General features: G+C 37.7%; 52 protein-coding genes. 1 reads left to right on the forward strand and 51 read right to left on the reverse strand.

The annotated features are described in order from the left end of the window. Window positions 1-10: 10 nt before the first annotated feature. The 18 genes from eno to nth form a co-directional block, all read right to left on the reverse strand. Window positions 11-1,303: a phosphopyruvate hydratase gene (gene eno, locus HMPREF1865_RS07505; protein WP_060919724.1), complete on the reverse strand. Its 1,293-nt coding sequence runs from the start codon at window positions 1,301-1,303 to the stop codon at window positions 11-13. 119 nt (window positions 1,304-1,422) lie between these two features. Beyond that, window positions 1,423-2,949: a 2,3-bisphosphoglycerate-independent phosphoglycerate mutase gene (gene gpmI, locus HMPREF1865_RS07510; RefSeq protein WP_060919725.1), complete on the reverse strand. Its 1,527-nt coding sequence runs from the start codon at window positions 2,947-2,949 to the stop codon at window positions 1,423-1,425. A gap of 13 nt (window positions 2,950-2,962) precedes the next feature. Then, complete coding sequence (gene tpiA, locus HMPREF1865_RS07515) at window positions 2,963-3,733, reverse strand: triose-phosphate isomerase (RefSeq protein ID WP_060919726.1); 771 nt, start codon at window positions 3,731-3,733, stop codon at window positions 2,963-2,965. Window position 3,734: 1 nt separating this feature from the next. Then, on the reverse strand, window positions 3,735-4,913 hold the full coding sequence (locus HMPREF1865_RS07520) for a phosphoglycerate kinase (RefSeq protein WP_038125415.1): 1,179 nt from the start codon (window positions 4,911-4,913) through the stop codon (window positions 3,735-3,737). A 13-nt stretch (window positions 4,914-4,926) separates the two neighbouring features. After that, complete coding sequence (gene gap, locus HMPREF1865_RS07525; RefSeq protein WP_004697289.1) at window positions 4,927-5,937, reverse strand: type I glyceraldehyde-3-phosphate dehydrogenase; 1,011 nt, start codon at window positions 5,935-5,937, stop codon at window positions 4,927-4,929. 67 nt (window positions 5,938-6,004) lie between these two features. Continuing rightward, window positions 6,005-7,030: a sugar-binding transcriptional regulator gene (locus HMPREF1865_RS07530; protein WP_008714121.1), complete on the reverse strand. Its 1,026-nt coding sequence runs from the start codon at window positions 7,028-7,030 to the stop codon at window positions 6,005-6,007. Window positions 7,031-7,269: 239 nt separating this feature from the next. Beyond that, window positions 7,270-7,896: a uracil phosphoribosyltransferase gene (gene upp, locus HMPREF1865_RS07535; RefSeq protein ID WP_008601199.1), complete on the reverse strand. Its 627-nt coding sequence runs from the start codon at window positions 7,894-7,896 to the stop codon at window positions 7,270-7,272. Between the two features lie 184 nt (window positions 7,897-8,080). After that, window positions 8,081-9,313, reverse strand: a complete 1,233-nt coding sequence (locus HMPREF1865_RS07540) for a serine hydroxymethyltransferase (protein WP_060919727.1) — start codon at window positions 9,311-9,313, stop codon at window positions 8,081-8,083. A gap of 46 nt (window positions 9,314-9,359) precedes the next feature. Beyond that, window positions 9,360-9,797: a ribose 5-phosphate isomerase B gene (rpiB, locus tag HMPREF1865_RS07545; protein WP_060919728.1), complete on the reverse strand. Its 438-nt coding sequence runs from the start codon at window positions 9,795-9,797 to the stop codon at window positions 9,360-9,362. An 11-nt stretch (window positions 9,798-9,808) separates the two neighbouring features. Continuing rightward, a complete protein-coding gene (locus HMPREF1865_RS07550; RefSeq protein ID WP_060919729.1) occupies window positions 9,809-10,255 on the reverse strand; it encodes a low molecular weight protein arginine phosphatase in 447 nt (148 codons plus the stop codon). Between the two features lie 112 nt (window positions 10,256-10,367). Next, complete coding sequence (locus HMPREF1865_RS07555) at window positions 10,368-11,399, reverse strand: L-threonylcarbamoyladenylate synthase (protein WP_060919730.1); 1,032 nt, start codon at window positions 11,397-11,399, stop codon at window positions 10,368-10,370. A gap of 1 nt (window position 11,400) precedes the next feature. Next, window positions 11,401-12,270: a peptide chain release factor N(5)-glutamine methyltransferase gene (prmC, locus tag HMPREF1865_RS07560; RefSeq protein ID WP_060919731.1), complete on the reverse strand. Its 870-nt coding sequence runs from the start codon at window positions 12,268-12,270 to the stop codon at window positions 11,401-11,403. After that, the gene (gene prfA, locus HMPREF1865_RS07565; protein WP_060919732.1) at window positions 12,263-13,345 is read right to left on the reverse strand and encodes a peptide chain release factor 1; all 1,083 of its coding nucleotides are present in this window, start codon (window positions 13,343-13,345) and stop codon (window positions 12,263-12,265) included. Before prfA ends, prmC begins: the two co-directional genes overlap by 8 nt. A 2-nt stretch (window positions 13,346-13,347) precedes the next feature. Continuing rightward, window positions 13,348-14,253: a DUF1385 domain-containing protein gene (locus HMPREF1865_RS07570; protein WP_060919733.1), complete on the reverse strand. Its 906-nt coding sequence runs from the start codon at window positions 14,251-14,253 to the stop codon at window positions 13,348-13,350. Window positions 14,254-14,314: 61 nt separating this feature from the next. Continuing rightward, window positions 14,315-14,512 (reverse strand): 50S ribosomal protein L31, encoded by a 198-nt coding sequence (rpmE, locus tag HMPREF1865_RS07575; protein ID WP_004696185.1) that lies wholly within the window; start codon window positions 14,510-14,512, stop codon window positions 14,315-14,317. Window positions 14,513-14,591: 79 nt separating this feature from the next. Next, complete coding sequence (locus HMPREF1865_RS07580; protein ID WP_004696187.1) at window positions 14,592-14,861, reverse strand: YdbC family protein; 270 nt, start codon at window positions 14,859-14,861, stop codon at window positions 14,592-14,594. Window positions 14,862-14,965: 104 nt separating this feature from the next. After that, on the reverse strand, window positions 14,966-16,411 hold the full coding sequence (locus tag HMPREF1865_RS07585) for a hypothetical protein (protein WP_060919734.1): 1,446 nt from the start codon (window positions 16,409-16,411) through the stop codon (window positions 14,966-14,968). Window position 16,412: 1 nt separating this feature from the next. After that, entirely contained in the window at window positions 16,413-17,048 is a 636-nt protein-coding gene (gene nth / locus HMPREF1865_RS07590; RefSeq protein WP_060919735.1) for an endonuclease III, read from the reverse strand. A gap of 123 nt (window positions 17,049-17,171) precedes the next feature. On the opposite strand from nth, the gene HMPREF1865_RS07595 reads away from it, so the two are divergent. Continuing rightward, entirely contained in the window at window positions 17,172-17,441 is a 270-nt protein-coding gene (locus HMPREF1865_RS07595; protein ID WP_060919736.1) for a DUF896 domain-containing protein, read from the forward strand. A 116-nt stretch (window positions 17,442-17,557) separates the two neighbouring features. Here HMPREF1865_RS07595 and HMPREF1865_RS07600 read toward each other — a convergent pair whose 3' ends face one another. The 33 genes from HMPREF1865_RS07600 to HMPREF1865_RS07765 all read right to left on the reverse strand — a co-directional run bounded on the left by HMPREF1865_RS07600 (window position 17,558) and on the right by HMPREF1865_RS07765 (window position 55,163). Beyond that, entirely contained in the window at window positions 17,558-18,610 is a 1,053-nt protein-coding gene (locus HMPREF1865_RS07600; RefSeq protein WP_060919737.1) for an ABC transporter substrate-binding protein, read from the reverse strand. Window positions 18,611-18,612: 2 nt separating this feature from the next. After that, a complete protein-coding gene (locus HMPREF1865_RS07605) occupies window positions 18,613-19,413 on the reverse strand; it encodes an ABC transporter ATP-binding protein (protein ID WP_060919738.1) in 801 nt (266 codons plus the stop codon). Then, the gene (locus HMPREF1865_RS07610; RefSeq protein ID WP_060919739.1) at window positions 19,413-20,417 is read right to left on the reverse strand and encodes a FecCD family ABC transporter permease; all 1,005 of its coding nucleotides are present in this window, start codon (window positions 20,415-20,417) and stop codon (window positions 19,413-19,415) included. The genes HMPREF1865_RS07605 and HMPREF1865_RS07610 overlap by 1 nt, the downstream gene beginning before the upstream one ends. Before the next feature lie 153 nt (window positions 20,418-20,570). Continuing rightward, window positions 20,571-21,818, reverse strand: a complete 1,248-nt coding sequence (locus HMPREF1865_RS07615; RefSeq protein WP_060919740.1) for an aminotransferase class I/II-fold pyridoxal phosphate-dependent enzyme — start codon at window positions 21,816-21,818, stop codon at window positions 20,571-20,573. A 248-nt stretch (window positions 21,819-22,066) separates the two neighbouring features. Then, window positions 22,067-22,636, reverse strand: coding sequence for an outer membrane beta-barrel protein (locus HMPREF1865_RS07620; protein ID WP_004696198.1), 570 nt, complete (start codon window positions 22,634-22,636; stop codon window positions 22,067-22,069). A gap of 80 nt (window positions 22,637-22,716) precedes the next feature. Next, window positions 22,717-23,757, reverse strand: coding sequence for a cell division protein FtsZ (gene ftsZ / locus HMPREF1865_RS07625; protein WP_004697140.1), 1,041 nt, complete (start codon window positions 23,755-23,757; stop codon window positions 22,717-22,719). Between the two features lie 138 nt (window positions 23,758-23,895). Beyond that, the gene (locus HMPREF1865_RS07630; RefSeq protein ID WP_004696202.1) at window positions 23,896-24,240 is read right to left on the reverse strand and encodes a small basic family protein; all 345 of its coding nucleotides are present in this window, start codon (window positions 24,238-24,240) and stop codon (window positions 23,896-23,898) included. Further along, the gene (locus HMPREF1865_RS07635; RefSeq protein ID WP_060919741.1) at window positions 24,237-24,932 is read right to left on the reverse strand and encodes a DUF881 domain-containing protein; all 696 of its coding nucleotides are present in this window, start codon (window positions 24,930-24,932) and stop codon (window positions 24,237-24,239) included. The genes HMPREF1865_RS07630 and HMPREF1865_RS07635 overlap by 4 nt, the downstream gene beginning before the upstream one ends. Next, complete coding sequence (locus tag HMPREF1865_RS07640) at window positions 24,933-25,814, reverse strand: cell division protein FtsQ/DivIB (protein WP_060919742.1); 882 nt, start codon at window positions 25,812-25,814, stop codon at window positions 24,933-24,935. It lies immediately after the preceding gene. Between the two features lie 28 nt (window positions 25,815-25,842). Then, window positions 25,843-26,775, reverse strand: a complete 933-nt coding sequence (locus HMPREF1865_RS07645; RefSeq protein WP_004696208.1) for a D-alanine--D-alanine ligase family protein — start codon at window positions 26,773-26,775, stop codon at window positions 25,843-25,845. Further along, window positions 26,772-28,154, reverse strand: a complete 1,383-nt coding sequence (murC, locus tag HMPREF1865_RS07650) for a UDP-N-acetylmuramate--L-alanine ligase (RefSeq protein ID WP_004696210.1) — start codon at window positions 28,152-28,154, stop codon at window positions 26,772-26,774. The genes HMPREF1865_RS07645 and murC overlap by 4 nt, the downstream gene beginning before the upstream one ends. Window positions 28,155-28,168: 14 nt before the next feature. Beyond that, window positions 28,169-29,278 carry an undecaprenyldiphospho-muramoylpentapeptide beta-N-acetylglucosaminyltransferase gene (murG, locus tag HMPREF1865_RS07655; RefSeq protein WP_060919743.1) on the reverse strand — a complete coding sequence of 370 codons (1,110 nt, stop codon included), beginning with the start codon at window positions 29,276-29,278 and terminating at the stop codon, window positions 28,169-28,171. Next, window positions 29,278-30,648 carry a UDP-N-acetylmuramoyl-L-alanine--D-glutamate ligase gene (murD, locus tag HMPREF1865_RS07660; protein WP_060919744.1) on the reverse strand — a complete coding sequence of 457 codons (1,371 nt, stop codon included), beginning with the start codon at window positions 30,646-30,648 and terminating at the stop codon, window positions 29,278-29,280. The genes murG and murD overlap by 1 nt, the downstream gene beginning before the upstream one ends. An 83-nt stretch (window positions 30,649-30,731) precedes the next feature. After that, window positions 30,732-31,718, reverse strand: coding sequence for a phospho-N-acetylmuramoyl-pentapeptide-transferase (gene mraY / locus HMPREF1865_RS07665; RefSeq protein ID WP_004696217.1), 987 nt, complete (start codon window positions 31,716-31,718; stop codon window positions 30,732-30,734). A gap of 56 nt (window positions 31,719-31,774) precedes the next feature. After that, window positions 31,775-33,133: a UDP-N-acetylmuramoyl-tripeptide--D-alanyl-D-alanine ligase gene (locus HMPREF1865_RS07670; RefSeq protein WP_060919745.1), complete on the reverse strand. Its 1,359-nt coding sequence runs from the start codon at window positions 33,131-33,133 to the stop codon at window positions 31,775-31,777. Window position 33,134: 1 nt separating this feature from the next. Then, window positions 33,135-34,619, reverse strand: a complete 1,485-nt coding sequence (locus HMPREF1865_RS07675) for a UDP-N-acetylmuramoyl-L-alanyl-D-glutamate--2,6-diaminopimelate ligase (protein WP_060919746.1) — start codon at window positions 34,617-34,619, stop codon at window positions 33,135-33,137. 55 nt (window positions 34,620-34,674) lie between these two features. Further along, window positions 34,675-35,079: a cell division protein FtsL gene (gene ftsL / locus HMPREF1865_RS07680; protein ID WP_004697156.1), complete on the reverse strand. Its 405-nt coding sequence runs from the start codon at window positions 35,077-35,079 to the stop codon at window positions 34,675-34,677. A gap of 21 nt (window positions 35,080-35,100) precedes the next feature. Then, the gene (rsmH, locus tag HMPREF1865_RS07685; RefSeq protein ID WP_004697184.1) at window positions 35,101-36,033 is read right to left on the reverse strand and encodes a 16S rRNA (cytosine(1402)-N(4))-methyltransferase RsmH; all 933 of its coding nucleotides are present in this window, start codon (window positions 36,031-36,033) and stop codon (window positions 35,101-35,103) included. 9 nt (window positions 36,034-36,042) lie between these two features. Further along, window positions 36,043-36,474 carry a division/cell wall cluster transcriptional repressor MraZ gene (gene mraZ / locus HMPREF1865_RS07690; RefSeq protein WP_004696227.1) on the reverse strand — a complete coding sequence of 144 codons (432 nt, stop codon included), beginning with the start codon at window positions 36,472-36,474 and terminating at the stop codon, window positions 36,043-36,045. 406 nt (window positions 36,475-36,880) lie between these two features. Beyond that, window positions 36,881-37,201, reverse strand: coding sequence for a thioredoxin (gene trxA / locus HMPREF1865_RS07695; RefSeq protein ID WP_004696229.1), 321 nt, complete (start codon window positions 37,199-37,201; stop codon window positions 36,881-36,883). A gap of 9 nt (window positions 37,202-37,210) precedes the next feature. After that, on the reverse strand, window positions 37,211-37,585 hold the full coding sequence (locus tag HMPREF1865_RS07700) for a CoA-binding protein (protein WP_004697233.1): 375 nt from the start codon (window positions 37,583-37,585) through the stop codon (window positions 37,211-37,213). 132 nt (window positions 37,586-37,717) lie between these two features. Then, a complete protein-coding gene (gene gluQRS, locus HMPREF1865_RS07705; RefSeq protein WP_060919747.1) occupies window positions 37,718-38,692 on the reverse strand; it encodes a tRNA glutamyl-Q(34) synthetase GluQRS in 975 nt (324 codons plus the stop codon). 80 nt (window positions 38,693-38,772) lie between these two features. Continuing rightward, window positions 38,773-41,682, reverse strand: a complete 2,910-nt coding sequence (locus HMPREF1865_RS07710) for an insulinase family protein (RefSeq protein ID WP_060919748.1) — start codon at window positions 41,680-41,682, stop codon at window positions 38,773-38,775. A gap of 140 nt (window positions 41,683-41,822) precedes the next feature. After that, window positions 41,823-42,140: a hypothetical protein gene (locus tag HMPREF1865_RS07715; RefSeq protein ID WP_004696238.1), complete on the reverse strand. Its 318-nt coding sequence runs from the start codon at window positions 42,138-42,140 to the stop codon at window positions 41,823-41,825. A 7-nt stretch (window positions 42,141-42,147) separates the two neighbouring features. Continuing rightward, window positions 42,148-43,377 carry an aspartate kinase gene (locus tag HMPREF1865_RS07720; RefSeq protein ID WP_060919749.1) on the reverse strand — a complete coding sequence of 410 codons (1,230 nt, stop codon included), beginning with the start codon at window positions 43,375-43,377 and terminating at the stop codon, window positions 42,148-42,150. 319 nt (window positions 43,378-43,696) lie between these two features. Then, the gene (locus HMPREF1865_RS07725) at window positions 43,697-44,086 is read right to left on the reverse strand and encodes a class II SORL domain-containing protein (protein ID WP_004697147.1); all 390 of its coding nucleotides are present in this window, start codon (window positions 44,084-44,086) and stop codon (window positions 43,697-43,699) included. Between the two features lie 139 nt (window positions 44,087-44,225). Next, a complete protein-coding gene (gene cobO / locus HMPREF1865_RS07730) occupies window positions 44,226-44,768 on the reverse strand; it encodes a cob(I)yrinic acid a,c-diamide adenosyltransferase (RefSeq protein ID WP_060919750.1) in 543 nt (180 codons plus the stop codon). Between the two features lie 37 nt (window positions 44,769-44,805). Next, window positions 44,806-46,185 carry a cobyrinic acid a,c-diamide synthase CobB gene (locus HMPREF1865_RS07735; RefSeq protein WP_060919751.1) on the reverse strand — a complete coding sequence of 460 codons (1,380 nt, stop codon included), beginning with the start codon at window positions 46,183-46,185 and terminating at the stop codon, window positions 44,806-44,808. 29 nt (window positions 46,186-46,214) lie between these two features. Further along, window positions 46,215-46,922 carry a precorrin-2 C(20)-methyltransferase gene (gene cobI / locus HMPREF1865_RS07740; protein ID WP_060919752.1) on the reverse strand — a complete coding sequence of 236 codons (708 nt, stop codon included), beginning with the start codon at window positions 46,920-46,922 and terminating at the stop codon, window positions 46,215-46,217. Between the two features lie 86 nt (window positions 46,923-47,008). Further along, window positions 47,009-47,863, reverse strand: a complete 855-nt coding sequence (locus tag HMPREF1865_RS07745; RefSeq protein ID WP_060919753.1) for a sirohydrochlorin cobaltochelatase — start codon at window positions 47,861-47,863, stop codon at window positions 47,009-47,011. A 206-nt stretch (window positions 47,864-48,069) separates the two neighbouring features. Then, the gene (locus tag HMPREF1865_RS07750) at window positions 48,070-48,951 is read right to left on the reverse strand and encodes a sirohydrochlorin cobaltochelatase (RefSeq protein ID WP_008714159.1); all 882 of its coding nucleotides are present in this window, start codon (window positions 48,949-48,951) and stop codon (window positions 48,070-48,072) included. Window positions 48,952-49,854: 903 nt separating this feature from the next. Beyond that, window positions 49,855-50,775 carry a DUF805 domain-containing protein gene (locus HMPREF1865_RS07760; protein WP_060919755.1) on the reverse strand — a complete coding sequence of 307 codons (921 nt, stop codon included), beginning with the start codon at window positions 50,773-50,775 and terminating at the stop codon, window positions 49,855-49,857. After that, window positions 50,775-55,163, reverse strand: coding sequence for a hemagglutinin repeat-containing protein (locus HMPREF1865_RS07765; RefSeq protein WP_230949619.1), 4,389 nt, complete (start codon window positions 55,161-55,163; stop codon window positions 50,775-50,777). The genes HMPREF1865_RS07760 and HMPREF1865_RS07765 overlap by 1 nt, the downstream gene beginning before the upstream one ends. Between the last annotated feature and the right edge of the window lie 46 nt (window positions 55,164-55,209).

Genomic DNA, 55,209 nt, shown 5'->3' on the forward strand with positions numbered 1-55,209 from the left:
TTTTGTCGCATTACTTATTGCAATTCAAGTTATAAAAAACGTCATTACCTTTATATTGAGCTGTTTCGTATAACATTTCTTCAATGCGAAGTAATTGATTATATTTCGCTACACGTTCAGAACGAGCCGGTGCGCCAGTCTTGATTTGACCAGCATTTACAGCTACAGCGATATCAGCAATGAATGTATCTTCAGTTTCACCAGAGCGGTGAGATACTACGCAAGTGTAACCAGCACGTTTAGCAAGTTCCATAGCATCGAAAGCTTCAGTGAGAGTACCGATTTGGTTAACTTTTACAAGAATGGAATTACCTACACCAAGCTCAATACCACGAGCCAAACGTTTTGTGTTAGTTACAAATAAATCATCACCAACAAGTTGTACGCGATCACCAAGGCGGTCTGTCAACAATTTCCAGCCTTCCCAATCTTCTTCAGCAAGACCATCTTCGATGGATACAATTGGGTATTTACCTACTAGGTATTCGTAAAAGTCTACCATTTCAGTTGCTGTTTTAACTTTTCCTTCTCCAGCAAGATTATATTTACCATCTTCAAAGAATTCAGATGATGCCGAATCAAGTGCCAATTTAAAATCTTTTCCTGGTTCATAACCAGCAGCTTTAATAGCTTCACAGATTACTTCTAATGCTTCTTCATTAGATGACAAGTTAGGTGCGAAACCACCTTCATCACCTACTGCAGTACTGAGACCTTTATTGTGAAGTACGGATTTCAAAGTATGGTATACTTCTGCACAGCTACGAAGAGCTTCTGCAAAAGATTTTGCGCCTACAGGCATGATCATGAATTCTTGAATATCTACGTTGTTATCTGCATGTGCGCCACCATTCAAGATATTCATCATAGGAACTGGCAACTCTTTAGCATTGAAGCCACCAAGATATACAAATAATGGCAAGTCCAAAGATTCAGCCGCCGCACGAGCTACTGCCATGGATACGCCAAGAATTGCATTTGCACCAAGGTTAGATTTATTGTCTATACCGTCAAGTTGCAACATCAAGTTATCGATTGCCACTTGTTCTGTAGCGTCATAACCGATAAGTGCAGGACCAATTTTAGCATTTACATTATCGATAGCTTTTAAAACACCTTTACCGGAGTAACGGGATTTATCTCCATCCCGTAATTCTACGGCTTCAAACATACCTGTGGAAGCACCAGATGGAACTGCTGCTGTTGCAATAGTACCATCTTCTAAACATACTTCAACTTCAACTGTTGGATTACCGCGGGAATCTAAAATCTCTCTTGCAATGACTTGTTCAATTACTGCCATTTCTTCACCTCATAAAATCTAATGGAATAACTGCCATCTGACAGCCATTATATATATATTAAGCTTAACCTTATAGGCTTATAACTCTAATTAACTACTAATATAGTGAAAGCTCCATATTATGCTTTATGTACCAAGCTGTGACCTGTCATAGCTTTTGGTTGTTGTATCCCAGCTAAATCTAATAATGTAGGAGCAATGTCACATAATTTACCAGCTTCTAATGTAGCTGTTTTTAAACTGTCGCTCATTAAAATTAAAGGAACCAAGTTCGTTGTATGTGCCGTATGTACCTTACCTGTTTCATGATTAACCATAAGCTCTGCATTACCATGATCTGCTGTAACTAACAGATGACCTTTCTTGCTACGAATAGCCTCCACGATACGACCTAAACAAGTATCTACTGCTTGAACCGCTTTAACGGCAGCTTCAAAGCTACCAGTATGACCAACCATATCTGGATTTGCAAAATTCAAAATAATCATGTCATATGTTTCATCTTGTATCGCTTGTACAACCTTATCGGTCACTTCATAAGCACTCATTTCTGGTTGTAAATCATAGGTGGCCACTTGAGGGGATTTTACAAGAATGCGATCCTCTCCTTCAAAGGGTTCCTCTTCACCGCCATTAAAGAAATATGTAACATGAGCATACTTTTCTGTTTCCGCAATACGCAATTGGCGATAACCACCTGCACTTAGAACTTCACCTAATGTTTCAGATAATGTATCCTTTTCATACACAATATGTACGGGCAAACCATCCTCGTATTTTGTCATAGTTGCCATATATATAGATAGTGGCTCTCGTTTAAAGCCATCAAAATCAGGTAACACTAGTGCCTTTGTAAGTTCACGACCACGGTCTGGGCGGAAATTACAGAATATAACCGCATCTCCATCTTTGATAGTCCCTGCAGCATCAATCACCGTAGGAAGTACAAACTCGTCTGTCGCATCTCTATCATAGGACTGTTGCACCGCTTCACATGCAGATGTAGCTATTTCACCTTGACCATGCACAATGGCATTATATGCCAATTCAACGCGGTCCCAACGATTATCGCGGTCCATTGCATAATAGCGACCACTAACTGTAGCAATTTTGCCACAATTTAGATTAGCCATATACGTTTCTAAATCCTTTAAATAGCCTTGTGCACATTGTGGAGCTACATCACGACCATCGAGCAAAGCATGGACATACACATGCTCGATTCCATTATCATGAGCCCCCTTGATGACTGCCTTAATATGGTCTAAGGAGCAATGCACATTGCCATCTGAAACTAGACCTATAAGATGTAAGCTTTGCTTCTTAGCTACTTCGTATAGTTCCTTCATAACAGGGCGATTATAAAACTCACCAGACTCGACATCTTTAGTAATACGAGTCAAATCTTGATACACTATGCGACCAGAGCCAAGATTTAAATGGCCAACTTCAGAATTTCCCATTTGACCTTCTGGAAGACCTACCGCAAGCCCTGATGCTTCTAATGTTGTATGTGGATACATATCCCATAATCGATTAAAACAGAGCGGCTTCGCCTGTACTACAGCATTGGTTGTGTCTGATTTATCCCCCAAGCCAAAGCCATCTAGGATGACTAGCATTACGGGAGCCTCTAATTTAGCCATTTGTAACCTCATATTAAGCGCTTACTTGGTTTGCAGCTTTAATTATATCAATAAATTCATCGACCACAAGTGATGCACCACCTACGAGAGCACCGTCAATATTAGGCTCTCCAAGGATTTCTAGTGCATTTTCTGATTTAACGCTACCACCATACTGGATGCGTACTGCATCGGCAGTTTCATTATCATATAAAGATTGAATGTAATTGCGGATTTCTTTGCATACCTCTTCAGCTTGATCCGCCGTTGCTGTCTTGCCCGTACCAATAGCCCAAATTGGTTCGTACGCAATGATTAATTGACTGACTTGTTCTTTCGGAATATCAGCCAAAGCCCCTTTTAGTTGAGACGTAATCCAGTCAAGTGTATGACCCGTTTCACGATGTTCTAAACTTTCACCAACACAGACAATAGGATTCAAATTATGATGAAATGCACTTTTAATTTTTGCATTAACGGTCTCATCTGTTTCGCCATAATATTCACGGCGCTCAGAGTGACCGATGATTACATAATTAACGCCTACTTCTGTAAGCATAAGTGGTGAAATCTCACCAGTAAACGCACCAGCATCATGATAATCCATAGTTTGTGCACCTACTTCAATAGCTGTATTTTTCGTCAATACTACAGCACGTTCAATAGCTGTAAAAGGCGGACATACAACTACATCACAGGACAATTCCATATCTTGTAACACGCTGTTAAACGCTTCGATCAGAATTGATCCAGATGCAATGGTGCCATTCATTTTCCAATTCCCTGCAATAATGGGTTTTCTCATATTATGCCTCGGACAATGCAGCAATACCCGGTAGGATTTTGCCTTCTAAGAATTCTAAAGATGCACCGCCACCTGTGGAGATGTGGCTAATTTTATCTGCTAAACCACTTTTTTCAATGGCTGCTACAGAGTCGCCACCACCAACGATAGTCATCGCATCAGATTCAGCTACAGCTTTCGCTACTGCATTTGTACCAGCTGCAAAGTTTTCCATTTCAAATACGCCCATAGGACCATTCCAAATAATAGTCTTCATTGGCGCCAATGCTTCTACATAAAGTTCGCGGGTTTTAGGCCCAATATCTAATATCATCCAGCCATCTTCGATTTGATCAACATCAACGATTTTAGTATTAGCATCGTTGCTGAAAGCATCTGCTACTACAGCATCAATAGGTGTTAGTAATTTAGCACCTGCTACACGAGCTTCCATAACAAGGTCTGTAGCGATAACTTCTTGACCTTCTTCAAATAAGGAGCTACCAATATTGCAACCTTGCGCTTTAATGAACGCATTAGCCATACCACCGCCGATGATCATTACATCAACTTTAGGCAATAAGTTAGAAATAACGGAGATTTTATCTGTAACTTTCGCGCCACCAATAATAGCTGCCATAGGTGTTTTGGGATGTACTATAGCTGCACTTAATGCGTCAATTTCTTTTTTGAGCAAGAAACCTGCTGCCATAGGGATATAATCAGCAATACCGACTACAGATGCCGCATTACGGTGAGATACACCAAACGCATCATTGATAGCAACATCTGCAAGAGATGCCAATTGCTTAGCAAACTCAGGGTCATTTTTAGTTTCTTCATTGTGGTAACGCAAATTTTCAAGCATCAATACATCACCAGATTGTAATGCTTTTACAGCTTCTTCAACTTTAGGACCAATACAGTCATCTACGAATGCTACAGGCTTGTTGATAAGGTCAGATAAATGCTTAGCACATGGTGCCAAAGACATTTCTGGTTTGCGTTCTCCCTTAGGACGACCAAAGTGAGAAGCAAGGATAACCTTTGCCCCTTTTTCGATTAAGTAATTGATAGTAGGTAATGCACTACGAATACGAGTGTCATCAGTGATGACACCGTCTTTCATAGGAACATTAAAATCAACACGAACAAATACTGTTTTATTAGCTACTTGTAAACCTTCAATTGTTTGTTTCATCAAAGCCTCCTGATTATAAGCCTTTGCTTGCTACAAATGCGGCCATGTCGATAAGACGTTCGGAGTAACCCCATTCGTTGTCATACCAAGAAACAACTTTTACCATGTTGCCATCCATAACCATTGTCAAATCAGCATCAACAATGGAGCTACGAGGATCAGAGCTGAAATCACAGGATACCAATGGTACATCAGATACACCAAGAATACCTTTTAATTCACCGGCTGCTGCTTTGCGAAATGCTTCGTTGATTTCTTCTTTAGTAGCCGGTTTTTCAAGTTCGCAAACAAGATCTGTAGCAGATACGTCTGGAGTAGGAACGCGCAATGCAAAACCATCTAATTTACCTTTTAATTGAGGCAATACTTTAGCAACAGCTTTCGCTGCACCAGTTGTTGTAGGAATGATGGACATTGCTGCAGCACGAGCACGGCGAGGGTCTTTATGACGTGCATCAAGAATTTTTTGGTCATTAGTGTAGGAATGAATTGTAGTCATCATACCGCGTTTGATACCGAATTCATCACATAATACTTTAGCAAATGGAGCCAAGCAATTTGTTGTACAAGATGCATTAGAGATAATGTGATGTTTTGCAGGATCATACATATCTTGGTTAACACCCATAACCATAGTTAAGTCTTCGTTTTTACCAGGTGCAGAGATTAATACTTTTTTTACAGTAGGTTGATTCAAATGAACCTTTGCTTCCTCTGCATCACGGTATTTACCAGTACATTCCATAACAATTTCTACGCCTTCTTCAGACCATGGTAATTTAGAAGCGTCGCGGTCATGGAATACACGGATTTTTTTACCATCAACGTAGATATTTTCTTCATCAAATGTTACTTCATTAGGAATTGTACCGTGTACGGAATCGTATTTTAACAATAATGCAGTACCTTCATTATCACCAGTTGCATTAATTGCCACTACATCCACATCAGGATTATTAATCGCTGCGCGAACTACACATTTACCAATACGACCAAATCCGTTAATACCAACTTTTACTGCCATTGTTAGATCCTCCTAATAACAAAAATTCTAACCAAATTCAAACTAAAATTTATAACTACTAATTCGCCTATAAGGCAGAAATTTGTAACAATTGACGCATACCTTCGGCTGCTTGCTCATCAATGATAAGTATCCCTTTCTGGCAAGCTCGCATCACACCTATAATAGCGCTCGCTTTTTCTTGTCCGCCAGCTACAGCAATAACATTGGGAACCTTTACTACATCGGGAAGTGATAAACCAATATTATTAGTAGAATAAATTAACTTACCCTCAATGTCACAATATTGGCCAAGTGCTTCACCTACCGCATGATTATCTACCAACTGCTTACGCACATCATCGGCAATATGGCGCTGATCCGCCATGCGCATTGCAGTACCAATACCAAATAATAGTACGTCAGTCCTACTAATGAGGTCTCCAATTTCTTTAATTTGTGGTTCACAAGTCATGAGCATATGTAATGAGTCTTGTGAAAGTCCATCAGGTAAATGGAGCATCTTATAGGAACCACTTAGTCGTTCAGCAAGCACCGAAGCAATTACATTAGCTTGGTATTCCACTACTTCACCAACGCCACCACGGGCTGGTACCACAGTAGGATTGAAAGGTAAGATAGGCATTTCTTCAGCTATTGCTGCCATGGTGCTACCGCCACTGATGGCTACTACTGCATTAGGTTTCAATAGGTCTTGCAATAACTTTGCCGCTGTAAAGCCTAACTTTTTAACCATCAAGGTTCCTTCTGTAGGTGTAATAACAACTCTATCGATATGAAGTGCTTCAGTCAATCGATGTTCTAGCTCGTTAATACGATCTAGCTCATTTAAAAAATTTCGTAACTTTGGAACAATTGCATGTCCCTCATCAGTGAGAAAAATCCCTGGTTTATAAATGTCTACAAGACCATTAGCACGCATTAACTCAATATGACTTCTTACGGTTCGCTCTGGAAGATCCGTTGCGGTAGCTAATGTTCTACGGCCTATAGGCTCTTCATAAACAAGGTGGTTTAGTATTTTGTATCGCTCCTTCAATACGCTAACAATTTCAGGAACAATACGTTCACATATCATTAGAAATTCGTTCATCGGGTCCCTCCTTTACCCGTTGGGATTACATGAATCGTTTTTCGTCCCATGTGAACAAAATCCGTCCCACCTAAAATAAAAAAATACTTTTACACTTGTATTGTATACCTTATGTAATTTTTATTCAACCCTAAATAAGAGAAAACGACATACGCCTTAGATAATTTGTTATTATTTCAAATCTAATAATATGTCGTCATGTCCCCTTATTATATTCTAATATGTCGTTTTATTGTATTTTATTTTGTACCGAAGATACGGTCACCTGCATCCCCTAAGCCAGGCAAGATGTAACCATGATCATTAAGCTTTTCATCAAGTGCTGCTACATAAATAGGAACATCTGGATGTTCTTTATTTACTGCTTCTACCCCTTCAGGAGCAGCTACTAAGCACATTAATTTAATATGTTTAGCACCTTTTTCTTTTAGCAATGTAATCGCTGCAGCTGCACTACCACCAGTAGCAAGCATTGGATCAGTTACGATGAAGTCGCGTTCTCCTACGTCAGATGGTAGTTTACAGTAGTATTCTACTGGTTTCAAAGTTTCAGGATCACGGTACAAACCAATATGACCAACTTTTGCAGTTGGAATTAAACTAAGCATACCATTTACCATACCTAGACCAGCGCGAAGAATTGGAATAATACCCAGTTTTTTACCTGCAATTCGTTTGCCAGTCATTTTAGTTAGTGGTGTTTCTACCTCCACATCCTCAAGTGGTAAGTTGCGTGTAATTTCATACCCCATCAACATAGTAATTTCATCAAGTAGTTCTCTGAAATCTTTAGAGCCTGTTTGTACGTCACGCATCAATGTAACTTTGTGTTGAATCAATGGATGTGTCATAACATTAACTTTCATGACTGTCCTCCTATAAAACAATATACATATCCCATTCTAGCGATTAACTATCATATTTACTCTATCACAGATTAGAAAATCATGCCATAAAAATATTGAAAGGGATGTGCCGATGGCACACCCCTTTTACACTACCTATAAACTTATAGGACTATAAATATATATTTAATATTAATACAATCGATTAGTACAATGGATACGCTTCACAAAGTGCAGCAACACGTTTACTAGCTTCTTCATGGAGCGATTTATCCTCAGGATTTTTAAGAACCACTGCAATAATATCGGCAATTTCTTCCATATCTTTCACTTGCAAACCACGTGTTGTAAGAGCTGGCGTACCAAGGCGAATACCACTTGTTACAAATGGGCTAGCTGGATCAAATGGAATTGTATTTTTATTACATGTAATACCTACTTCATCGAGTAAGTGTTCAGCTTCTTTACCAGTTAAACCAGTATTACGAACATCTACAAGCATAACATGAGTATCTGTACCGCCAGAAACAATTGTTAAGCCCTTTTCTTGTAATGCTGCAGCCAGCGCTTTTGCATTGTCGATGACTTGTTGTGCATATACTTTGAACTCAGGTTGTAAAGCTTCACCAAATGCTACAGCTTTAGCAGCGATAACATGCATCAAAGGACCACCTTGGATGCCAGGGAAGATAGCTTTATCGATTGCTTTAGCATACTTTTCTTTGCAAAGAATCATACCACCACGAGGGCCACGCAATGTTTTATGAGTTGTTGTAGTAACGATATCTGCATATTCCACAGGGTTTGGATGTAAACCAGCTGCTACAAGTCCAGCAAAGTGAGCCATATCTACCATGAAAATACCATCTACTTCGTGTGCCACTTCAGCCATTTTCTTAAAGTCGATTTGACGGCTATAAGCACTACCACCAGCGATAATCAACTTAGGTTTTGCTTCTAATACAATTTTACGGAACTCATCGTAGTCGATTTGTTGTGTTTCAGCATCTACACCATAAGGTACTACATTGAAATATGTACCAGATACGTTAACTGGAGAACCATGAGTCAAATGACCGCCGTGGGACAAGTTCATACCCACAATAGTATCACCTGGTTGTAATAATGCGAAATACACGCCAAAGTTTGCTTGAGAACCAGAGTGAGGTTGTACATTAGCATGTTCTGCACCGAACAGGCGTTTTGCACGTTCGATAGCCAATGTTTCAATAACATCAACATTTTCACAACCGCCATAATAGCGTTTGCCAGGATACCCTTCTGCATATTTGTTAGTCAATACGCTACCTTGAGCTTCCATTACAGCTTGAGAAACAAAATTTTCAGAAGCAATCATTTCTAATTTATCGCGTTGGCGTGCTAACTCTTGGTTGATAACAGCTTGAATATTAGGGTCTTGTTTTTCTAAGAAACTCATGAGTATCCTCCTCATATAGAACAACTATCTATAAAGTAATGATGTATTATTTCTCTAATGCTTTTATTTTCTCTACACGACGTGCATGACGTCCATCTTCAAACTCAGTTTCCATAAAAATGGTTACAATATCGTTAGCAAGGCCTGGTCCAATAACGCGTTCACCCATAGTAAGGATGTTCGCATCATTATGTTCACGACATGCGTGAGCAGAAAATGTATCATGACAAAGAGCAGCGCGAATGCCCGCTATCTTATTTGCTGCAATACCGATACCGATACCCGTACCACAAATCAAAATACCGCGATCTGCTTGACCAGATACAACTGCATTTGCTACAGGTACTGCAATATCAGGATAGTCGCAAGACTCAGCTGTATGACAGCCAAAATCCTCTACTTCATGTCCCAACGCATTTAATAATTCCTTAACGGATGCTTTTAAATGTAATCCGCCATGATCACAACCGATTGCAACTTTCATAATTTCATCTCCTATGCTTTCTCAGGCGCTGATTTAAGGCCTTCCACTATTAAGTGATAAATCTGTTCCGCACATTCGTTATATACAGTTTGATCAGATCCATATGGGTCCGTAACATCACCATCTTGACCACCCCACTCGGAAATCGTTTTAATTTTACCTTCCTCAAAGGGGAATTGGCGAAGTAGTACAGATTTGTGATCTTTCGTCATACCAAGAATAAGATCTGCTGCATTTACGAGTTCCATCGTTAAGGGTCTCGATTCATGGTTGGAAATATCTGTAATGGAACGGACAGCTACTACGGCTTGTTCAGTTGGTTTTGCTCCATAAGCGGCAAATAAACCAGCCGATACAGTTGTAACATCCTTATGTTTCTCCGCTGCAAGGGCCCGTGTAATACCTTCAGCCATAGGGCTGCGGCAAGTGTTACCGGTACATACAAATAAAATATTCATAATAACATCCTTACTCAATCACATTTTGTGATTACTTTATACATTATAGCAAATCTATCCAATATGTAAAGACATTTTTCTATTATCAGTGGACATCTTTATGCTATTAAATTTACTTATAAATGATATGATGACTCGATGCTTTTTCCATTCGATTCATAATGGCAACACCGAAACCATCATCATCAACACCTTCTGCTAGGATTAGCGTAACATGATTTTCATTAAAATGTAATAGACTTTTATAAAAGTCGTGCCCCAATGCTAACGCATCTCCATGATGGCCAAAACAATGGCACATAAATCGTCCATCCTCTTTAATTAAGTTATACGTTTCTTGACTTACCAAACACCCTATGGGACCTTCTATGCCTTCTGAAAGCTCTTTGAAAGTGTGTGCTACACCTTCTGGACTACCTACAACAACCGTCATAGGTGCATCAGGCGCATAATGCGTATACTTCATGCCAGGAGCCTTTGGTATAGTGGTTGCATTAACTAACGCAGTATCATACTCAACAGTAGACACCACACGTTCAAGCTGTGCTTTTGTAATTCCACCAGGTCTTAATATAATGACCTTATCATCATGGACTTCTACAACAGTAGACTCTACACCAATCGTACATGGACCAGCATCTAAGATATAGGAAATGCGACCATTCATATCATTATATACATCTTCTGCAGTAGTTGGACTTGGGCGCCCTGAAATATTGGCACTAGGTGCCGCTATAGGTATGCCTGCACGCTCTAATAATACTCGACATGCCTCATGATCAGGACACCGAAGCGCCACACGAGATAAACCACCTGTTGCACGATCTGGCACTAAATCAGATTTAGGCAATGTAATCGTTAATGGCCCTGGCCAGAATGTATCCATTAAGGCTTGCGCCGTAGCAGAAATTTCTGTTACCAAAGGTTTTATGCTTTCACTATTAGGAACATGCAAAATAAGTGGATTATCAGAAGGCCGTCCTTTGGCAGCATAGATTTTATCCATCGCCTCTGGATCTAGACCATTTGCACCTAATCCATATACAGTTTCTGTAGGAATAGACACCAATTCACCATTGCGCAAAGCACGGGCTAACGTATCTATATCTTGTTCTGATGGATTTGTAATGATTTTAGTATCCATATTAGCCCTCATATACAGCTGTCACTACCCGGTTATGACCACCGAGGTCAGCTATAAATTGAATATTCGAATATTGACCTGTTTCTTGCAATAAAGCACCTACCTCTTTTGCTTGGTCAAAGCCTACTTCAAACGCCACACGGCCATTAGCGTTTAAATAATTTCTACATTCTTTAGCTAAAATACGATAGAATTCTAAACCATCTTCACCACCAAACAAGGCAATATGCGGCTCATTTAACACGTCTTGAGACAATAATTTAGCATCTCCCGTACGAATATATGGTGGATTTGATACGATGAGGTCAAACTTTTCAGCGTTACCAGCCAAGGCAGAAAACATATCGGACTCTAAAAATTGAACACGATCATTTAAGTTGAATCTTTCACCGTTCTCCTCAGCCACTAACAAAGCATCGGTAGATATTTCAAGACCTACACCACACGCATTCGGCAAATAGTGTAGTAAACTTAACAATATCGTACCAGGGCCTGTGCATACATCAAGAATACGCACATTACTATCTTTTGGAGAAGTACCTAGTACATGCTCAATCAAGGTTTCCGTATCAGGTCGTGGAATCAATACCTTATCATTCACCTTAAAGGTCAACCCCATAAAGTCCTTTTCCCCAATGATAGCCGCTACACAATGCCCCTTAGCCCGTCGTTGAACGAGAGGCCTAAAGGCATCGAGCTCGTCTTGAATAAGCGGTTGGTCATAATGGGTATATAGATAAATCCGATCTTTACCTAAAACGTGAGAAAGCAGTACTTCCCCATCAAGTCGAGGTGTATCCATCTCCTTGCTTTGAAAGTACTGCTCTGTCCACTGGAGAATACGACCGATTGTCCAAATCTCCTTATGCATTTGTATTAGCCTCCTGCATTTTTGCCGCTTGGTCTGCAGCATTTAAGGCTTGAATAATTTCATCAAGATCGCCATTTAAAATAGCATCTAATTTATATAATGTTAAATTAATACGATGATCTGTGACGCGTCCTTGTGGGTAGTTATAAGTGCGAATACGTTCACTACGATCACCTGTGCCAACTTGACTCTTACGGTCTGCAGCCATGCTAGAAATGGCCTCTTGTTCAGCTTGGTCTTGCAATTTAGCGCGTAATACACGCATAGCTTTTTCACGATTTTGTAACTGAGATCGTTGATCTTGACACGCTACAACGATACCAGATGGTAAGTGTGTAATACGAACAGCAGACTCAGTTTTATTGATATGCTGACCACCGGCACCACTCGCACGATAGGTGTCGATTTTCAAATCTTTTTCATTAACTTCAATATCAACATCTTCCATCTCTGGCAATACGGCTACTGTAACTGTAGATGTATGTACACGGCCTTGTGTTTCTGTAGCCGGTACACGTTGTACACGATGTACACCAGATTCAAATTTCATCTTAGAGTATACATTTTCACCATCCACAGAGAAAATAACCTCTTTAAAGCCACCAAGCTCTGGTTCATTAGCATCGATAATCTCACAACGCCAGCCTTGGCTTTCCGCATATTTTGTGTACATTCGGAACAAGTCGCCTGCAAATAATGCAGCTTCATCACCGCCAGCGCCCCCGCGAATTTCGATGATAATATTTTTATCATCATTAGGACCCTTAGGCAATAATAGAACTTGCAACTTTTCTTCCAATTCCTCTTTTTGAGGTTTTAACTCTTTCAATTCCTCTTGTGCCATTTCTCGGAATTCTTCGTCCATGGATTTATCTTCAATAACTTCCATAGCTTCATCAATACCAGATAAAACTTTTTTGTAAGTACGGAACGTTTCAACGGTTTCAGATAATTGAGCATGTTGACGGGTCAATTTACGCCATTCATCTTGGCGAGCAATGACCTCTGGGTCACTAATGCGCTGCTCAAGATCCATAAATTTATCTTCAATAACTTGTAATTTATCAACTAACATGTTTATTCCTCTTCATATGCGTCACTCTCAGGCGGACGGACCTCTTCTAAAGCTCGTATAGCAACTTCAATTTGATCATCCTCTGGTTCACGCGTTGTCATATATTGTAACGCAAGACCTGGTTTAATAAGAGCTTTTACAAAAGAATGATCGCTACGTCCAGCAAGACGAATTACCTCGTACGCAATACCAGCTACTACAGGCATAAGGAGTACGCGGCTCACGATACGTTCCAACAAATTGGGCCAACCCAAGAAAGCAAATACAAAGATACTAACTACCATAACAATAAGTAAGAAATTTGTACCACATCGCGCATGCAAACGACTTTGTTGGCGAACGTTTTCTACAGTTAAAGGCAAATCTAATTCATAAGTATGAATCGTTTTATGCTCTGCCCCATGATATTGGAAAACTCGTTGAATATCCTTCGTAAGACCAATCCCCCAAATATAAAGTAAGAAAAGTACTAAACGAATGATACCTTCAATGAGATTTAATACTATATGATTATCCTGTACACCAGGAATGAACTTTACGATAAATGTAGGCAATGCCAAAAATACTGCTATCGCAAATAGTGTAGAAATAACCATGGTAATGGCAATTTCACTATTAGACATTTCTTCCTCTTCATCACCAGCGGCCTTAGCTGAGAAGGATAAAGCCTTCATGCCTATCACTAGAGATTCATAGAGAGCTACACAGCCACGAAGAAATGGTTTTTTCAAGATTGGATATGTGTCAGCAATGGACTTTGTAGCCTCTTTTTGAACTACAATAGTTCCTGCAGGCTCACGTACGGCAGTTGCCGTATAGCCAGGTCCTCTCATCATGACACCTTCGATCACAGCCTGTCCTCCGACAAACTTTTTTATACGTTCTCTGTTCACAAGATCTCCTCTCATAAACAAATATAGGCAGAGCCAACAGCCCTGCCAATACATGTTACATTACAAAACAAATTATTTATTTGCCGTAACGTTTGTTAAATTGTTCAATACGACCACGAGCTTGAGCCGCACGTTGTTGACCAGTGAAGAACGGATGGCATTTGGAGCAAACGTCTACACGAAGGTCTTCTTTTACAGAGCCAGTTTTGAATGTGTTGCCACAACCGCAAGTTACTGTAGCTTCTTTATAGTCTGGATGAATACCTTGTTTCATTCTATACACCTCTTTCCAGCAATCAATATTATTCTTATAGATTATAGCATGACACCTGCACAAATGCAAGTAACCAATACTATTCCTTGGACGCTTGCTTTTCTTCAATAGCCTCAGCTAAAATAGCTTCCAAGTCACTTTCGTTGAGGATGTCACGCAATGCAATAAGCTCCTCTAAAGAAAGGGTAATACCTTTTTTCATGCTTGTATATTCACTATCCCAAGCACGAAGATCAAACTTAGGATTGTATTTTCCCCAACTAGTACATGTTAATTGTTTTTTCCAACCATCTTTATCTTCAGATAAAGTACCAATAACCTTGAAGATTTCAAAATTAATAACTGCCATAGATCCTCCTTTCTTACATATTCATATGCTATGTTTCGTATCTACTATATTTAGTAGTTTATATTTTTTAGGATACGATATATTTTAAACCAAAATTATATGATTTACAATTCTTTTTTATAGTCACTATAATCTTCAATATCAATAGAAGCTGTAGGTGGCATAACTTGTGCACCTAATGAATCTACGGTCTCTTTCCAACTCCTTGTAGCCTCCGTAACAGCCTTGATATACGCCTCGTCAGCAGCCTGTACAGATTCAATTAGCTGGGCTTCATCCTTTACATCTAATACGCGACGACGTACGCTACTAAGCATATAGCCAAAGGATTCATCTGTTTGAACGAGCATAGAGATTTCTTGAATCAATGTTTGACCCGTAGTGCTGCAGAAATAGGCATACCACATATATGCTAATTCAGCATCTGGGAACATCCAGTACATATCATCTACAGGCGCTTTTGTCGTAATCTCTACATCAATATGATCAGTATGACGTTTAAAAGTAAGAAAATAAGCTCCACTTTCAATAAGAGCAGTGCGACCTAATTCAGATACACGGCTATCAATGCAATAAATACCATCTTGACCTAAGGCTACGTCCGTTTGACCGCCGGGCAACAAAATAGAGCGCAAGGACAAGCCATAATTTAATACCGTAAATACTGGCAATTGCGCAAATACGCCATGAGGTAATGAAATATAATTAATTGTTTTCCACTCATCCCCTACACGTTCACGAAGACCAACACGCATTTTTTTTACATCGTATTTACCATATACGATTTCATAAGCCCCTAATGGAGTCCATTCTCGTATAGCTTCTACTCGTTTTTGGTTCAAGAAAAATTGCAACGCCATATTATTTAAGCCCAATTGATTTTGTGCCATTGTAGCAGGTAAGAATAATTGAGCAGTCCCTTCTGGAACTAAGTTATGTAATCCGTTAGCGACCTCTTCTACAATATCTTCAGAGGATTGGAACATACTAACTGTGCCTGTAAAGATATGGTCAAAATAGCTACGATGAGGCCATTGATTAATGATTTGAGCCATCGGATATAAACGTGTCAAAATGCTATAACACACGGGAGATGCCGTATACAGAACGACTTTTTTATCTTCATAAGATTGAAGAATCTCTTCAACCATGCCTGCATATTCTTCTACATAAGCATACAGAACCAATTCTCCCGTTTTACTATGAGCTTCGATACTTTCACGAACAGGAGTTTCCCAAATAGTGCCTACATCTAGACCTTCTAAAATGCCTGTGTCACTAATAAAATCAAACAATTCCACTCTAAAGGATGGTCCATAAAGAGCTTGGAATGTATTCAAATCATATGGTACAGGACCAAAGGATTCTACTGTGGATTTTTCTGCTAACGCATATAAATCATCTGCCGTTACCCCCCACTCACGGGAGCTAGCATTACTAGAAATCAATTGATCTAGCACTTTAAAACGCATTAACTCATTTACAATATCAATTCCCTCAATACCATGATTAGCACAAAGGGCAATAAATTCTTCGTTATTTACTTTCATATTAAACCTTTCCGGCTGAAGGACATAGATGATTTAAAAAACATTCATTACACAAAGGCTTACGAGCCTTACACACTCTACGGCCATGATAGATTAACCAGTGGTGTGCAGCAGCCCAGTCCTTTTTTGGAATTGCCTTTTGTAACTTTTGTTCCATCTCTTCCGGCGTCTTAGCAATACCTAATTTTAATCGGTTAGACACGCGAAATACATGTGTATCTACCGCAATGGCTGGTGTACCAAATAAAACGGATACCACAACATTTGCTGTTTTACGCCCCACACCAGGCAATTCAACGAGTTGATCAAACTCACGAGGCACCTCTCCATGATATTGTTCAACTAAAATTTGACAAGTAGCAATTAAGTTTTTTGCCTTGGACTTATAAAGGCCGCAATCTTTAATGAGAGTCTCTAACTTAGCAACTCCGATTGCAAGCATCTTTGCAGGATGATTAAGTTCTGGGAACAATCGTTTAGTAACAATATTAACTCGTTCATCCGTACATTGTGCAGACAAAACTACAGCAACTAATAATTCAAATTCATTTGTATACTCAAGGGCAGGTTTTGCATCAAAATAATGCTCTTGTAACAGTTTCAACTGCTCTGCCTTTATCGCTTTTGTTACACGCATACAGTTCTCCTTTCTCACCTGTGAAAGTACAGACGCGTACAACTTATATCTTACCATACGTATTCATTAAGTTCTATGTTATAATAAAACATGCTATTCTAATATAGAATACAGGAGGCGCATATGAGTCATATTAACGATACATTAAAACGAATAAATGAACTAGCTGCAAAGAAAAAATCTGGGCAAGAATTAACACCAGAGGAATTAGCAGAAAAAAAAGAATTATACGAAATCTACTTAAGCTTCATTCGTGGTCAAATTACAAGCACCTTGGATCGCGTTGAATTTGTAGACCCAGAAACAGGTGAAAGGACCGCTCCTAAACGAGCTCTAGAAGATTTAGCTAAAGAAGCTGACCAAGATATTAAAGAACATAAAGATATTCACTAAGACTACAAAAGCGTACGCATGAAGGATATTTCCTAATGCGTACGCTTTTGATTTTTATTTTTACTATTTTCGCTTCTAAATAAATAAAATATATTACTAGACTAGTATCAATATTTCTATTGAGGTCCTTCTCCAGCAATAATACGTTGTGCCTCAGCATCAGATAAATCATAGTGTAAGAAAGTCTTATAGAATAATTTTGTTTCTTTCACTAAATCAATATCATTAAATAATTGAGGTTGTATGATTTGACCTGCCCATAAGATTTGTAATGCAGACTCAGCACTGTAACGATCCCAGTTGAAAGTACCTACAGGATTGCTATAAATACGACCGTTTTGTACTGCTTTAAGGCTTGCCCATTGTGGATCATTCTTAATCGCTTCAATACCTTTGCGTGATTGTGTACCACCAATAATGATAATATCAGGGTTAGCTTTAACGATTTCTTCCATTGTTACAGTAATTTGAGAACCTTTAGTAGTGATGGCATTTTTACCACCAGCGTAACGAATCCATTCATTGATAATTGTTTTGTCGCCATCAACCTTTAATAAGTTGTCTCCACCTACAATATGTAATACAGATGGACGGTTAGCATCATCAATACTTTTTGTTCTATCTTCAGCAAATTTAATTTTACCATCTAAGTAAGCTAGGTATTGTTTTGCCATTTCAGGGGCTTTATCACCTAATACTTCAGCTGTAATATTAATAACTTTACGTAATCCATCATAGTCTTGGAAGTTTACACGAACTGCTGGAATCCCTGCATTACGCGCCATTTCAATTTGATTCTTATTACTTGCTAATACAACTTGAGGTTTTAATTTTTGGATTTCTTCCATTTGTACATCAGTACCTTTTACAGGTGCTGGAATTTCTTTAATGCGTGGGTACACTTTAGCGAACCAAGGCAAGCCTTGAACAGAAGTTGTGGTAGACACTAATTTATCCGCACCACCAAGCATCAATACAACTTGATTATTGGCATGCCATAAATCGGCAACCTTTGTTATATCTTTAGGAATTGTTACATCTGTTCCATCGATATCCTTTACTACACGCGTAGCAGATTGATTACCTTGTGATGCATTCTCTGTGCCACATCCAGCTAACATGAATAGAGCCGTCATAAGGGCTAATAAAAATACAATAATACGCTTCATACTTACATTCCTTTCTGACCTAATTGAGGGATAACACATACAGTACGATTAACTGTATCGCTATAGAATAAGCTTAGCTTAGTCTTATAAATCTCCTCGAGCGCTTCTAAGGTCACATCACTAACAGAATTATAAAAATCTATAGTTCCACCACGACATAAACCAACACGGCTATTTAACAACAACGCCTGTTCCGGTAAATGTGTAGTGAAAATAATAGCATATCCTTGGGCGCGTAATTGATCAATTGTTTCTAAAACAATAACCTGATTACGTATATCTAAAGCAGATGTAGGCTCATCCATAAGTAATAAGCGTGTATCTTGTAACAAGGCACGACCTATAGCAACTAATTGCCGTTGACCACCACTTAAATCACGGCATGGTTTGTCCTTTAACGCCGTAATACCAAGCATGTCCATAATAGAATCTGTTTTTTCAAATTCCTCTTTACCTGGAGATGAGAACATGCCCGTTCGCAAGGTAGCACCAAAGGAGATATAATCTCGTACCGTATAAGCTATATCAGCCCCAATAATCTGTGGTACAAAAGCAATTAGCTTGGCCCGTTCCTTGATTGATGCAGTCATTAAGTCTACACCACTACAATAAATATGTCCTTGTTGAACATGATTAAAGCACATTAAACAGCTTAATAAGGTAGATTTGCCTACCCCATTCCTACCTAGTAACGCCAATGCATCACCAGCTTTTACAGAGAAGGATAAATCACTAAAAATATTAGGTTGGTTCTTATCATAGGCAAATGATATAGAATCAACGACGAGTTCAAATGAATCCATTAGAAGTACCTCCGTTGTTTATATAATACCCATGCAAAGAACGGTGTTCCAATAAAACCACATAAAATCCCAAGTGGAATCTCTGCAGTTGTTAAGGAACGAGCAAATAAATCAGCAATCATCAAAAAAGAAGCACTCACTAAAATCGTAGCAGGAATTAATTTTTTATGATCATTACCTACTAACATTCTAGATAAATGTGGTATAACAAGACCAACCCAGCCAATAGTGCCGCTAAGACATACAGCAGCAGCTGTAAGTAATGTAGAGATTCCAATAATAACTAGTCGCTCTCGATTGACATTAACGCCCAAACTTTGAGCCTCTTGATCAGAAAGAGACAAAATATTAAGTCTCCATCTTAAAGCTAATACTGCGATTGTGCCTATGATAATAATAGGCAATACATAAAGTAAATTATCCCACGTAACCTTTGCTAGGCTTCCCAACTGCCAATAAACAATATCTTGTAACTCTGTATCAGGATCTGCAATATATTTAAGCAAACCAATTATAGCAGCCATAAATCCAGAAACGATAATACCACATAATACTAGAACGATACGCGATTGATTCTGAATCAATTTAGGCAATAACAAGGTTAAACAAACCGCCAAAATACCACCCATAAAGGCTAGTATGGCAACGCCATATAACGAAAAGTGTAATAGTATGCCTATACATGCACCTACACTAGCGCCATGTGATACACCTAATAAATCTGGAGATACTAAATCGTTACGGAATACCCCTTGGTAGGCGGCACCAGAAACGGCTAATGCAATACCTACAGCAATAGCCCCTAATACACGGGGCAATCGTATCTCCATAACCACATTGTACATAGATGCATCCCAAGTGATGGGTAATACTAAAAATTTAGATAATAAAATATTAGTTACCTGATCTATAGGAATGAAAAAACGACCTATAACGAGAGAGGCCAGAAAAATACCAATACATATAACTAATGTTATACCCATTGTCCGTATATAATGTTGCATAAAATACCTCAACAAACAAAAACTTCATATATGCTACCTTTAACTATACAAGATTTTATATATTAAGAATAATTAGTTTTAATGATATATGTATAGAAAAAAGCCACTTGATATATGGATCAAGCAGCTTTTAGTATAAGTTTTACTTATCGATTATAATTTACCAAGACGTTTCATAGCAGTATAAATTTTTCCTGCGAGTCCTGTCATTTGCTTTTTAGGAATACCACAGGCAGCTATACGAATACCATTTGCTAATGCAATTACATAGATATGCTCTTTCTTCAACTCTTCACAGATAGCATTTGCAGAGTCTGTAGGGATTGTAATAAAGAACCCACCACGGTAAGGTAACATGGGAAGACCCACTTGTGCTGCTTCTTGTTTAAAGATATCAGCACGATTGCGAATTAATTGATAATAGCAATTGCGTTCAGCTTCATATTCCTTAAACTTAGCTGAATCAGCCACAATATTAGCCATTGCACGCATTGCAGGACGACAAATATTGGACCATGTGGCACGACTTGTAGATTTGTTAACTTCGAAAAACTCATCAGCTATTTCTTCATCGTCAGAAATCCCAATCATCGCACCAACACGCTGACCATACATAGTAAATCCTTTAGATAAGCTATAACACACACAGGTGAGAATTTCTTTTGGTAAATGACTAAATTTATTGAAGAACGCACGTACCTCATCTTTTTCACCAGAGTAATCAAGATATGCTACATCAATACCAATAATCACATTATTTCGACCAATAGCAACTAAATCCTTCAGGAAATTAAGGATAGAATCCCAATCTTTATCCTCAATAGAGTAGCCGGTTGGGTTATTACCAGGTGTATTAAAGATAACAACCACATTTGTTTGTTTAGCCGCCAATTCGTTTACACGATTTTGGAATGCTTCATGATTAAAGTTATTATGTTCATCAAATAAGGAATACGTAACTAGTGTACGTCCAGTATCACTACAAATAACACGGTATGCACCCCAGTACCAATCCGCTGTTAATACTTCATCACCAGGCTCTGTATAGTTATGAATCAAATGATGAATGCCACCAGTGCCACCTGCGGTAGCAATGCTACGAATATGTCCTTCTGGGCGGAAATTACCAAAACATTCTTTTTCAGCAGCACACAAAAAATCTGGAATGCCCGCAATTGGTGCATAACCAACATGTTCAGAATCCGAAAGACTCAAATATTCTTCTTTAACGGTCTTAAGAAAAACTAAGTTTCCCTCTTCATCATGAATAGCACCCAAAGTACCATTTACAACATTCTCACGGCCATTTTCTTTAGCATCGGCTTGAGCTTGGCCAGCAGTTACGAAGATTACGTCTTTTAATTTTTTTCCTTTTGCATGCTTTGCAGCAACACTTGTCATAACTAGCACCATCCTATCTGAAATGAATATTACATATTTATCATACCTAAACTAATTTAAATATACAACGTATATTCAGTAAATATATTGTATACATAGAAGATTTAACTAACTATTAGTAACTCACCACTTATTAAATATATATAGAATATATTAAGTACCTTATTTAGGAAAAATAATTAACAAATATACAATAAAACAGTAAATATATAAAAAAAGACCACTCAAAAGAGTGGTCATCATCATCCTTAGAAGGAATAGCCTACACCAGCGTGTAAACCTTTTGCAGTTTTATCATTGCTATCTACACTATATTTATCATAGCCATAGTATACATTCAAATCTACATCAGGGCGTACTTCATATTGAGCACCTACTTGATAAGTTTGCTTAATATCATTACCCCAACCAGCCTTAGCAAAGCCGTTTACTTTATTAGTCAAAGGTACATGACCGATAACACCAGCTTGGAAACCAAGTTCAGTATCATTTGTACGAATCGCAGTACCTGCACCATATAAATTTACATTTGGATGTACTTTATAAACCAATGCTAATTGATGATCTTTAATATCACCATTTTTTGCATTTAATTTATCGTAAGAGTATTGTAATGCGGCTTTATTGGAAAGGTCGTGTTGTAAAGAAACACCGAAACCATCATTACTATTGCCACCACCATTAGATACGTGTTGTTTAAAAGCATAATCAGCTTGTACCTTAGTGGATCCATCACTAATTTTCGTTACAGGAGCTGCAGCAAATGCACTACCGGCTACAACTGTAGCTGCTAAAGTTAATAATACTAATTTCTTCATTTTTACCTCCTATACACATACCAACGGTATGTCTTAATAAGTTACTAATCGATAGGTATAGTAATTATACAATCTATAAATTAGCGTTTCATGAATACAGGGATATCAGGGATACCACTGTTAGTATTTGTAGTGGATGCCGGACGGGATGTAGTTGTTGTTTTACCGAATTCAGGTACATTCTTAGTATTTGAATTAAAACCAGTTGCCACAACAGTAATTTGAACTGTATCGCCTAAGCTTTCATCGATAACGGAACCGAAGATAATATTTGCATCAGGATCCGCCGCTTCAGAAATAATTTCGGCAGCTTCATTAATTTCAAACAAGCTTAAGTTAGCACTACCGGAAATATTGAGTAAGATGCCTTTTGCACCATCGATAGATGTTTCCAACAATGGGCTATTAATAGCCATTTTAGCTGCGTCAGCAGCGCGGTTTTCACCTTCGCCAACGCCAATCCCCATCAATGCTTCGCCTTGTTCAGTCATGATAGTTTTAACATCTGCAAAGTCAAGATTGATCAAGCCAGGAACTTGAATCAAGTCTGAAATGCCCTTGATACCTTGGCGAAGTACATCATCAGCTGTACGGAATGCATCGCTTAAGGAACATTTTTTATCTACAACTTGCAACAATTTATCATTAGGAATAACGATAATAGTATCTACTTTTTGAGTCAAGAATTCAATGCCTTTTTCCGCTTGTGCACGACGGCGTTTACCTTCAAATGCGAACGGTTTAGTAACGACGCCGACTGTCAATGCACCGATTTCTTTAGCACATTCTGCAACGATAGGAGCAGCACCTGTACCAGTACCACCACCCATACCAGCAGTTACGAATACCATATCAGCACCTTCAAGAGCTTTTATAATTTCTTCGCGGCTTTCTTGAGCAGCCTCTTCACCGATTTGTGGATTTGCGCCTGCACCAAGACCTTTTGTAACCTTCTCGCCAATTTGAATCGTTACATCCGCTTTAGATAATTCAAGCACTTGGCTTTCAGTATTAGCGGATAAAAATTGAACACCTTTAAGATCGCTATCTACCATGCGATTAACAGCGTTATTACCGCCGCCACCAACACCGATAACTTTAATATTTGCAAAATCAGACATTGAACTTCCTCCTCTTATCGTTATCTATCGTATCAATATACGTCCCAATGTATCGATTTATATACTGACAATCTTATAACAATTACATTTATTTTACACTAAAATTTAAAAACTTTCCACTATATAGAATGTGATTTATTAGAATCGCTTAGTCATAATAATCTTTCGTATAGCGCCTACATTAATAAATACATGCAATCCAAAGCCAATAAGAGCTACGTAATATAGGTTAATTCCTATGAGGTCACCTACATATACAAGAATAACAGCTAACACAACATTTGAAAAGAACCCAAGCACAAAATTACTAAGATCAAAGGTTCGTTCCAATGCAGCACGGCTACCACCAAATACAGCATCTAGTGCAGCCAGAACAGCAACTGATGTGTAGTTCGCATAACTTATAGGTATATGAAATGGTGAAAGCCACCCTAATGTAGTACCTACAATTAAACCAACAATGGCAAAGATATAAATATTCATTCTTTACCTCCTGTTTCATTAGGCTTTATATGCTCTTCTCTAAAGGTTCCTGTAAAAGCTGGAATAGCTATTTCATTTTCTTCCTTTATGGTTACCTTTATGCCCCAGTGTTTCAAGGAATCCACCACACCGCCTCGCATAGTGAGCGCAGAATTTAATGTTTTTGGATCACCAATCGCTTTAACTGTAAAAGGAGCCCCAAAAACCTTACCATTCACAGTAATAGTCGGACCAGAGCATCGTATTTCAGAAGTCCCTATGAGACGTTGGTCATTGATAGCTATCGCCTCAGCCCCACCAGCTCGCAATTCATTAACAATACGTAAAATATCCTCATCATGAATTACATATAAATTAGGATTTTCACCACTTTGAATTGGCTTTAAGCTATCCTCAATTAATACACTAACACCCGTACCTTTAACATTAGTTAAAGCTGCTTTCATCATCAACTGTTCATCTGCTTTAACATTGCCAGTAGCACCAGACTGTTTAAGTTCTTCTATTTGTTTTAACAATGCATCACGTTCACTTTGAGCCTCTCGCAATTGTACGGCTAAATCACCAGCCCGTTGTAAACGGATATTTTCTTCTATATTATCTTGAGTCATCTTATATTGAGTAACAACCATGAAGCCCAATATACAGCTGACTAAGGCTATTGCCCACCGTTCGTGTCTCACGACAATCATCTACCTTTTATCTTCAACATGACCTTGTTTATCTTGTTTTGTATCATCCTTCTTAGTAGATGAATCTTCTGTATTCTTTGTTCCAGACTGATGCTTTTTAACTTCCGGTATTACATCAGTTTTTATATATGGCGATGAAACATTAACATCTATATATTGTACATTGCTATGTGTTGTCTTAATATCTTGTAACATAGACTGAGTTAACTCGGCTTTTTTAGGTAAGTCTTTACTATCTCCTAATCGAATTTGTACCCCCGATACGGTATACGCCATTATTGCATCAGGGTCTCCTATATTGACTTCTGCAATATTCTTGAAGGTGCTTTCATCAAGAGAGTTCAAGTATTCAAGAGCCGCTAAAATAGGTTTATCCACAACGGTATCACCTAATAAAATATTTCCCGCCTTAACTCCTGATATCATTGGTACCGACGTATCTTGTATAGCAGGCTCTGATGCAATCACTTGACCTTTACTATCAAGTGTTAGATAGCCAAACTGAGCTGGTACAACTGCAACAGCTTTGCGTTCTATGACACGTACGACCATTGTAAATGGCAATTGATAACTAATTTGAGCCTCTTCAACCCGTAAGTCTTTCGCCAATCTAGTTTTTAATTTCTCTGTACTAATTTGCAATATATTTACAGGTTCATGAATATCCCCTGCTACCATTACATCTTGTACAGTTACCTTATCCGATCCTACAATTTTTAAGGATCCAAAAGGAATAGGTAGTGTAAACAATCCCACCAACACGAGAGTAACTGCACCACCGATTTTTAACACTCGTTTTCTAAATACAGCCCGTTCATCTTGAACAGGTGTAGAAGACTGCATCTCCCCAGAGTTGGATGGATGGTATTGCTTATCATCCATAGATAACTCCTTATATTCTATTCAGCCCTTAAAATTTCCCTATACTAGCTGTTAATAAAATCTTTTCACATAATGTTGGGAAGTCAATACCCATTTCTTTAGCTGCCTTTGGTACTAAAGACGTTGCCGTCATACCTGGCACAGTATTGTATTCTAGAACATACATATTATCTGCATGATCTGTCATAATATCAACACGAATAACCCCACTGCCTTGTACTTCGCGATACACAAGTTCCCCTATGCGTTGCATCTCAGCAGTCATTTCTTCACTAATAGGCGCAGGTACTAAATATTCTGTAGCACCTACAGTATATTTACTGGTATAGTCATACTCCCCAGAATGTGGACGGATTTCAATTACTGACAATGCCTTTCCGTCAAGAACGGATACTGTAAATTCGCGACCATCAAGAAATTGCTCTACTACAAGAATCGGATCATATTTTAGCGCTTCTGTAACAGCAGCCTCCAATTGTGCCTCATCACGAACGATGGTAACGCCAATACTAGAGCCTTGAGTAGCAGATTTCACCACTACAGGAATCGTAAACTGTTTACGAATATGTCCTATAATAGCTTCTGCAGATTCTAAATTACCATTAAAGGATTCAGAAGTAGCTGTTGGAATATTAGCCCCTTTGAAAACATCTTTGCTTACTTTTTTATTCATTCCTACCGCATGAGCCATGATGCCCGATCCAGTATATGGAATTTCAGCCATTTCAAGTAAGCCTTGTAATGCACCATCTTCACCATAACGACCGTGAATTGCATTAAATACAATCTCTCCACCTAAGGATTCAATGTCTTTTAAAACCGTACGAGGATTAAGTTCTAATGTTTGGGCATTATACCCTTTACTTTCGAGTGCTTCCGCAATAGCAGCGCCAGTACGGCGAGATACTTCAGCCTCTTTGGAAGGGCCACCCATCAATACAATTATTTTTCTATCTTTCATTGTAAGCCTTCCTCCAATATAGCTAATAATTTTGGTCCATATTGATTAATAGAACCAGCCCCCATTGTGATAACCAGATCGTTAGGTCGCACAATTTTTGCCAATACAGCCGGTATATCATCAACAGATGGTACATAATGTACAACCTTATGTGTAGCAGCTTCAACAGCGTCAGGAATAGTACGTCCATCGATACCTGCAATCGGATCTTCACCAGAACTGTAAATATCTGTCATATATATTTCATCAGCACTTGTAAAAGCAGTGGCAAATTCATCTTTCAACAAGCTTGTACGTGTATACCGATGCGGTTGAAACACACAAATAACGCGATGTTTTTCAAGTTCTTTTGCTGCTCTTAAGGTCGCTTTAATTTCTGTTGGATGATGTGCATAATCATCGACAACCCAGACGCCAGCAACATGACCTTTTGTTTCAAAACGTCGTTTTGCACCGATAAATTTACCTAACGCTTTTGTAATAAAGCGATTTTCTACACCGCAACATTCATGAGCCACAATAAAGGCTGCCAATGAGTTTAATACATTATGTTCTCCAGGCACGCGCAAGCTGATACGGCTTATATTAATACCTTTATGATATACATCATATACCAAGGAAGAGTCCACATAATGAATATTTTTTGCTACATAATCATTATTATCCTCTAAGCCATATGTAATAAAAGTACGTTTTACGCGGCTCATAACATAACGAATATTTTCATTATCACCACATACGATAGCCTTGCCTGCTTCTGGTAACGTTTCGACGAACTCACAGAAAGCGTTTAACAAGTTATCCATAGTCTTATAATGATCCATATGATCATCTTCAATATTAGTTATAACGATAGTATGTGGATGCAATTTTAAAAATGAACCATCGCTCTCATCCGCTTCCACAACTGAAAAATGGCCTTTCCCAAGGCAACTGCTACCTTTGAGATAATCTACTTCGCCACCGATAATTACCGTAGGGTCCGCATTAGCCTCCACTAAAATTTGTCCAATCATTGAAGTTGTAGATGTTTTACCATGCGCACCAGCTACTGCGATACCATCTGTTACATCTAATACAGCCTTTACAATATCAGAACGATGTAAAATGGTAATCCCTTGCTCTTTAGCGGCAACAATTTCAGGATTGTCTTCACGAATCGCTGTAGAACGAACTATGGCATCAACACCATTTACATATTCTTTATTATGACCGATATGCACCGTGGCACCCATATCTCTAAACTTAGAAATCACTGCAGATTCAGCAATATCTGAACCAGATACATCATAACCTTTTTGAATCAAAATATTCGCTATCGCACGCATACCAGATCCACCAATACCGATAAGGTGAATTTTGTGAATACCGTCTAACATAAAACCTCTCCTTGTTACTTTGCAATAGATAAAGCTAATTTTGCAATATCGTGAGCCGCATTCGGTTTTCCCAATTGCAATGCTCGGTCTCCCATTTGTGCCAACAAATCACGGTTGGCCATAAACATCTCGATTTCCCCTATTAAATCGTGAGCACTCAACATTTTATCTACAATCATATGCGCCGCCCCTTCTTGTACAAAGATACGTGCATTATAGGTTTGATGATCTTCCGCTGCGTATGGATACGGTATCAATACGGATGGAATACCGCGAACTGCTAATTCTGCAAGACCTATAGCACCAGATCTAAATACTGCTAAATCGGCTGCTGCTAGTGCTTTTGGCATATCATGTAAATACGGCAAAATCAAAGATGAACTACCTAAACCATCCCCATCGGTAATGCCCAATTGGGATAAAACAGATTCATATTCTCCGTTTCCCGTAATATGGATTAATTTAATACCTTTCACACCTTGGAAGTGTTTATGTACATCTATCATAGCATTGTTAATAGTTCTCGCCCCTCGAGAACCTCCAGCTATGAGTACTGTAAAGGTATCATCACTTAAGTTGAAATAGTTACGTCCCACTGTTCTCGAATCAACTAGCACATCTGGACGAACAGGATTCCCTGTATAGACTACGCGCTTTGCTTTAGAAAACGATGTTTCTGCATCCTTATAGCCTAAGGCTACCACATCAACAAAACGGCTCAGAATTTTATTAGTAATACCTGCTATGACATTCTGTTCTTGAATTATAGTAGGAATATTATGTAATGCTGCAGCCAAGAGAACAGGCCCACATACATAACCACCAGTACCAATAACCACATCAGGTTTAAACTTACAAACTATAGCATTAGCTTTTACAATGCCTAAAGCAGTTTTACCTAATGTGACTAATGTACCTAACGATAATTGACGCTGCAAGCCTTGCACAGAAATCGTAGTAAACTCTATCCCCTCTTTAGGAACTAATGTAGCCTCGAGACCTTGCTTGGTACCAACATATAACACCTTTGCATCAGGATTTTGTTTCATAATTTCCTTATATATAGTTATTGCTGGATATATATGTCCACCAGTGCCACCACCTGAAATAATAACACGTTTCATTAATGGTGTCCTCCCTCTTGCAACATATGAACACAACGTTTAAAGTCATCTCCACGCTCTTCAAAACAGCTGTACCAATCAAAGCTTGAGCAAGCCGGAGATAATAGCACAATATCGCCAGTCTCTGCCAATTTATAGCCTTGTTCTACGGCTTCTTTCATGGATAAAGCACGATAAATCGGCTTCACACCAGCCTCTTTTGCAGCCGTCTCAAAACGATCTGCTGCTTCCCCCATGAAAATAACAGCTTTAGTCTTCTCCTTAACTAACTCCATGAAGTCTTCTAAAGGCGTCATTTTATCATGACCACCAGCTAATAGAATAACTTGTTGATCAAAGGATTCTAATGCTTTAACCACAGAATCTACATTAGTCGCTTTAGAATCATTATAAAATGTAATACCATCAATCGTCTTAACGCGTTCTAAACGATGTTCAACGCCATGGAACTCATTAATAATACGATGAATTGTTTCTACAGGTACGCCCAATGCATGAGATAAAGCAATAACGGTCAATATGTTTTCAATATTATGACTGCCTGGAATATGAATATCTTCATCTGCAATAACAAATTTTGCTACCCCATCTTTAGCAATATAACATTGCCCATCAGCATAATAAGCGCCATTCTCTACGGCTTTTTTTTGACTAATTTTTAAAATATGACTAGGCGCACGATGTTCCATATCAGCTACAACGGGATCATCTATATTCAACACTAAATAATCTGTACTTAATTGATTTTCAAAGATGCGTTCCTTCGCAGCAATATAGTTTTCCATCGTCTTATGACGAGCTAAGTGATCTGGAGTAATATTGAGCATAATAGCCCCAATAGACCTAAAATGCTTGATTGTCTCTAATTGATAACTAGATAATTCAGCTACCAAAAAACCGTCTGCAGGCATAGAATACGCCACTTCACTAAGGGAATCACCAATATTTCCACCGACGTGAACTGGTTTTCCAGAGCCTTCTAGTACTTTAGTTAATAAGGTTGTTGTCGTAGTCTTACCATTTGTACCAGTAACAGCTACGATAGGTGATTTAGATACTTCATAAGCTAATTCTACTTCGCTGACCACGTCAATACCACGGGCATGTGCTGATTTTACAATCGGAATATCTAAAGAAATACCTGGAGAAATAACGATACGGTCCACGCCATCTAGCAAGGATTCATCTTGACGTCCTGTAATAATATTTACCCCTGCCGCAACAAGTCGTTTCTCCTCAGCCGTAGGCAGTGTCATAGGCTTATAATCATTTAACACAACATGCGCACCCACTTGGGCTAATACCCAAGATGCACCTATACCGCTGGCTCCAGCGCCAAGAACAAGTATATGTTTATCTCCATATTCCATCTATATCACCTAAATTATTTATAAAATTAATGTATCCTATCTAATAAGCATACCATTATTTACAATTTCCGTTAAGTATTATCTTATAAAGTTATAGTCGCTAAAAGTACACCAATAATGGCTAAAACAGCTCCACCAAACCAGAAACGATTAACAACTGTTTGTTCTGCCCATCCGGAAAGTTCAAAATGGTGATGAATAGGACTCATCTTAAATACACGCACACCACGTGTTTTGAAAGAAATAACTTGAATAATAACAGATAATGCTTCCATAACAAAAATGCCACCAATCACCACAAGTAGCAATTCTGTTTTAGTTAAAATAGCCATTGCTGCAAAGGCACCACCTAATGCCAAAGAGCCTGTATCTCCCATGAATACTTTTGCAGGGTTCACATTATATACCAAAAAGCCAAGACATACAGCTGCTATTATAGCGCCGAAGTACGCAACACTTTCAGCACCGATAGAATTTGTCATCGATGCAGCCATCAGACCAATAACAGAGAATGCTATCGCCGCCACTGCTGATGTACCACCAGCAAGACCATCAAGACCATCTGTCAAATTTACTGCATTTGTAGCTCCTACAATAATCAAAAATGCCAATACATAATAACCCCATCCCAATTGTAATTGTATATCTACAACAGGAATCCATAATGTGGTAGGAACAACCATAATCTCAGTAATGCAATAACAGAATACGGCTGCCAATATAAATTGTCCAAGTAATTTTTGCTTCGCTGTTAAACCAAGATTGCGTTTTTTCACAGCTTTTACAAAATCATCAAAAAAACCTAATAAACAATGCCCCAGTGTTAAGAATAATAACATTCCTGTGCCCACATTCCATGGTGCAAACAATGCCACGCCAATAATAAGGGCCACCATCATGAAAGCACCACCCATTGTTGGCGTACCGGCTTTTGCTTGATGACTTTCAGGGCCTTCTTCACGAATACTTTGTTGTGCGTGCAAAGAACGCAACATAGGAATAGCAATTTTACCTAGCACTACCGTAATGATGAAAGTCGCTACGAAGGCTAATAGAATGTGATTTATCATATGAATCCTCTACTTATTAATAAATAGGACGGCTAGATATAACTAGCCGTTACCTATTATTCTCGATCCTTTAATTCTTCAACAACGCGCTCCATTCGTAAACCTCGAGAACCTTTCACAAGGATAACATCCCCTTTTTCACGAATATCACTATATGCGTTGGCCATTTCTAAATGGCTGTTACAACGGAATGTAGTTAAACCTGCCTTTTTTGCTTCCTTTGCAATGAAGGCAGCAGCATCACCAAAGGTGAATACAATACTATAACCCTCTTCAGCAAGCAAATGACCGATTTCACGATGTGCTTCTTCAGAGAAGTCGCCGAGCTCGAGCATATCGCCTAGCATCGCAATTTTACGCTTACCTTCTAATTGGCCAAGTGCTTTAATAGCTTCTGCCATGGATGAAGGGTTTGCATTATAAGCATCATTTAAGATAACAATATCTTCAAATGGGACGATTTCTTGACGCATTGGAGTTCCACTAAACTCACTCAAACCTTTGCGAATTGTGTTAGATTTAATGCCTAGCACTCGACCTGCAACGATAGCCGCCAATGCATCATATACATTGTGTTCACCAATCATAGGTAAGAAGATATCAAAAACTTCATCATAACACTTACAAGTGAACTTAATACCGTCTTTTTTATAGCGCAAATGGCTACCAATACAAGTAGCATTCCGTTCAATACCATAGGTAATTGTTTTACCCTTAGCTAAACGATCCATAGCTTTTACATATGGATCATCTTCATTAAGGATAGCCACGCTGTTTTCAGGCAAGCAACGAATCAATTCACCTTTCGCTTCGGCAATGGCTTCTCGAGAACCTAAAAGCTCGATATGACTAGTACCAACATTAGTAATAATCCCCATCGTTGGTTCTGCAATCAAGGCCAATTCTTCGATTTGTCCGAGCCCACGCATACCCATTTCAACAACACAGGCTTCATGCTCAGCGGTCAAACGTAACAAGGTTTTTGGCAAGCCAATTTCATTATTAAAATTTTTCTCAGTTTTTAATACATTAAATTCTGTGCCAAGTACGGCTGCCACCATTTCTTTTGTCGTTGTCTTACCAGAGGAACCAGTAATAGCAACTACAGGAATATCAAAGCGGCGACGATGATATCGTGCTAAGTTTTGATATGCTACCAAAGTATTGTCTACCTCGATACAAGCAATACCTTCTACAGAACGTCCTTTTTCAACGATAGCCCCTGTAGCACCTTTTTCGATAGCCGCATTGATAAAATCATGACCATCAAAAGTATCACCTTTTAAGGCTACAAATAAAAAGCCTGATTCAATAGTTCTTGTATCAGTAGACACATCTAAAAACTTAATATTGTCGGTATGTGCACTCGTCCCCTGTGTGGCCTCCAGTACTTGAGACAATGTAAATTCTGCCATATTAGATCTCCTTGAGGGCTGCTCGCGCCTCTTCACGATCATCAAAATGGATCGTTTTATCCTTTAAGATTTGGTAATCCTCATGCCCCTTACCTGCAATGAGTACAATATCCCCAGGTTTTGCATGTTGTATTGCATGTTGAATCGCTTCCCTACGATCAACGATAACTTCATAGTGAGTTCCTTCTCGAAGGCCGTCTTTAACGCCGACTTCCACATCTTTAACAATTTGTACAGGATCCTCTGTACGTGGATTATCAGATGTAACATACACAACATCACCGTATTGTGCCGCAATGCGTCCCATAATAGGACGTTTGGTTGCATCTCGGTCACCGCCACAGCCAAAGACTACAATAATACGATTTTCTTGAATAGCCTTTGCTGTTTGTAAAATATTTTCTAACCCATCTGGTGTATGTGCATAGTCTACAACAACAGCAAATGGTTGACCTTCTTCAATCAATTCAAAACGACCAGGTACAGCACTAAATGTTTTCAACGCTTTATCGATGTCTTCCATGGAAATACCTTCTAATAGGCAGGCACCAATAGCTGCTAATGTATTATACACATTAAACAAGCCAGTCGTATTCATTGCAACTGTATAATCATGACCATCATAAGATACCGTGTAACAGCTAGACTTTGGCGTCATATTAACGTCATGAGCATTCAATGTGCCGCTACCCTCAATACTATAGGTAATGATAGGGGCTGTAGTTTTTTCAACAACCCGATGTCCATAGGCATCATCAATATTGATGACAGCACCCTTACCAGATTTTATCTGGTTTGGTTTGCTAACCTGTTCAAATAGTTTACATTTAGCTGCCAAGTAATTTTCAAATGTTTTGTGAAAGTCTAAATGATCTTGTGTAAGATTTGTGAATATAGCCGTATCATACTCAACACCAGATACGCGTCCCAAAGCCAATGCATGGGAAGATACTTCCATTACACAATGTGTAACGCCCTCTTCCACCATTTGATGCAAAATATGTTGTAAATCTACTACGTCAGGGGTCGTGTTATGAATCGGATATGATGTATCGCCAATCATGATATGAACCGTACCAATCACACCGACCTTATGACCTTGAGCTTTCAAAATATGACGAATCATATGAGTTGTAGTCGTTTTACCATTAGTACCAGTAACACCAATCATGCGCATGGAATTGGCTGGATAATCAAAAAAGTATGGCACACAAGACATCATAGCCGCACGTGTATCTTCAACAGTGATAACACAAACATCACTACTTATCTCAACAGGTTTAGATACTAATACAGCTACTGCCCCAGCCTCAACAGCTTTATTAACATAATCATGTCCATCGACAGTAGCACCATCTAAAGCAATAAATAAACTACCTGCTTTTACAGCACGAGAATCAGCGGTAACATCTAAAATTTCAATAGCTGTATTACCTTCTACATGCGGTGCATGTAAGGTTTTTACTATATCTTGTAAGTGTTTCATATACAATCTCCTTTACACGCAAAGGAAAGCAGCCCAATACGAGCTGCTTCGCCTGCTAGTCTATAATTTGCTGTTTCTCTTGTACATTACGTTCAGTAACAGCGCTTTTTGTGCTATAAACAAAAGAATCAGGCAAAACCATTCCTAGTTGTTCTTCTGCGATTTGTTGGATACGTACAGGAGACTTCAAGGAAGCCACTTCAACGTCCAATGCATCGTTATCTTTTGTTAATTGTACTACAGCTTGCTGTGTTTTAACTACCTCATAGCCCAACTTTGTACTGTATGCATTCATAACCATCATAATAAGCAAACATGCAACTAATGCAGCAATACCATATACAACTTGCCACATCATAGGACTTAAATCTAAAGCTACGTTTGCACTACGTCTTCTCCCTTGTGCAATAACCAACATATCACCTTTTACTTGGCCCACAACAGCCTTTCTCGCTAACATAACACTTAACCCCTTCCAAATCTACAACTTTACTGCTACGCGCAATTTAGCGCTTCTAGCTCTCGGATTAACTTCAATCTCCCCTATACTTGGCTCTATAGCCTTATTCTTTGCCTTTACAACTGCCTTGTGATTACAAACACACACAGGCAATTGTGGAGGACATATACATGCAGTACTTAACTCTTTAAAAGTTTGCTTTGTAATTCGATCTTCCAAGGAGTGGAATGTAATAACTCCAATCATTCCCTTTGGTTTTAACATCGATACAGCATCTACAAAACTATCATGCAAAATTGCTAATTCTCTATTTACTTCAATACGTATGGCCTGAAACGTCCGTTTTGCCGGATGAGGTCCATCTTGTCGCGCCTTTGCAGGTATTGCATTCTTAATAATTCTAACTAACTCACCAGTAGTAGTAATTCTTTTTTCTTGACGTGCTTCAACAATAAACTCGACAATTCGTTTAGCCCATCGTTCCTCCCCATAATCACGGATAATTTGCAGTAATTGTTCACTGTCATATTCATTGACAATTTCCTCTGCCGTGAGAGGTGCATCTTTATCCATTCGCATATCAAGAGGTCCATCATTCATATATGAAAAACCTCGTTCAGGAGTATCTAGTTGATAGCTGGATACACCAAGATCAAATATAAAGCCATCGACTTCATAAATGCCTGCATTTTGGAGGGCTTCTTTTAAGTTAGAAAAGTTTGTAGGTATCGTTAACACCTGACATTTCAAATCAGATAAACGCTGTCGAGCTACACTCAAAGCATCTTCATCTTGATCTAAACCTATAATCATGCCTTCTGGATCTAGCATCTCACCCACTGCGTGAGCATGTCCTGCCCCACCGAGGGTACAGTCCACATAAATGCCTTTTGGATTAGTTACGACAGAGTCCACCGTTTCACGTAAAAGTACGCTAGTATGATTAAATTCCATCATAGCCTCCTATAACATAATCCCTTCAAGCCCTTCAACTAATTCTTCCATGCTTTCAGCCACTTGCTCATCATAGAAATCGTATTTTTCACGGCTCCAAATTTCAACGTGGTCTCCAGCACCTACAATAACAGCCTGTTTATCGAGGCTTGCATATTCACGTAGTGGTACAGGAATGAGGACACGACCTTGTTTATCATATTCAAGCTCAGCAGCACTACCAAAAACAAAACGTTTTAAGGCACGCACGCTAGCTTTAGTGGAAGATTGTGATTGTAAAGCAGTGGAAATTTTCTTCCATGCCTCTTCGGTGTAAATAGCCAAGCAGTTATCTAGGCCTTTTGTAACGATGCACAAATCGCCTAGTTGTTCACGTATTTTCGCAGGTATAATCATCCGCCCTTTTGTATCAATGGTGTGATTATATTCACCCATGAACATACGTATCACCGCCTTTCTCTATTTCTTATCCACCACTATATGGTAAATTCTACCACAATTCCCCACCTTCTACAACAAAAAATCCATTTTTATCCCACTTTTTTATATTTTTCTTGTTTAATCTCTATTTTTCTCCACTTTTCTACAATACATATGTTCGATTAAATATTTAAAACTAATCAATTTAAACCACTCTCTACCACAATGATGAAATACCACGCCTTAAATGGACATAAACCCCACTTTTAGATGTATTATGTTTAGCAACTCAATGTATTATGTTTAGTAATTCATAAACGTTAAATATATTTAGGTCTATATTAAAAAAGCACAAAAAAACCTCATCAATGTACAACAATACATTGATGAGGTTTTGCCTCTATTTATATAGTTTTGATCTATAATATTAGAATTTAGATTCGATAGCCGCTTGAAGATCGCCTTTAGGCAAGAAACCAATTTTACGGTCTACTACTTCACCATCTTTTAAGATAACGAATGTAGGCAATACTTCAACTTGTAAGTTACGTGCTAATTCTGGTTCTTCATCAGCGTTTACTTTTACAAAGTTAGCTTTACCTTCAAGCTCACCTGCAATTTCTTCAATGATTGGCATCATACGTACGCAATAACCGCACCATGGAGCCCAGAAGTCAACAACAGTAACACCACCTTGGTTTACTAAATCTTGATATTCAGCAGTTTTTAAATCTTTTAATTCGCTCATTGTACCCTCCTACGGTAATTGAACTAATACACAATCTTGAATGACATGCAGATCTAAAGCATGTGCTTTTTCAACAACAGATGGTTTATCCGCCCCCGGTTGCAACCACACAACAGGAATGCCAAGTTCTTTGCATTCATCAAGTGCAGCTAACCCTACTGCTTCTGGTACAACAAAATCTACCACAGCAGGCACAACGGGAAGTGCAGAAAGACTAGAGTAACAAGTGTCTCCATCTATTTCTGCAATATTAGGATTGACTGGATATACTTCATATCCGTGATCTTTAAGACATTTATAAATCTTATAACCGAACTTTTCGGTTTTATGGGTAGCTCCAATAACGGCCCATACTTTTTGATCTAAAGCTTGTTGAATTGTCATTTCGACCACCTCTTATATACTATTATAAATGAATATCGAACATTGTCAATATATTATATCGAATTATATAGTTAAAGAATTATTCTCTTTTAGCAAACATTCTATAACATAAAGCAATACTATTTTCTTACGTTATTCTTTGATTTGTATCTCAATCGTTTTCTGACTAAGACTAGGTAAATTTAAATCAATCTCAATTAATTCAGATAAACTGATTTCTCTACGACTTAATGTATGAGCTTCAACTAAGCCCCCTACAATAGCCAGCTCACCTAAAATTCTATTAGGAGACCACTGATTTTCACGCAATTCTCGAATAGTAATACTCTTTTGTCGCTTAGACAATCTATGTCCTTCAGAATCAATTAATAATGGAGCATGCCCATAAGAAGGTATTTGTATATTTTTAGAATTGAAACTGGTTTGTAATGTTTTATATAAATATATTTGCTGCCCCGTAGTCTCTAGTAAATCATCTCCACGAATGACCTCCGTTATCCCCATAGCAATATCATCCAGTACGACAGCTAAATTATAAGCATACATACCGTCACCACGACGCAATACATAATCATCTAATTCACCTTCCAAATGAATATGTTGAAAGCCTTGCCAACGATCTACAAAATCTATATCACAGGAATTAACGGCTAAACGAAAAGATGGCTCCTTAGACATCATAAACTCTTTTATCAATTTATCCTCTAGATGACGGCAATGACCATCATATCGATGTACTACCTCTCCTACATGGGGCGCCGAAGCAATAGAATGCAATCTTGTGCGATTACAAAAGCAAGGATAAATTAGTTTTTCTGATGCAAGATGTTCTAATACGTCTCCATAATATGTTTGTCGTTCACTTTGCCAATATGTTGATTCTGGTCCACCAACGCGAGGTCCTTCATCCCATTCAAATCCTAGCCACTCTAAATCATCTAATAGAGCTTCCCCTAACTCACGTTTAGAGCGTTGGATGTCTATATCCTCCATTCGCACAACATACTGCCCTTTTTGTTGCTTCGTAGAAATATAAGATAAGAGGGCTATCCATACATTTCCGAGATGGATATATCCTGTGGGGCTTGGAGCAAATCGACCTTTCATGATGCCCTCCTACAGTACAAAACAAGTGGCATATCCCGTAAACTTACACAGAATATGCCACTATACATGATATAAAACGATTATCCTAGAGAAATAATGTTATCGAATACCTTACCAGCGTCTTTAATTTTTTGTTCGTTCCCCATTGTACAAATATGATTGTCCTTCAATACTGGTTCAACCACATCTGCTAAAGCAACGATATCCTCTGGCTTACAAGCGATAACTTGTTTACGAAACTCTACCTTATCCTCTAGTTTAGCACCGCTAAAATACATTCCCATCGCACGTGGACCACGCAAGGCAGGAGTCATAGGCAAGTCCAAGGAGCTCATAGTACCGATAATATATTTACGCATCTCACGATCAGTCAACGTAAACTCACGAAGGTATTGAGGTAATTCTTTATATACATTTAATGTTTCTACCAAGTTTGGATCGCGATAGCTACAGAAAATCATATTACCATCGTCATAGAAGTTTGCGAAGGCACCGTAAGCACCGCCTTGTACACGAATACGAATCCAAAGATACTCATAACGTAAAATCGTTTCCAATACACTCATTGGGCCTACGTGTTTATACCCATGGTCTATAAAGTTACCACCTTGAGCTACGTATTGAACCTTACCAGCTGTAACGATACCATCATTACCAGACAAACGTGTAATTTTTAATGTATCATTACTTAAGTCAGTAGTATCCCAGGTTTCAATCAATGGTTTCATGAGATTTTCAAAGGCTTCTAATTCTCCTTCTTCACCAACGAACATGATATCCACATTATTAGCGCGGAAAATCTTACGAGCCACATCAGCTAATTTTTCCGGCAATAATGGTAATGCCGCAGGATTAGAAGCCAATTCGCTAATCTTTTGATAGTAACCAAAGTTACCATTATCTCTAAATTTACCAACTGCAGATACTTGTGCCATAACACGTTGACTTACAATGGAGTTGCCACGACGAAACGCTTCATTATCCCAAATAGCTTTGCTTTCTTGAACAAGTTCGGTCAAGCGTCTATGGTCACTATAATCTGCTTTTTGTACTACTTCGTTAATCAAACGGCATAAGTCAGGTAATTTAGAATGCAAGGATTTAGCTCGAACAATCATGAGAGGCGTAAATTCATCACGCTTACCATCTTTGCTAATAGCCGTAATATCTGAGCTTAAACCACCAAGATTCATATTGATATCTTTCGCCAATGCTTCGTAGCCACGTTCAGATGTGTTGATACGACCGATAATATCACTTAGAATATCGGCATAGAACAACTCATCTTCTGTAAGACAACTTAAATTAAAGTAAAGACCTACATAGTTGATGCCTTTTGTGAAAGTAGGTACAAAATGTACTGTAGTATTGCCAATTTTACTTTCACGACGTTCTACTTCTTCAATATTAGGATTTAAATCTGATAATTCAAGCAATGGAATCGACGCTAATGCTTCGTCGCTATCTGGAGCCTCTTGACGAAGTTTAAGTCGTTTTGTTTGCTCTACAATCGCTTCGATTTCTTCTGGAGTCATCTTAGCTTTTACAGAAGCTAAATATTCTTTAACCTCTGCATCCTTGCGCTCTTGAAGACCACGTTCAGGATAAATAGAAACAAGCACTTTATGATTGTTATTTAAGATAGATTGACGAATTAAATCTTCAAAGTACGTACCGGATAAGCCCTTGCGAATATTCACTAATGCTTCTTCGTAGTGTAATAACTCAAGTGGGTCATTGTCATATAGCCAATTATCCATCATACGGATAACATAAGCAAGACCAATTGGGCGACCACCAAAGTCGCTTTCACGAAGAGCAAACTCAATGCTATTCAAAGAAGCTTCTAATAATTCTTTATCTAAACCGTTATCACAAAGTTCTTGCAATGTAGATTCCACAATACGCTGCAAGTCAGCTTGTTTATCGAGATTAGAACCAGTTGCTTGCACGGTCCACAAAGGTTGACGAATGCTATCAAGATAATAACCACTCACATCAGAGCCGATACCGGCTTTCACCAAAGCCTGTTTAAGAGGAGCCGCAGGAGATGTCAACAATGCATGTGTTAATACCTCAAAAGCCAAGCTATGCTCAGGTGTTACATCAGGTAAAACATAGGCAAAGGAATGTAAAGTTCGGTTGTCGGTTGGCTCTTCAGAACCTACGCTATATGGATAACTTACCACTTTACCTTCCGTAAATGGCGTTTGTATACCAACCTCTGTATTAACCTCAATAGCATCAAAATGACTTAAGTACTCATCATTCAAGAATGCCAATTGCTCTTCAATATTCATATCACCATAAAGGAAGATATAACTATTGGACGGATGATAATGAACTCGATAGAACTCTTGGAACTCTTCATAAGTTAAGTCTGTAATATGGTCAGGATCTCCACCAGAATCAACACCATAAGTGGTATCTGGGAAAAGTTCACGCATCATTTGGCGTTCTAGAACGGAATCTGGAGAGGAATAAACCCCCTTCATCTCATTGAAGACAACGCCTTTATAGGTAAGTTCATCGTCCGCACGATCTAATTCATAATGCCAACCTTCTTGCATTACGATTTCCGCATCTTCACGAACTCGTGGATACAATACAGCATCAAGATATACGTCCATTAAGTTGTGGAAGTCTTTATCATTCTTGCTAGCTACAGGATACATTGTTTTATCAGGGTAAGTCATAGCGTTTAAGAACGTATTTAAAGATCCCTTAACAAGCTCAACAAATGGCTCTTTTAAAGGAAACTTACGAGAACCACATAAAACGGAATGTTCCATAATATGTGCAACACCAGTACTATTATGTGGTGTTGTTCTAAAAGCGATATTGAATACTTTATTAGAATCTGGTGAATCAATATAAATTAAACGAGCACCAGACTTTTCATGTTTCATTTCATAAGCGGTACCATTGATCTCATCAATGCGCTCAATGCGGTCAAGGCGAAAGCCAGAATAAACCTTATTTATTTCCATGCTGTCCCTTCTTTCTATACTAATATAATGATTTCTCTCTGAATAATTTATTATATCATATCGATGACTCTATATATAGATGTTAAGAATAATTATCGAATTATAAAACCCCATAGGCAAGTATTCCCATGGGGTTCATATTATTTATTATGTTGCATCTGCCACTTTTGATTGCGACGCAAGGTTAATAAGCCTTCTAACACGGCTTCGAATTGTATAAAACTCAATGTATATGGTTGATACATATCTGGTACAACCTTGTAAGTAATAGTAACCTCAGACTTATCGTAATCATAGAAGATACCATGTAAATTACTCATTGTTGTGTAACCAGTTTGAGCTTGTTCCAATGTTGGAATAGGCTGATTTTTTAGATTTCCTAGTAGATCGCTAATGAAACCTTCCTTACGACCTTGGTCATTGAGCATTTCATCCATAAAACTACGTAGACTATCCATGCAATGATTAACCTCGTTGATCTAACAATAAGCCATTATGAATTACACGAACAGCATCTTTTACGCGATCTTCAGCAACAAGACAAGAAATACTAATTTCAGAAGTAGAAATGATTTCAATATTGATACCTTCTTGGCTCAAAATATCAAACATTTGCGCAGCTACACCAGGCTGTCCTAACATACCTGCACCAATAATAGAAACTTTAGCCATTTTTTCGTCAATATTAACAGCTTCAATATCTACTGCTTTTTGTAATTCGTCTAATACTTCTCGAGCCAATACTACATCATCCATAGCTACTGTAAAGATAAGATCAGTTTTTGGCTCTCCCACGGAACGGATAGATTGAACAATCATATCTACATCAACGTTTCTAGCAGCTAATGCTTTGAATACAGTCGCTGCAACACCTGGTTTATTTTCAACGCCTACAAGGGCCACTTTTGCTGTATTTGTGTCATCAGCTACGCCAGTAATTACGTGTTTATTTGCTTCCACAGTATAATCCTCCCGAATAATAGTACCTGGTTTATCACTAAATGTAGAACGCACATGAATCGGTACACCATAACGGAACCCCATTTCTACGGCACGAGGCTGCATTACACCTGCACCAAGGCGCGCCATTTCAAGCATTTCGCCATACGTTACTTCTTCTAATTTGAAAGCTTCCTTTGCTACGCGAGGATCTGTAGAATATACGCCGTCTACATCCGTAAAAATCTCACATACATCCGCTTTCATAGCACCTGCCAATGCAACAGCTGTTGTATCAGAGCCACCACGACCTAATGTCACCATATCACCATATTCAGTTATACCTTGGAAACCAGCAACTACTACTATTTTACCTTCATCCAAAGCTTCAAATACACGATTAGGATCAACGCCCAAAATACGGCCTTTATTAAATGTATCACTACTTGTAATACCCGCTTGATCACCTGTTAAGGATATAGATTCCTGACCACGTTCGTTAAAAGCCATTGCCATCAATGCAATTGTCACTTGTTCACCTGTAGATAACAAGCGGTCCATTTCACGACCATACGGTTTGGATGTAACTTGTTTAGCTAAGGCCACCAAGTCATCAGTTGTATCACCCATAGCGGATACAACAAGAACGATTTTATCGTCAGCTTGCTTCTCACGAAGAACGCGATCAACAATATTAAATATTTTTTCTGGTGTAGCTACGGAACTACCACCAAATTTTTTAACGATTAAGGCCACAATAATCCCTCATTTAACTATGTTTACTAAATATCAATATGCATATACTTTACCACAAACAAATAGCACTGTAAAGGGATGCACAGCAATTAATCCACTGGAGTGATACAAAACTCTTTTTTATGCGGACATTAAAAATAAAATAATATGTCTATAATTTAATGAGTATACATTAAATAGTCATATCTCATATTATGCATAACACTATTAAGTATCTATTATTGATAGTTTAAATTACGTTCTTATCACACGATAAGAAACATATAGATATACAAAAAGACCAGCCCTAGGACTGGTCTTTATTAGTTGTAATAGTTAATTAAGCAACTACGATATCTTTTTCGGATTCCCATAAACCATGGATATTGCAGTAAGATACAGCAATCAATTTACCAGATTTTTTCAAGGAAACTGCCAATGTACCTTCAGAAATTGCATGTACTGGGCCTTCGTTTGCAGTTGCACCATCACCATGTACGTTGAAGGAAATTTCACCAACTTCAAATGGCAATTGAGTACCTTCAGCTACAAAGTATAATTTAATCCATTCAATGTGATGTTCTACAGTGTTTGGATGTGCAATATCTTTACCTACGGATAAAGTAACGTGGAATGTTTCACCTGCTTTTACAGTATCAACTGTTTCGATAACAGGAACGTGTTTTTCAGTAGCGAAATCGCCAGATTTAATGTAATCATGTACAGCCATAGTTAACCTCCTGGTTAGTCTTATATACATACTTAATGTCAAGAATATTGAGCACCTCTGTGCTTATAACTATATTATACATTTTCGATATAGTTTTAGCAAGGTCTTTTTCGATTTTTTTCGATTTTTTTGAATTAAATCAAAATTCTATTCCTTTAGCAGCTTTTATGCCCTTTTCATAAGCATGCTTTACTACCTTCATTTCTGTTACAGTATCCGCCATATCAATGATTTCAGGTTTAGCATAACGCCCCGTCAAAACAACATGAAGTCTTTTAGGCTTATTTTTTAGCATTTCCACTACAGAATTCACATCAATAAGCTCATAATTAATAGCATTATTTATTTCATCCATAACAATTAAATCCCATTTGTCGGAGTTTACTTCCTCTACCAATGTACGCCAAGCGGCTTGTGCTGCTTCTTTGTGGCGAGCAAGCTCAGCTTCCCCTACTTCATTACGGTTATAGTAAATAAAGCCTTTTCCCATGGAACGAATTTCAACTTGATCACCTAGTTTGGCAAGACCTGCCAATTCACCATAGCCATTACCACTCTTAATAAATTGTAATATAAGAACTTTAAAACCTTGTCCAACAGCACGTAAAACAACACCCAATGCCGCTGTTGTTTTACCTTTACCATTGCCTGTATTAACTAGAATTAATCCACGTTCTTCCATAATAGCTCCTTTAATACGAACTAATACATCTACACATCTATAACTTTTGGGCTTTATAAGCAGCACATGTATCAACAAAGTGTTGTGCCCCTTCATCAGAGCCAGCAAAGTTCAAATGTAAGTAAGAAGCTAATACATTTTTTGTTGCATAGCCGCCGTCATACGATTGAGGTTTACGGCCTCCTTCTAAATGAAAAGCCCATGGGAAGTCATCTATAGTTGGCTCCATTGTAGAGAAATGGAACTCATGACCACGTATAGCTGTATTCATAGCACCTAGCAAAGTATCTCTCTTTGCAGTTGCTGTAACATAGCCCACCTTTTGAAGCTTTTGTTGCATCACACAATTGGCAGGTACAATACCTACAGTTTTATATACAGAACCTTCAAAGTCATGAATGCTTTCACAAAGATACATAAGGCCACCACATTCGGCATAAATAGGCATACCTTGTGCATTAGCTTGGCGGATAGATTCCTTCATAGACTCATTGCTAGATAACTGGAATAAAAACATTTCTGGGAAGCCACCACCGAATACAAGTCCGTCTACATCAGGAATTACCGAATCATTAAGCGGACTAAAATAAACAAGCTCAGCCCCTTTTTCCTCTAACGCAGCAAGACTAGCAGGATAATAAAAAGAGAATGCCTCATCATAAGCTACACCGATTTTCACACGTTTTTCAATGGTTTTAACATCTATAGCATCTGGTAGTTCGATAGTTGGTGCATTGGTAGCAATTTCCAATAGTGCATCGAGGTTTACCATCTTCTCGACAGCTTCTCGAATCGTATTAATCGCCTCTGTTGGATCGATTTCAGTAACTGGTGTAAGTCCTAAATGACGCTCTGGTGAATGCATACGATCATCACGGTAAATAGCACCAATAACGGGTACGCCAATTTTATCCATTCCTTCACGAACCATACGCTCATGATTAGCAGAGCCTAAGCGGTTTAAGATGACACCACCAAAATTTACCTCTGGGTCATAATCACGGAAACCCTTAGCAATAGCAGCCGCACTTTCACCCATAGCCTTACAATCGATAACAAGCACCACTGGTGCATTTAACTGTTTAGCAATTTGAGCAGTAGAACTCACACCTTCTCGACCACCATCGTAAAGGCCCATAACACCTTCAATAATGGCAAGGTCTACATCATGTGCCATTGTAGCAAAAAAAGGAGTCAATTTATGAGGTGGCACGAGCCATGTATCTAAATTATAGCTGTCACGGCCGGATGCAATTTTATGAAAGCCCGGATCAATATAATCCGGGCCCACTTTAAAAGATTGCACCGTACGTCCACCATTTGCATAAGCGGCCAATAAGCCAGCTACGATAGTTGTTTTACCAACACCAGAATTAGTGCCAGCAATGACAACACGTGGAATCTGTACTGTGTTCATAGATATTACCTCGTAATACGATGTGTTTGTTAACGATCCTTGCGTTTTGCAAGAATTGTAGATAAGTAGTTGAGTTTAGTATCTTTTGGCATATTATCTAAACCTATAAATACTTGCTCATCAGGCAAGCCTACACGGCTAATCATAACCGCATCATCTGCCATATTATGTTTAATCAAGGTTTCTTGTACTTCATCAAAGTTTTTATATACCTTCATGATAACTGCATCATCTGCAACAGCTAATACAGCATCGATTTTTTCTTTAGGCGCTGTAGCTGGAACGATGGCCAATACCTCTTCCTTCTCTACAATTGGATAGCCAAGGTGAGATCCGATAGCACAGAATGCAGTCACACCAGGAATTGTTTCAATTTCATGACCTGTATTTTCAATCAAACGATATACATACATATATGTACTATAGAACATCGGGTCACCTAATGTTAAGAATACAACACTTTTACCTTCATCTAAGTAAGACAAGATAACGCGTTTAGCCTCTTGCCAGCCTTCCTCTTGCGTAGAATCATCCAACACCATTGGGAATACAACGGGAACGATTTCTGTATGTTCTTGTATATATGGGGATGCAATATCAAGGGCTACGGAACCATCTTTCTTTTCTGTTTTAGGTGTGATAATAATATCTGCTTCACCTACGATGCGAGCAGCTTTCACAGTCATCAATTCAGAATCGCCAGGGCCTACGCCAATACCATATAATTTACCTTTCATGGGTATCTCCTCTTCTTATAGCTACACTCTATTTATAATTGCAATATCTTTTATTATAACTAATTTATGCAATATATACAAAGGCACTATTTAATATTTGGTATTGTAGGACGATGAGCACTACGTTTGCCATACAAATCATCGATACAATCTTGTAAATGCTGACGGAAGATATCTTGAATTACTTCGTACTCACCTAAACCAGCATTGATTGGTTTAACCTCATAACCTGCTTCAGCGAGTTCATTCACTATACTATCCTCTTCATCGCCAAAGAGATCATTTTGCGCATGATCACCAAGGACTAATAATAATGGATGTAAATAAATCGTATTTGGGCGCTTACCATCGAGCCACTCCCAAGGTGTTGCTACGTCGGCCACATAAGGAGCATTCTCTAGCACAGCGATACGTACATTCGTAAGACCAGCACGAATCAATTTGAACTGTAAATTACCATACGAGGAGTTTCCAGAGCCAAGACCTCCATGACCAACCATTAACAAACCGTCATCCTTAGAAATATTAAGAGATTTAATGAAACGGTCAATCAAGATTTGATAATCATCTGGATGCTCTTCTTGTCCCATGTAGTATACGAGAGGTCTACCTACACGCAACACTTCAAGTTGTCCTTCACCCTCATGAGCAAGAATATTATTTTTCAATTTATCGAACTCCTCACCACCGGTGAAATGGAATGGCTGCACATATACATGTGTATAACCTTCTTGAATCAGTTTTTCTAACGCCCCTTGTTCAGTAGGAATCTCAATACCACGATCACGTAATCGCTTAACGATGATACGAGACGAAAAAGCTAATTCCACTGTATAATCTGGATACGATTTACGAATATGTTCTACTACGGAATCGATATTATGTTCACGAGCACTGTCCACAGTGGATCCAAAAGCAACAACTAAGATAGCTTGTTTCATGAAAGTCTCCTTATATTAACTAATAATGTATCTTAATCATACCATAGACCATCCTTTAGGGGCATACCGTGGTACGTATAAAATAGAAATTATTCTTATCTTTCATGGTGAAAGTAAAAATCCTCCTCATTGGATATCCAACAAGGAGGATTTTTATTAATGTGAAGGAGTAGAGTAATGTATGTTTAATTATGTAATAGCAAATATCAAGAAATCAAACCTTGCGCTTCTAAACGAGAATTTGTCATAACGGGTTTTACAGATTCACGAGGCATGGGGCGCTTCCGATCAGACATACGGATAGCTTGACCTAAATGTTTCAAGAACAAATCTTGTACATATGGGTTTTCCCCAAGTCCTTCATTCCAGATATCTACATTGTAACCTTCCTCAGCGAGTAAAGCATAAATGGAATCGGAGCGTTCCCCGCCAAGGTAATCCATTAAATGTGTAGAACCAATGAGAGCCAATGGTACAACTAACAAATCTTTATGCCCCATACGATCCAAGAAAGTAAGAGCTTGTTTGAAGGTAGGGAAACCATTTGTAGTAAATACTACTACGTTTGGCGCTGCTCCATACATAGCCTTTAATTGCAAAGTACTGAACTCTAATTGATTTTGACCATTCGCCATGAGTACAACAGATTTATTAAGTGCTTTTGTATTAACATGACGAACAATGCTTTCTAATGTTGCTTCATAATCATCGGCATAATTTTTTACACCTAAAGAGGTAAGCAATGGTTTACCAATATTAACCTGACTAAAACCATATTCATTGCTATGTAAAAATTTTAATGCTTGTTTGCGCATTTGTTGGTAGCACTGATCTGCCACCAATGTAATAGGTTGAATGTACACCTCATCGATACCCATACGAGCGAAATCTTGCATAGCCTCTGTGAAAGAAGAAATCTTATCCTCGTACTTCTCATTCCACTTCTCTACTAATGCATCAGATAAGAATACACGGCGTACCTCCATATCACTATACATGGAACGTACTTTTTTCTCTATACTGCCAATGGATTTCTCCACAGCATCTTGGTAAATTGATCCAAAGGATGCAATAATTATGCCTTTCATATGTGACCTCCATATTACTCATACATGAAACAACTTTCACAATTGAAAATTGTTATCAACTACTATGTAATAATAGTACAAAATTAATCTATAGAAGTCAATGAGAAAAAATATCAAAATCAACAAAAATAATGTATAGCCGATGCTACACTACAAAAAATATAATAATGAAACTAATTCGACTTACAAAGATATCATACATTCTCTTGTCACCAGCTGTGATCGTACCACTGCGATTACGTCGCCATAAATTATATACACAAGCAATACAAAGAATTATTATTAAAATATACTTCAAATCTATCATATAACTAGGCAACGCAATATAACCACTAAATAATGTAAGTCCGAAGAAACAATTCCCTAAGATACCAATTACAACTTTAACTATTCGCTGTCTAGCTATGATGACTAAATAATTTACCATTAATAAGCCAAATAGACCAATTACAATATTTTCAAACATACCAAATTACCATAAAAGAAGTTATTATGAATACAGACTATTATCTCTCCATAATAATTAGATACATTATTAGCTTCTACGAAAAATCTTAACAATAAATTTACTAATCATTCAACATCTTCTCTTGTTCCATTAGTTAAATTAGTACTATCTAATAGCGACATACCACAGACAACAAAAACTTTCTTATACTAAGCATTAATTTATATAATCATTCGATATAACCTTATTTAAAGCATATTATTGTACTCAGAGAATAAAGGTTTAATAATCGTTTAAAGTGAAAGTAAAAATAAGCCCTATTAAATATTTCACATGAAAATTTTTGAGCTCTAACAACATAAATAGTAAGCCTATATCAAGCAGATAATAACTAGGTCATAACTTATTTGGTTCTATATAGGCCAAATCTAGCAAATGCTACTACATTTGGTATCTTATCGTCCATTAGGATCTATGGTTAGATACCAAGACCTTTTAAAAACTAAATGATAAATTACAAATAGATTAATAAACGGTAGTATCAAGCCAACAAGCCATAATGAACTTAATAAGCAATCATGAAGACGTCTTATTGATAATGTAATAATCCCTATGCTTGGCCATATATATATTATTAAGAGATTAGCACCGTTTATTAAAGATACACCAAAAAAATCAATACTAAACTTAGAAATTGAAGTGAATAAGAAGAGCAAAATAGATACAACAAAATTTGCCCCAATCACACCTGCAATGTATTCTCTCCTATTTGCTCGACCACTTATATAAAACAATTTAGAAAAATATACTTTATATACGTTATCAAAAAAACTCTCTTTATCTTTGTTTACTCCACTATTTATCAAAGGACAATTACCATAAGCAATAAAGTAATCATCAAACTTATTAATACCATGAGCATATCCATAATTATTATTAACATCTTCACCTAAGGGTAAAGAAAATAATAATAATATAAGAGTTATAAAGAAGTTTTCTAAAGTTATGTCGAAAATTGAAAAAATTTGAAAAGTCGATGTTATATCTAACTCATAGCTGTTAAATAATAATTTTAAAATACTACAAATGACTAAAATTAAAACTATTCCCCAGCGTGATAATCCTATATCATTCACTCTTCTAACTAAAGATCCGATTATAACAAACATACCAATTATAACCAAAAGATATGGAAGTATTTTCACAAAGAAACTACTCTTATCACTTCCTAAAAATGCTATAAGAAATAAAAAAATATATATATTTATTATGGTTCCAAGAACCGCAAAAATATAGGGTGCCCGTCCCATACGTTTATTTATAACTAAACAATATATATTTTTTTTTAATAATTGCCACTCTTTTGATAAACTCACTAATAGGACCTCTGAATTTCATTAAAATATTGATTAAAAATATCATTTGGAATATGTTGAAACTTTTCTTTATCAATTAGTATCTCTTTTCCTCCATTCGTTTTCTCACGAATAAAATAAATATATCCAGGATCATTATTTGAATAGTAAAGACGACCTTCGTTAGGATGTAATTTATGATATGCTATAGCCATCTGACTTAATCTATTTTGATATCCATACCGCTCTTTAATCATTTCATTCATTTCAGGTGTATTAACACTAGGTACTTTTATATCTTGTGAAAGACGTATCCGGATATCAGTAATTCCTTCACCATAAGCGAATGGTCTTTGACGAACATTGTTTTTAGGGAGTTTTTTAGACAATAAATCATTATAGAGTGATTGATCAAATCGATAATCTATCACATCTAACACACCAGTACGTAATGGTCCTTTATCAATCGTAATAGTTTTATAATACACTTTTAAATGTGGCCGTTTAAAATCAACTGAAAAAGAATTATTATCGGAAACAGCCAAAGATGGCTTTTTAGGCAACGTAAACAACGAGTCTTTCCCCTCTGCTTTCGACGTTTTTTCAAACGGATTTTTTATTATATCTCTTACACCTATATCTAATCCTAAGGCCCCTGTTACTCCATTGACAGAATCATTCCTAAGTGCGCCATAACCTATAAGGCTCGAACTAATTTCAGTGCCTTTTGGAAGCTCTGAAGCTACTTTTCCTTCAAAGCTTGTCGCTCGATTATACATCGGTGCCGCTAAATTATATGATGAAGCTCTATTCGCAGCAAATGCTTTCCCCTCAAAAATTATATAATTCATAGTCATAATTCCATTAGCAGGATGTACCTCATATCCATTATCAGCCATATAATCTCCAAATTCTGAAAAAGAATAGACCGCTGGTTTATTAGTATACTCAAACGCCCCTGTATTAACATCATACACTGCATTAGTACCATCTGATAAAGTAATAGCTTTATGACCATTATCAACTAGTTTATCACCATAATTATCATAAACTCTAGCATAAGGACTATTATTTGCATAATGTGTATCATCAGACGAATAAATTGAAGATATCCATGCATTAGGTTCCCAATTAGAATTACCACGTTCTAAATTTGAACGTGTAGCATAGGCAGCATCTGCAGAAGTACTGTTTAATTCTGCCAAATACATTAATGTATAATTCATCCCACCATCTAATATACTTTCATCAGGTAGCCAGGACGATAAAGCATATGCGACACTACCATCTACAATTTCCTTTTGATCATTCTCATCTCCTAAACGATGTACCGTTCTATAATTACTTAATCCAGCCCACTTACCAATAATCTCAGATATTCTATGGTTTCTTGCATACCCCTCTTCATAAGTAAATGCGCCTTGTAATTCTGATAACATTTGTTGCTGTTCTTCATGTGTCAACCAGTTATTATTTGTTGCAGACAATGAAACACTTTGTCCAGTATCATTTATAGAAAAAGCTTTTAATAAGGTAATACTAGCTATCTTTCTAATTCCAGGGTCCTTAATATTTTTTAACGTATTATTAATTGTACTATTAACTGTAGCACCTTTTATACCATTTAAAATATTGTCCCCTGACACTGATGATATTGCCCCAGCAAAACCAGCATGTAAAGCAATTCTATACACCCCATTTTCATTCCATTTTTTAGATTCTTTAATATATTTTTGCGCTAAATCTTCTTTACCTTCTTGACTAGCTAAAATTGCTTTAATTGTTAGTTCGCGAGATTTTTTTAAAGCTACATCACCAATTAGCTTATATCCATGGTCAGAAATTTTAGATAAAAGAATTTGTTTTTCTTCTACTGTTTTCTTATCAAAAATTGGTGCTAATTTATTGAGTACTTGTTCTGTATCATGATTAATTTTATCTAAGGATTCTTTCTCAGCAATTTCAATGATACCTTCACTTATAGCTGAATGTGTAGTTGATTTAGAATTACCTTTCACAGGAATTCCCATTTTAGGGCTGCCAGTAATACCTATCGGATTATTTTTAGAGCGTTTAGTGGTAGATAAACTATATCCAGATGTCTTTGCTGAATAGGATGCTTCATTATGAATATCATTCATTTTTAAAGAATTAGAGGATAAGTTATTCTTGGATTTATCAGGACTCCCTTTAATTATACCACCTTTAAGTGTAGTTGAATTATTTACCTGTACATTATATCCGCTATCACCTGCGTATATACCAGCTTGGTCTGTGACACTTGCATAATGACTGTCTGTAGTGCCTCTAGAATTATCAAACCCAACTCTTACAGGTCCACTCATTCCATAAGATACAGATATACCTTTATTTTTACTTATTTTATGGTAGTCATTCGTATCTTGTAAACTTTCAATATTCAAATTATGTCCAACTTTTGTGGTCACACTTTCACCGATGACCTTAGAACCAATAATTTCTGTATCATTTCCAGAGACAGTATTGACTTGTTTACCACGAATAACAGTTCCAGTATGCGTCTTAGTTGTCTCTAATGCATTTTCTTTACCTTTATACACATTAGCATCTAAACCAATAACACCATTACCGTGAGGACTAACTGTGGCACCAACAGACCATCCTGAGCTTGTATATGTATCGCGTTGTACTAAAGAGTTCGTTCCTGCATCTATACTTAAGTTATTTGATGCATTTAGATTAACCTTTGGAGCCTCTACAATACTACCTTTAATATGAATATTTCCTTTGTCACTACTATCACTATCTGCAGTAATACTTACATTATTTTTGCTCCCTATAGAACTACCTATATAATTTTCTTGATTAAGTTCACTATGCTGTTTAAATTTACTTGAACCAATACCTACTTGTATATTGAGTAAACGATCTTTTTTAATTCTATTATTTACATTATTAATCGCTGTTCTTACATCTGGATGCATAGCATTGCTCTCTTCAGGATGTTCTGCCTGATATACTTTATTAAGTTCATCAGCCTTAGCAAGTATATCTTTTTCTTTTTCTACAAGTTTTTCTATCTTAGCATTTTTATAAGAAGTCCCATCATTATAAGCATGTTTTAAAGTATTTGCAGCCTCAAGATACTCTAATGTTGATAAGTTGCTATTTTTTCTAGAGTTAGCACGCTTACCAAATTGCTGAACAGCATTCAATTCATTAACAATTTGACCACCAACACTTACAGTAAAACCTGAACGCTTTTCTTCGTGACTTTGAACTACATGTGCAGTATTATGTTTTCCATCAACCGTTACATTTTGAGCAGATAAGTCTATCGGTTTATTACTAAAATAGTTTGTTGTTGTACTGTGAATTGAATTACCAGCACTAACATTTATCTCGCCCTTAGAGGAAGAAATATTGGTAGCAACTTGATTTTTATATGTTCCATCTGTTGTATCAGTCACTTTCTTACTACCAATAGTAAATCCTATACCAGCGCCCATTAACCCAGATTTTTTACTATATTGATAAACATCATCACGATGAGTTTCTTCACCCGAATCCGTACGCACGTCATTACCTGAAGATACGGATACATCTTTTGTTCCCAAAATATTAGAACCTGTTACCGAAACATTGCGATTAGCTTTCACATTAATCGTATCTCCACCAATTGTTGAAGATAAAACACCTGTGCGTTCATGATCTGTACGTATGATATTAATTGTACGAGATAGTAAACTCTTTTCTTTGTATTTTAGACCATATTCATCACGACTATAACTTTGCCCATTTGTAATAGTAACATCATTTCCGGCTTCAACAGATGTGACACCATGTTCACTATTAACAATACCATTGCGGATATTTACATCATTTCCTGCTCGTAAAGTAACATTACTATCACTTAAAATAGCTGTACCTAATTCAGTACGACGATCTGTGCGATTATAATTCTCACTATTAACAGTCATATCCTTTTTAGCGGATAATGCCTCTGTTGTTAAATTAATATTCTGACCAGCCTCAATCGTTGCTTTAGAATTATCTCCAGTATGAACAATAGCACCTTTAAGGTTAACATCTCGTTTAGCAGATAAAACTAAATCGCCTTTTTCTCCTACACCTATAGTTCCTTGGCGACCAACAATATCGTGATGTTGTAATCTATTTACATGAGCACCTACATTAATATCACGACCAGCATTAATATTAACCTGTTTCTCACCATGAATATTACCAGTATTTATTACGTCTTGAGATGCCTTAATAGTCACTTTACGTCCATCTATACGGCCTGTATTTTCTACATCATTAGCCCCTAATACAATTGTATCTGCAGTCATAATGCCTTGATTTAGAATATCTGTATTAGTATTGCTAACGATAGCTTTGCCACTTATAATACCCCCCATTGCATCCATAGATTTAGCAGTCTGTTTGGCTAAATACACTTTAGGATACAAAACT

It is taken from the genome of Veillonella parvula (assembly GCF_001553335.1).
In the GTDB taxonomy this organism is placed as follows: domain Bacteria; phylum Bacillota; class Negativicutes; order Veillonellales; family Veillonellaceae; genus Veillonella; species Veillonella parvula_S.

Coding starts and splice junctions, on each gene's coding strand:
- HMPREF1865_RS07570 (WP_060919733.1), bottom strand. CDS start 14,253: ATGAGAGGAGATCTTGTGAACAGAGAACGTATAAAAAAGTTTGTCGGA.
- HMPREF1865_RS07600 (WP_060919737.1), bottom strand. CDS start 18,610: ATGAAGCGTATTATTGTATTTTTATTAGCCCTTATGACGGCTCTATTC.
- rpiB (WP_060919728.1), bottom strand. CDS start 9,797: ATGAAAGTTGCAATCGGTTGTGATCATGGCGGATTACATTTAAAAGCA.
- HMPREF1865_RS07585 (WP_060919734.1), bottom strand. CDS start 16,411: ATGAAAGTAAATAACGAAGAATTTATTGCCCTTTGTGCTAATCATGGT.
- rsmH (WP_004697184.1), bottom strand. CDS start 36,033: ATGGAATTTAATCATACTAGCGTACTTTTACGTGAAACGGTGGACTCT.
- HMPREF1865_RS07635 (WP_060919741.1), bottom strand. CDS start 24,932: ATGATTGTCGTGAGACACGAACGGTGGGCAATAGCCTTAGTCAGCTGT.
- HMPREF1865_RS07715 (WP_004696238.1), bottom strand. CDS start 42,140: ATGGATAGTCTACGTAGTTTTATGGATGAAATGCTCAATGACCAAGGT.
- prmC (WP_060919731.1), bottom strand. CDS start 12,270: ATGCATAAGGAGATTTGGACAATCGGTCGTATTCTCCAGTGGACAGAG.
- HMPREF1865_RS07615 (WP_060919740.1), bottom strand. CDS start 21,818: ATGACAAGTGTTGCTGCAAAGCATGCAAAAGGAAAAAAATTAAAAGAC.
- HMPREF1865_RS07765 (WP_230949619.1), bottom strand. CDS start 55,163: ATGGATGCAATGGGGGGTATTATAAGTGGCAAAGCTATCGTTAGCAAT.
- HMPREF1865_RS07645 (WP_004696208.1), bottom strand. CDS start 26,775: ATGAAAGATAGAAAAATAATTGTATTGATGGGTGGCCCTTCCAAAGAG.
- HMPREF1865_RS07725 (WP_004697147.1), bottom strand. CDS start 44,086: ATGGCTGTACATGATTACATTAAATCTGGCGATTTCGCTACTGAAAAA.
- HMPREF1865_RS07580 (WP_004696187.1), bottom strand. CDS start 14,861: ATGGCAGTTATTAATTTTGAAATCTTCAAGGTTATTGGTACTTTATCT.
- prfA (WP_060919732.1), bottom strand. CDS start 13,345: ATGTTAGTTGATAAATTACAAGTTATTGAAGATAAATTTATGGATCTT.
- murG (WP_060919743.1), bottom strand. CDS start 29,278: ATGAAACGTGTTATTATTTCAGGTGGTGGCACTGGTGGACATATATAT.
- HMPREF1865_RS07745 (WP_060919753.1), bottom strand. CDS start 47,863: ATGAAACAAGCTATCTTAGTTGTTGCTTTTGGATCCACTGTGGACAGT.
- HMPREF1865_RS07670 (WP_060919745.1), bottom strand. CDS start 33,133: ATGGCAGAATTTACATTGTCTCAAGTACTGGAGGCCACACAGGGGACG.
- upp (WP_008601199.1), bottom strand. CDS start 7,896: ATGAAAGTTAATGTTATGACACATCCATTGATTCAACACAAAGTTACA.
- HMPREF1865_RS07595 (WP_060919736.1), top strand. CDS start 17,172: ATGAGTCATATTAACGATACATTAAAACGAATAAATGAACTAGCTGCA.
- ftsL (WP_004697156.1), bottom strand. CDS start 35,079: ATGTTAGCGAGAAAGGCTGTTGTGGGCCAAGTAAAAGGTGATATGTTG.
- HMPREF1865_RS07530 (WP_008714121.1), bottom strand. CDS start 7,030: ATGAACGAATTTCTAATGATATGTGAACGTATTGTTCCTGAAATTGTT.
- cobI (WP_060919752.1), bottom strand. CDS start 46,922: ATGAAAGGTAAATTATATGGTATTGGCGTAGGCCCTGGCGATTCTGAA.
- murC (WP_004696210.1), bottom strand. CDS start 28,154: ATGTTAGACGGTATTCACAAAATTCACCTTATCGGTATTGGTGGATCT.
- HMPREF1865_RS07750 (WP_008714159.1), bottom strand. CDS start 48,951: ATGAAAGGCATAATTATTGCATCCTTTGGATCAATTTACCAAGATGCT.
- HMPREF1865_RS07550 (WP_060919729.1), bottom strand. CDS start 10,255: ATGAATATTTTATTTGTATGTACCGGTAACACTTGCCGCAGCCCTATG.
- HMPREF1865_RS07605 (WP_060919738.1), bottom strand. CDS start 19,413: ATGGATTCATTTGAACTCGTCGTTGATTCTATATCATTTGCCTATGAT.
- HMPREF1865_RS07555 (WP_060919730.1), bottom strand. CDS start 11,399: ATGGATACTAAAATCATTACAAATCCATCAGAACAAGATATAGATACG.
- HMPREF1865_RS07700 (WP_004697233.1), bottom strand. CDS start 37,585: ATGACAATTCAACAAGCTTTAGATCAAAAAGTATGGGCCGTTATTGGA.
- gluQRS (WP_060919747.1), bottom strand. CDS start 38,692: ATGAAAGGTCGATTTGCTCCAAGCCCCACAGGATATATCCATCTCGGA.
- HMPREF1865_RS07620 (WP_004696198.1), bottom strand. CDS start 22,636: ATGAAGAAATTAGTATTATTAACTTTAGCAGCTACAGTTGTAGCCGGT.
- HMPREF1865_RS07640 (WP_060919742.1), bottom strand. CDS start 25,814: ATGGATGATAAGCAATACCATCCATCCAACTCTGGGGAGATGCAGTCT.
- rpmE (WP_004696185.1), bottom strand. CDS start 14,512: ATGAAACAAGGTATTCATCCAGACTATAAAGAAGCTACAGTAACTTGC.
- cobO (WP_060919750.1), bottom strand. CDS start 44,768: ATGGAAGAACGTGGATTAATTCTAGTTAATACAGGCAATGGTAAAGGT.
- mraZ (WP_004696227.1), bottom strand. CDS start 36,474: ATGTTCATGGGTGAATATAATCACACCATTGATACAAAAGGGCGGATG.
- gap (WP_004697289.1), bottom strand. CDS start 5,937: ATGGCAGTAAAAGTTGGTATTAACGGATTTGGTCGTATTGGTAAATGT.
- HMPREF1865_RS07675 (WP_060919746.1), bottom strand. CDS start 34,619: ATGAAACACTTACAAGATATAGTAAAAACCTTACATGCACCGCATGTA.
- HMPREF1865_RS07540 (WP_060919727.1), bottom strand. CDS start 9,313: ATGAGTTTCTTAGAAAAACAAGACCCTAATATTCAAGCTGTTATCAAC.
- eno (WP_060919724.1), bottom strand. CDS start 1,303: ATGGCAGTAATTGAACAAGTCATTGCAAGAGAGATTTTAGATTCCCGC.
- gpmI (WP_060919725.1), bottom strand. CDS start 2,949: ATGGCTAAATTAGAGGCTCCCGTAATGCTAGTCATCCTAGATGGCTTT.
- HMPREF1865_RS07630 (WP_004696202.1), bottom strand. CDS start 24,240: ATGAATATTTATATCTTTGCCATTGTTGGTTTAATTGTAGGTACTACA.
- nth (WP_060919735.1), bottom strand. CDS start 17,048: ATGCGTGTAACAAAAGCGATAAAGGCAGAGCAGTTGAAACTGTTACAA.
- tpiA (WP_060919726.1), bottom strand. CDS start 3,733: ATGAGAAAACCCATTATTGCAGGGAATTGGAAAATGAATGGCACCATT.
- ftsZ (WP_004697140.1), bottom strand. CDS start 23,757: ATGTCTGATTTTGCAAATATTAAAGTTATCGGTGTTGGTGGCGGCGGT.
- murD (WP_060919744.1), bottom strand. CDS start 30,648: ATGGAATATGGAGATAAACATATACTTGTTCTTGGCGCTGGAGCCAGC.
- HMPREF1865_RS07520 (WP_038125415.1), bottom strand. CDS start 4,913: ATGAAACAAACAATTGAAGGTTTACAAGTAGCTAATAAAACAGTATTT.
- trxA (WP_004696229.1), bottom strand. CDS start 37,201: ATGAGCGAATTAAAAGATTTAAAAACTGCTGAATATCAAGATTTAGTA.
- HMPREF1865_RS07735 (WP_060919751.1), bottom strand. CDS start 46,185: ATGAACACAGTACAGATTCCACGTGTTGTCATTGCTGGCACTAATTCT.
- HMPREF1865_RS07710 (WP_060919748.1), bottom strand. CDS start 41,682: ATGGAAATAAATAAGGTTTATTCTGGCTTTCGCCTTGACCGCATTGAG.
- HMPREF1865_RS07610 (WP_060919739.1), bottom strand. CDS start 20,417: ATGCAACATTATATACGGACAATGGGTATAACATTAGTTATATGTATT.
- mraY (WP_004696217.1), bottom strand. CDS start 31,718: ATGATAAATCACATTCTATTAGCCTTCGTAGCGACTTTCATCATTACG.